The sequence below is a fragment of the Streptomyces amritsarensis genome, from assembly GCF_001953875.1.
Taxonomy (GTDB): Bacteria; Actinomycetota; Actinomycetes; order Streptomycetales; family Streptomycetaceae; genus Streptomyces; species Streptomyces amritsarensis.
Genome location: NZ_MQUR01000003.1, coordinates 1 through 56643, shown reverse-complemented (window position 1 = coordinate 56643; position 56643 = coordinate 1). Strand labels below are relative to the sequence as shown.

48 protein-coding genes, 1 tRNA gene and 3 pseudogenes (1 of these 52 only partly in view) are annotated in these 56643 nt (G+C 73.4%); 26 read left to right on the top strand and 26 right to left on the bottom strand.

Annotated elements, in window-relative coordinates:
• Positions 1-712, top strand: the 3' portion of a protein-coding gene (locus tag AVW11_RS02235) for a VOC family protein (RefSeq protein ID WP_030840027.1). 86 nt of this gene lie to the left of the window's left edge; only the last 712 of its 798 coding nucleotides appear in the window; the start codon falls outside the window, past its left edge; it ends in the stop codon at positions 710-712.
• 26 nt (positions 713-738) lie between these two features.
• On the opposite strand, the gene AVW11_RS02230 is transcribed toward AVW11_RS02235, so the two are convergent.
• The 3 genes from AVW11_RS02230 to AVW11_RS02220 form a co-directional block, all read right to left on the bottom strand.
• Positions 739-1554 (bottom strand): ABC transporter permease, encoded by an 816-nt coding sequence (locus tag AVW11_RS02230; protein WP_060177243.1) that lies wholly within the window; start codon positions 1552-1554, stop codon positions 739-741.
• The gene (locus tag AVW11_RS02225; RefSeq protein WP_051699528.1) at positions 1551-2555 is read right to left on the bottom strand and encodes an ATP-binding cassette domain-containing protein; all 1005 of its coding nucleotides are present in this window, start codon (positions 2553-2555) and stop codon (positions 1551-1553) included. The genes AVW11_RS02230 and AVW11_RS02225 overlap by 4 nt, the downstream gene beginning before the upstream one ends.
• 115 nt (positions 2556-2670) lie before the next feature.
• The gene (locus AVW11_RS02220; RefSeq protein WP_030840020.1) at positions 2671-3450 is read right to left on the bottom strand and encodes a VOC family protein; all 780 of its coding nucleotides are present in this window, start codon (positions 3448-3450) and stop codon (positions 2671-2673) included.
• A 230-nt stretch (positions 3451-3680) separates the two neighbouring features.
• Between AVW11_RS02220 and AVW11_RS02215 the strand changes: the two genes are divergently transcribed.
• Positions 3681-4730 (top strand): nucleoside hydrolase, encoded by a 1050-nt coding sequence (locus AVW11_RS02215; RefSeq protein ID WP_060177242.1) that lies wholly within the window; start codon positions 3681-3683, stop codon positions 4728-4730.
• On the opposite strand, the gene AVW11_RS02210 is transcribed toward AVW11_RS02215, so the two are convergent.
• The 3 genes from AVW11_RS02210 to AVW11_RS02200 all read right to left on the bottom strand — a co-directional run bounded on the left by AVW11_RS02210 (position 4667) and on the right by AVW11_RS02200 (position 6522).
• Complete coding sequence (locus AVW11_RS02210; protein WP_234330878.1) at positions 4667-5254, bottom strand: DUF5133 domain-containing protein; 588 nt, start codon at positions 5252-5254, stop codon at positions 4667-4669. The genes AVW11_RS02215 and AVW11_RS02210 overlap by 64 nt on opposite strands.
• Before the next feature lie 217 nt (positions 5255-5471).
• Complete coding sequence (locus AVW11_RS02205; RefSeq protein WP_030840012.1) at positions 5472-5747, bottom strand: isoamylase early set domain-containing protein; 276 nt, start codon at positions 5745-5747, stop codon at positions 5472-5474.
• A 112-nt stretch (positions 5748-5859) separates the two neighbouring features.
• A complete protein-coding gene (locus AVW11_RS02200) occupies positions 5860-6522 on the bottom strand; it encodes a DUF4232 domain-containing protein (protein ID WP_076043043.1) in 663 nt (220 codons plus the stop codon).
• Positions 6523-6712: 190 nt separating this feature from the next.
• Here AVW11_RS02200 and AVW11_RS02195 point away from each other — a divergent pair, with 190 nt between their 5' ends.
• From AVW11_RS02195 to AVW11_RS02185, 3 genes are all read left to right on the top strand, one after another.
• Positions 6713-7129, top strand: a complete 417-nt coding sequence (locus tag AVW11_RS02195; protein WP_076043042.1) for a VOC family protein — start codon at positions 6713-6715, stop codon at positions 7127-7129.
• A gap of 179 nt (positions 7130-7308) precedes the next feature.
• Positions 7309-7767: a GNAT family N-acetyltransferase gene (locus AVW11_RS02190; protein WP_076043041.1), complete on the top strand. Its 459-nt coding sequence runs from the start codon at positions 7309-7311 to the stop codon at positions 7765-7767.
• A 179-nt stretch (positions 7768-7946) separates the two neighbouring features.
• Positions 7947-8363, top strand: coding sequence for a VOC family protein (locus AVW11_RS02185; protein WP_030840000.1), 417 nt, complete (start codon positions 7947-7949; stop codon positions 8361-8363).
• A gap of 29 nt (positions 8364-8392) precedes the next feature.
• Here the strand turns inward: AVW11_RS02185 and AVW11_RS02180 are convergent, their stop codons facing one another.
• A complete protein-coding gene (locus AVW11_RS02180; protein ID WP_076043040.1) occupies positions 8393-9211 on the bottom strand; it encodes a copper chaperone in 819 nt (272 codons plus the stop codon).
• Positions 9211-10653: a tyrosinase family protein gene (locus tag AVW11_RS02175; protein WP_060177238.1), complete on the bottom strand. Its 1443-nt coding sequence runs from the start codon at positions 10651-10653 to the stop codon at positions 9211-9213. Before AVW11_RS02175 ends, AVW11_RS02180 begins: the two co-directional genes overlap by 1 nt.
• A gap of 238 nt (positions 10654-10891) precedes the next feature.
• Here AVW11_RS02175 and AVW11_RS02170 point away from each other — a divergent pair, with 238 nt between their 5' ends.
• The 3 genes from AVW11_RS02170 to AVW11_RS02160 are packed head-to-tail and all read left to right on the top strand — an operon-like array spanning position 10892 to position 13157.
• On the top strand, positions 10892-11527 hold the full coding sequence (locus AVW11_RS02170) for an ATP-binding cassette domain-containing protein (protein WP_030839991.1): 636 nt from the start codon (positions 10892-10894) through the stop codon (positions 11525-11527).
• Positions 11524-12393, top strand: coding sequence for a metal ABC transporter permease (locus AVW11_RS02165; protein WP_060177237.1), 870 nt, complete (start codon positions 11524-11526; stop codon positions 12391-12393). Before AVW11_RS02170 ends, AVW11_RS02165 begins: the two co-directional genes overlap by 4 nt.
• Entirely contained in the window at positions 12351-13157 is an 807-nt protein-coding gene (locus AVW11_RS02160) for a metal ABC transporter substrate-binding protein (RefSeq protein ID WP_076043039.1), read from the top strand. The genes AVW11_RS02165 and AVW11_RS02160 overlap by 43 nt, the downstream gene beginning before the upstream one ends.
• Positions 13158-13598: 441 nt before the next feature.
• Here AVW11_RS02160 and AVW11_RS37970 read toward each other — a convergent pair whose 3' ends face one another.
• Positions 13599-14450 carry a hypothetical protein gene (locus AVW11_RS37970; RefSeq protein WP_206281867.1) on the bottom strand — a complete coding sequence of 284 codons (852 nt, stop codon included), beginning with the start codon at positions 14448-14450 and terminating at the stop codon, positions 13599-13601.
• Between the two features lie 47 nt (positions 14451-14497).
• Here AVW11_RS37970 and AVW11_RS35585 point away from each other — a divergent pair.
• Positions 14498-15205, top strand: a pseudogene (locus AVW11_RS35585) (transposase family protein); the annotation flags it as partial.
• Positions 15206-15272: 67 nt separating this feature from the next.
• Positions 15273-15629, top strand: coding sequence for a hypothetical protein (locus tag AVW11_RS02145; protein WP_076043036.1), 357 nt, complete (start codon positions 15273-15275; stop codon positions 15627-15629).
• Here the strand turns inward: AVW11_RS02145 and AVW11_RS36305 are convergent.
• A pseudogene (locus AVW11_RS36305) lies at positions 15619-16401 on the bottom strand (IS5 family transposase). The gene AVW11_RS02145 and the pseudogene AVW11_RS36305 sit on opposite strands and share 11 nt — an antisense overlap.
• Before the next feature lie 62 nt (positions 16402-16463).
• Here AVW11_RS36305 and AVW11_RS02130 point away from each other — a divergent pair.
• Together AVW11_RS02130 and AVW11_RS36300 are read left to right on the top strand one after the other, a co-directional pair.
• The gene (locus AVW11_RS02130) at positions 16464-17228 is read left to right on the top strand and encodes a maleylpyruvate isomerase family mycothiol-dependent enzyme (protein ID WP_076043086.1); all 765 of its coding nucleotides are present in this window, start codon (positions 16464-16466) and stop codon (positions 17226-17228) included.
• Between the two features lie 89 nt (positions 17229-17317).
• A pseudogene (locus AVW11_RS36300) lies at positions 17318-17413 on the top strand (transposase family protein); the annotation flags it as partial.
• A gap of 260 nt (positions 17414-17673) precedes the next feature.
• On the opposite strand, the gene AVW11_RS02120 reads toward AVW11_RS36300, so the two are convergent.
• Positions 17674-19332, bottom strand: coding sequence for an AMP-binding protein (locus AVW11_RS02120; protein WP_076043034.1), 1659 nt, complete (start codon positions 19330-19332; stop codon positions 17674-17676).
• The gene (locus AVW11_RS02115; protein ID WP_076043033.1) at positions 19329-21119 is read right to left on the bottom strand and encodes a CoA transferase; all 1791 of its coding nucleotides are present in this window, start codon (positions 21117-21119) and stop codon (positions 19329-19331) included. Before AVW11_RS02115 ends, AVW11_RS02120 begins: the two co-directional genes overlap by 4 nt.
• A gap of 203 nt (positions 21120-21322) precedes the next feature.
• On the opposite strand from AVW11_RS02115, the gene AVW11_RS02110 reads away from it, so the two are divergent.
• Positions 21323-22558: an acyl-CoA dehydrogenase family protein gene (locus tag AVW11_RS02110; protein ID WP_079250470.1), complete on the top strand. Its 1236-nt coding sequence runs from the start codon at positions 21323-21325 to the stop codon at positions 22556-22558.
• Between the two features lie 174 nt (positions 22559-22732).
• Here AVW11_RS02110 and AVW11_RS02105 read toward each other — a convergent pair whose 3' ends face one another.
• Both AVW11_RS02105 and AVW11_RS02100 read right to left on the bottom strand, forming a co-directional pair.
• Positions 22733-23821, bottom strand: a complete 1089-nt coding sequence (locus AVW11_RS02105; protein WP_079250469.1) for a sugar ABC transporter permease — start codon at positions 23819-23821, stop codon at positions 22733-22735.
• Positions 23818-25023, bottom strand: a complete 1206-nt coding sequence (locus tag AVW11_RS02100; RefSeq protein WP_076043032.1) for an MFS transporter — start codon at positions 25021-25023, stop codon at positions 23818-23820. Before AVW11_RS02100 ends, AVW11_RS02105 begins: the two co-directional genes overlap by 4 nt.
• 195 nt (positions 25024-25218) lie before the next feature.
• Here AVW11_RS02100 and AVW11_RS02095 point away from each other — a divergent pair, with 195 nt between their 5' ends.
• From AVW11_RS02095 to AVW11_RS02080, 4 genes are all read left to right on the top strand, one after another.
• Entirely contained in the window at positions 25219-25932 is a 714-nt protein-coding gene (locus tag AVW11_RS02095; RefSeq protein ID WP_240528113.1) for a hypothetical protein, read from the top strand.
• 237 nt (positions 25933-26169) lie between these two features.
• Positions 26170-26868, top strand: a complete 699-nt coding sequence (locus tag AVW11_RS02090; RefSeq protein ID WP_076043030.1) for a sigma-70 family RNA polymerase sigma factor — start codon at positions 26170-26172, stop codon at positions 26866-26868.
• 802 nt (positions 26869-27670) lie between these two features.
• A complete protein-coding gene (locus tag AVW11_RS02085; RefSeq protein ID WP_225885000.1) occupies positions 27671-28348 on the top strand; it encodes a DUF4142 domain-containing protein in 678 nt (225 codons plus the stop codon).
• 9 nt (positions 28349-28357) lie between these two features.
• Positions 28358-29734, top strand: a complete 1377-nt coding sequence (locus tag AVW11_RS02080) for a DUF1996 domain-containing protein (RefSeq protein WP_030839953.1) — start codon at positions 28358-28360, stop codon at positions 29732-29734.
• A gap of 275 nt (positions 29735-30009) precedes the next feature.
• Here AVW11_RS02080 and AVW11_RS02075 read toward each other — a convergent pair whose 3' ends face one another.
• On the bottom strand, positions 30010-31140 hold the full coding sequence (locus tag AVW11_RS02075; protein WP_324616159.1) for a PucR family transcriptional regulator: 1131 nt from the start codon (positions 31138-31140) through the stop codon (positions 30010-30012).
• 763 nt (positions 31141-31903) lie between these two features.
• Here AVW11_RS02075 and AVW11_RS02070 point away from each other — a divergent pair.
• The 5 genes from AVW11_RS02070 (at position 31904) to AVW11_RS02050 (ending at position 37851) form a co-directional block, all read left to right on the top strand.
• A complete protein-coding gene (locus tag AVW11_RS02070) occupies positions 31904-32788 on the top strand; it encodes a hypothetical protein (protein WP_063834900.1) in 885 nt (294 codons plus the stop codon).
• Positions 32789-32817: 29 nt separating this feature from the next.
• Positions 32818-34236 carry an NADH-quinone oxidoreductase subunit NuoF family protein gene (locus AVW11_RS02065; RefSeq protein ID WP_225884999.1) on the top strand — a complete coding sequence of 473 codons (1419 nt, stop codon included), beginning with the start codon at positions 32818-32820 and terminating at the stop codon, positions 34234-34236.
• A gap of 137 nt (positions 34237-34373) precedes the next feature.
• Positions 34374-35384 carry an SCO0930 family lipoprotein gene (locus tag AVW11_RS02060; RefSeq protein WP_030839946.1) on the top strand — a complete coding sequence of 337 codons (1011 nt, stop codon included), beginning with the start codon at positions 34374-34376 and terminating at the stop codon, positions 35382-35384.
• A gap of 143 nt (positions 35385-35527) precedes the next feature.
• Entirely contained in the window at positions 35528-36121 is a 594-nt protein-coding gene (locus AVW11_RS02055; protein WP_076043029.1) for a hypothetical protein, read from the top strand.
• Between the two features lie 158 nt (positions 36122-36279).
• A complete protein-coding gene (locus AVW11_RS02050; RefSeq protein WP_076043028.1) occupies positions 36280-37851 on the top strand; it encodes an alpha/beta fold hydrolase in 1572 nt (523 codons plus the stop codon).
• 11 nt (positions 37852-37862) lie between these two features.
• Here the strand turns inward: AVW11_RS02050 and AVW11_RS02045 are convergent, their stop codons facing one another.
• The 7 genes from AVW11_RS02045 to AVW11_RS02015 form a co-directional block, all read right to left on the bottom strand.
• The gene (locus tag AVW11_RS02045; RefSeq protein WP_030839939.1) at positions 37863-38315 is read right to left on the bottom strand and encodes an SRPBCC family protein; all 453 of its coding nucleotides are present in this window, start codon (positions 38313-38315) and stop codon (positions 37863-37865) included.
• A gap of 79 nt (positions 38316-38394) precedes the next feature.
• On the bottom strand, positions 38395-38808 hold the full coding sequence (locus AVW11_RS02040; protein ID WP_030839937.1) for a PaaI family thioesterase: 414 nt from the start codon (positions 38806-38808) through the stop codon (positions 38395-38397).
• Positions 38809-38854: 46 nt separating this feature from the next.
• Positions 38855-40879: an NADPH-dependent 2,4-dienoyl-CoA reductase gene (locus tag AVW11_RS02035; RefSeq protein ID WP_076043027.1), complete on the bottom strand. Its 2025-nt coding sequence runs from the start codon at positions 40877-40879 to the stop codon at positions 38855-38857.
• A 196-nt stretch (positions 40880-41075) separates the two neighbouring features.
• On the bottom strand, positions 41076-44099 hold the full coding sequence (locus tag AVW11_RS02030; protein ID WP_060179268.1) for an alpha-mannosidase: 3024 nt from the start codon (positions 44097-44099) through the stop codon (positions 41076-41078).
• Positions 44100-44164: 65 nt separating this feature from the next.
• Positions 44165-45043, bottom strand: coding sequence for a carbohydrate ABC transporter permease (locus AVW11_RS02025; RefSeq protein WP_240528111.1), 879 nt, complete (start codon positions 45041-45043; stop codon positions 44165-44167).
• On the bottom strand, positions 45040-46017 hold the full coding sequence (locus tag AVW11_RS02020; RefSeq protein WP_076043026.1) for a carbohydrate ABC transporter permease: 978 nt from the start codon (positions 46015-46017) through the stop codon (positions 45040-45042). Before AVW11_RS02020 ends, AVW11_RS02025 begins: the two co-directional genes overlap by 4 nt.
• Positions 46014-47351, bottom strand: a complete 1338-nt coding sequence (locus AVW11_RS02015) for an ABC transporter substrate-binding protein (protein WP_060179266.1) — start codon at positions 47349-47351, stop codon at positions 46014-46016. The genes AVW11_RS02020 and AVW11_RS02015 overlap by 4 nt, the downstream gene beginning before the upstream one ends.
• A 377-nt stretch (positions 47352-47728) precedes the next feature.
• On the opposite strand from AVW11_RS02015, the gene AVW11_RS02010 reads away from it, so the two are divergent.
• Both AVW11_RS02010 and AVW11_RS02005 read left to right on the top strand, forming a co-directional pair.
• Positions 47729-47804: transfer RNA gene (locus AVW11_RS02010), tRNA-Cys, on the top strand.
• On the top strand, positions 47804-49672 hold the full coding sequence (locus tag AVW11_RS02005; protein WP_076043025.1) for a hypothetical protein: 1869 nt from the start codon (positions 47804-47806) through the stop codon (positions 49670-49672). The genes AVW11_RS02010 and AVW11_RS02005 overlap by 1 nt, the downstream gene beginning before the upstream one ends.
• A 47-nt stretch (positions 49673-49719) precedes the next feature.
• Here the strand turns inward: AVW11_RS02005 and AVW11_RS02000 are convergent, their stop codons facing one another.
• Positions 49720-51108 carry a serine hydrolase domain-containing protein gene (locus tag AVW11_RS02000; RefSeq protein ID WP_030839917.1) on the bottom strand — a complete coding sequence of 463 codons (1389 nt, stop codon included), beginning with the start codon at positions 51106-51108 and terminating at the stop codon, positions 49720-49722.
• A 267-nt stretch (positions 51109-51375) separates the two neighbouring features.
• On the opposite strand from AVW11_RS02000, the gene AVW11_RS01995 reads away from it, so the two are divergent.
• A complete protein-coding gene (locus tag AVW11_RS01995; protein WP_051699473.1) occupies positions 51376-52434 on the top strand; it encodes an AraC family transcriptional regulator ligand-binding domain-containing protein in 1059 nt (352 codons plus the stop codon).
• Between the two features lie 5 nt (positions 52435-52439).
• Here the strand turns inward: AVW11_RS01995 and AVW11_RS01990 are convergent, their stop codons facing one another.
• The 3 genes from AVW11_RS01990 to AVW11_RS36295 all read right to left on the bottom strand — a co-directional run bounded on the left by AVW11_RS01990 (position 52440) and on the right by AVW11_RS36295 (position 54581).
• On the bottom strand, positions 52440-52805 hold the full coding sequence (locus AVW11_RS01990) for a hypothetical protein (RefSeq protein WP_060179264.1): 366 nt from the start codon (positions 52803-52805) through the stop codon (positions 52440-52442).
• A 178-nt stretch (positions 52806-52983) separates the two neighbouring features.
• On the bottom strand, positions 52984-53925 hold the full coding sequence (locus AVW11_RS01985; protein WP_060179263.1) for a serine/threonine dehydratase: 942 nt from the start codon (positions 53923-53925) through the stop codon (positions 52984-52986).
• 14 nt (positions 53926-53939) lie between these two features.
• Entirely contained in the window at positions 53940-54581 is a 642-nt protein-coding gene (locus AVW11_RS36295) for a TetR/AcrR family transcriptional regulator (RefSeq protein WP_030839905.1), read from the bottom strand.
• 156 nt (positions 54582-54737) lie between these two features.
• Here AVW11_RS36295 and AVW11_RS01975 point away from each other — a divergent pair, with 156 nt between their 5' ends.
• Positions 54738-56426, top strand: a complete 1689-nt coding sequence (locus AVW11_RS01975; RefSeq protein ID WP_240528110.1) for a ricin-type beta-trefoil lectin domain protein — start codon at positions 54738-54740, stop codon at positions 56424-56426.
• The last annotated feature ends 217 nt before the right edge of the window (positions 56427-56643 follow it).

The window sequence follows — 56643 nt, the reverse complement described above, 5'->3', positions numbered from 1 at the left end:
CGCCGTACTGGGCTGGGAGTACGAGTCCATGGGCGAGGGGGAGGACATGGAGGGCGGGATGTTCCGGAAGGACGGGAAGATCGTCGCCGGGCTCGGCAAGCTCACCGAGGAGGGCGCCCGCCCGGCCTGGATGATCTACTACAGCGTGCCCGACGCGGACGCCGCCACCGCGGCCGTCGAGCGCGCCGGCGGCACGGTGCGGGTCCCCGCGAGAGACCTCGACGAGTGGGGGCGGATGGCCCAGTACAGCGACCCGCTGGGGGGCCAGTTCGCCGTCTGGCAGCCGGGAACCAGCAAGGGCGTCGAGCTGGTCGACGAGCCGGGCTCGCTGTCGTGGACGGAGCTCTACACGAGCGACGCGGCGGCGGCCAAGGACTTCTACGGCAAGGTCTTCGGCTGGTGGTTCAGCGACATGGAGCTGCCGGGCGGCAAAGGTGCGTATGCCCTGGTCACGCCTGCCGGGCAGGCTGCGGAGCGCATGCACGGCGGCGTGCTGGAGCTGCCCGCCGAGGACCTCGACCTGGCGGACGGGCGGCCCTACTGGCATCCCGTCTTCGCCGTCACCGACTGCGACGCGGCGGTCTCTGCGGTCACCGGCAACGGCGGCAGTGTGCAGATGGGGCCGGAGGACGCCGAGGGCGTCGGACGGCTGGCCGTCTGCCTCGACCCGGCGGGCGCCGACTTCGTGGTGCTGGCCCCGTCGCCGGGCTGACCCGCATCCCGGCGGCCCCGCGGAGCTCAGACCCGGGAGCGGTACGCCCGCATGGCCAGCGGGACGAAGACGATCGCGATGCCCGCCGCCCAGACCAGGGACCACATGATCGGCTCGCCGGCGGGGGTGCCGAGCAGCAGACCGCGGAAGGCGTCCGACAGCTGGGTGACGGGATTGACGTCCACCCAGGCCTGGAGCCAGCCGGGCATCGTGTCGACCATCACGAACGCACTGCTCGTGAAGGTGATCGGGAAGATCAGCGTGAAGGCGAAGACCTGCACCTTCTCCGCGTCGCCGGCCAGCATGCCGATCAGCACGGCCGTCCACGACATGGCCGCGGCGAACACCAGGAGCAGCAGCAGCCCGCCGACGAAGCCGGCGGCGCCCCCGGTGATCTCGAAGCCCAGCAGGGTGCCCAGGCCGATCATCAGGAGCATCGCCCAGAGCTGTTTGGCCAGGTCGGCCGCGATGCGCCCGAGGAGCGGCGCCGAGCGGGCGATGGGCAGGCTGCGGAGGCGGTCGAAGACGCCCTTGGTGAGGTCGGTGTTCAGCGCCATGGCCGTGTACATGCTCATGAAGAGCGTGTTCTGGACGATGATCCCGGCGAGGGCGTACTGGAGGTACGCCTGGGGGGATCCCGCCATCTGTCCGCCGAAGACGAAGGTGAACAGGAAGACGAACATGATCGGCGAGATGCTGTAGTCGACGAGCTCCAGCGGGTTGTGCTTGACGGAGACCAGGCTGCGCCAGGCGAGCGTCGCCGTCTGGCGCAGGGCCGCCAGGGGGCGCACCCGGCCGCTGCCGCCCAGGGTGCCGGTCACGGGCGCGGACGCGGTGGTCATGACAGGCTCCCCGCGGTCGCGTACTGCTCGTCGTCACCGTCGCCGTCGCCGCGGCCGGACGCCGTCTGCGGCTGCGCCCGGTGACCGGTCAGGACCATGAACACCTCGTCGAGCGACGAGCGCCGCAGGGTCAGCTCGGCCACCGCGATGCCGGCCTGGTCCAGCCGGCGGACCACGCTCGGCATCAGCTCCGGGTCCTTGACGGGCACGGTGATCTCGTCGCCGTCGATCTCCGCCAGGGGGCCCGCGGCCTCGGCGAGCAGGGCGTGCGCCGGGGCGAGGTCCGCGGCGCGGGCCGGCCGCAGTTGCAGCACCTGGCCGCCGACCTGCGCCTTCAGCTCGTCGGGCGTGCCGTCGGCGATGACCGTGCCCTTGTCGATCACGACGATGCTGTCGGCCAGCCGGTCCGCCTCGTCCAGGTACTGCGTGGTCAGCAGCACCGTGACCCCCTCGGCGACGAGGCCGCGCAGCATGTCCCAGACCTCACCGCGACTGTGCGGGTCGAGTCCGGTGGTCGGCTCGTCCAGGAAGAGGATCTGCGGCCTCCCCACCAGGCTCGCCGCCAGGTCCAGGCGCCGCCGCATGCCGCCCGAGTACGTCTTGGCGGCCCGCCCCGCCGCCTCGACCAGCTGGAACCGGTCGAGCAGCTCGGCGGCCCGGGCCCGGGCCGCACCGCGCGGCATGCCGAGCAGCCGCCCGATCATCAGAAGGTTCTCCGTGCCGGTCAGGTTCTCGTCGACGGCGGCGTACTGGCCGGTGAGCCCGATCATCGAACGGACCCGGCCCGCCTGCCGGACGACGTCGTGCCCGGCGACCTCCGCGCGGCCCTCGTCCGGCTGGAGGAGGGTGGCGAAGATGCGGACGGCGGTGGTCTTGCCCGCGCCGTTGGGCCCCAGCAGGCCGAGAACGCTGCCGACGGGCACCTGGAGGTCCACGCCGGCCAGTGCGCGGGTCTGCTTGAACCGCTTCGCCAGGCCTTCGGCCCGGATCGCGTACTGCATGGAGATCACCCCGGACGGGAGGTACGTGCTGCTGCCACTTCCCTCAACTGTGACGCACGCCACTGACATTGTCCGGGCGGGACGAGGGGGGCCGACACCCCCGCACCACGTCCGCTCAGGCGATGTCCTCGCTGAGGGTGAAGAGGGCCCCGGTCCGGTCGCGCAGGGTGACCCGGCGGTCCGTCGGGGAGGACCGTACGGGTGTCACGGCGGCGCCCCCGTGCTCGACCGCCCGGTCGACCGCCGCGTCCAGGTCCGCCACGGCGAAATGGACGTGCCAGCGGGGCCGGACCTGCGGGTCGGGGGCGTCCTCCACGGCTCCGGCGTCGATCCGCGCGACGGTCTGGCTGCCCCTGCGCACCACCACGTGGTCGTGCTCGTAGGCCACGTCGCAGCATCCGGGCCGCTCGCACGCCCAGTCGAGGACCTCTCCGTAGAACACCGCTGCGGCGAACGCGTCGCGGGTCCGCAGCTCCACCCAGGCCGCGGCGTCCTCCTGCCCGGCGTGCCACTCCGGGACGACCTCGCCCTCCCAGAAGCCGAAGACCGCCCCGGACGGGTCGGCGGCCAGCGCAGCCCTCCCGGTGGCGAAGGCGAGCGGCCCGACGGCCATCGTCGCGCCCCGCTCGCGGACCCGGGCGGCGGTCGCCTGCGCGTCCTCGACGGCGAAGTACGGCGTCCACGCGGTCGGCACGGAGAGCCGCGGGGCGAGGGCGCCCACGGAGGCGACGGGTCGGCCGTCCAGCAGGGCGACGCGGAAGTTCTCACCCAGCCGGGTGGCCCGGAACGTCCAGCCCAGCACGCCGGCGTAGAACTCCTCCGCCTCGGCGAGGCCGGGCACCGTGAGGTTGACCCAGCAGGGCACGCCGAACACGTCACGGCTGTTCGTGGTCATGGCACCGCCTCCGATCGCCGTCCGGCATCCGGTCCCGCCGCAGGCGGCTGTGGCCGCCCCGCCCGCCCCACTCCTAACACAAACGGGCGAAACGGACCATCCGTACGGCATCGGCGGCGGACACGGTGTGCGCCGGGCCTCCGGTGCGCACACTGGACCGGTGGACCGTGCCGCCGCGGCGGCGGACCGAGGAGAGGTGTCCGGCCTTGAGCGTTCCCGTTCCCGTTCCCGTGCCTGTTGCTGCCGGTGCGTCCGTCCCTGGGCCCGTTCCTGGGCCCGTTCCCGTCGTCATCGACTGCGATCCGGGGCATGACGACGCCCTCGCGATCCTCCTCGCGGCGGGCGACCCGGGGGTCGAACTGCTGGCCGTGACCACGGTGGCGGGCAACCAGACCCTGGAGAAGACCACCCTGAACGCCCTGCGGGTGTGCACCGTCGCCGGCATCACGGGGGTGCCGGTCGCCGCCGGGTGCGCGGCACCGCTGGTGGAGCCGCTGCGGGTCGCGCAGGACGTGCACGGGGTGTCGGGACTGGACGGCCCCCGCTTCCCCGAGCCGTCCCTGGCCGCCGAGCCCGAGCACGCGGTGGATCTGCTGCGGCGGATCCTGGCCGGGCATCCGGAGCCGGTCACCCTGGTGCCGACGGCGCCCCTGACGAACATCGCCCTGCTGCTGACCCGGTACCCCGAACTGGCGGGCCGGATCAGGGAGATCGTGCTCATGGGCGGCTCCACGGACCGGGGGAACCGGACCCCGGCCGCGGAGTTCAACATCCACACCGACCCGGAGGCCGCGGACATCGTCTTCCGCAGCGGCGTACCGGTGACCATGTGCGGGCTCAACGTCACCCACCAGGCCCTCGCGACGCCCGAGGTCGTCGCCCGCTTCGAGGCGCTGGACACCGGCCTCGGGCGGATCTGCGCCGAGCTCCTGGGCTTCTTCGCGGGCACCTACCGGCAGCTGTGGGGCTTCCCCGCTCCCCCGGTGCACGACCCGGTCGCGGTGGCCCGGGTCATCGACCCCGGGCTGGTCACCTGCGTGGACGCGCACGTGGCCGTGGAACTCCACGGCCGGCACACGCGCGGGGCGACCGTGGTGGACCTGCACGGCACCCTGGGGCGGCCGGCGAACGCGCGGGTCGCCGTCGGGCTGCGGGCCGACCTGTTCTGGGACCGGATGCTGGCGGCCGTGGCGGCACTGGGCGGCTCCGGTGCGGGTCAGTCGGCGCGTCCGGCGGAGGGCCGCACCGGATCGGGCCCCTCGGACGGGGGCAGCCGGTGAGCCGCCACCAGCTCCTCGGCGGCCAGGAGCGCGCTGTGGGCGTTGCGCTGGCCCATCAGGACGCACAGCGTGTACGCGGCGTCCTCCATCGCGGCGCGCAGTGCCGGGTCGTCCGGCGCGGCCAGCGTACGGCGGCGCACGGCCCGCAGGTGGTTCAGATGCCGGCGCAGCACGTGCGGGGCCGGCAGGAGCGTCCCGGAGGCGGGCGGCGCAGGGGGGTACGGGGTGCGGGCGTGCCCGATCTCGGCGCGCAGCGCCCGCTCGCAGTCCGGGTCGACGTCTGCGGGGCAGGTGCGGGTCGCGATGACCGTGCGCGCCATGAGCCGGAGCGTGACGCCCGCGGCCTGGGCCGCGTTGCCGAGGACCCGCCGGGCGCTCTCGGCGGTGCAGGGCACCAAGGCCATCACCATCCCGGTCGCGCCGGCGAGCGCGGCCCGGTCGGTGGGACCGTCGGCGTCCGCTTCCCCGTCGGTCACTGCGGCGCCGCCTTCCGTGCGGCTGTCGGCCGCCGGGCTCTGAATCATCCGTCCGCTCCTCGGGTCTGTCCGGGTGGATGCCGCTGTGTAGCACCTGCGGACGGGCGGCCGGCGCGCACACGCGGGCGCCGGGGAGCGGATCGCCCGATGTGGGGACCCTCGGTACTGCGGGTTGACGTTTCGCGGGGCTCGCCACGGCCCGTGCCGCGGACACGCTCCGCAGCGGCGGGTGCCGGTGCGGAGCGTGTCGCTCAGCGCGCGGACGTCAGGTGTTCAGCCGGCTGTTGGGGCCGTCGTGCCCGTCCGCACCCGCGTCGTTGAACCAGTAGTCCCCGGCCGCGAGGTAGCGGAAGGAGTGCGTGGCCTTGGCGGGCAGCGCGACCGTCACCGCCCGCATGCCGTCGGGTCGGGGTTCGAGTACGTGGGCGCCCGGCTGCCAGTCGTTGAAGGTCCCCACGACGCTGACGGGGCCGGGCGGGTCGCCCCCGGGCAGCACGAAGGTGACGGCGGTGGTGTTCTTGCGACGCTGTCGTTCCAGCATGAAGTGCTCCTTCTGCGTCGTGGACGGCCCCACTTTTCGGGAGTCATCCTGACGGCCCCCCGCGGCCCCCACCCGCGACCCGCCGCAGCGCGCCCAGGGTCACCCGTCGGGGCTACAGGCTCAGGGCGTCCTCGGCGTTGTCCACCCACGGCGTCACGGAGTTCTTGGCGGCGGAGACGTACAGGCCCGGGGTGGACGCCTTGAGCGGGGTCTGCACGAGGTCGGACTCGGTGTTCATGGTCATCGCGATCGAGTCGACGGTCTTGCCGGTGCCGTCCGCGGCACCGCCCATGAGGCCGGCGTAGGCGGACTTGCCCGGGGCGAGCCTGATCGCGTCCTCGATGCCGGGGGCCGTGCCCCGCTCCGTGGCCTGCCCGTCCAGGGCGCCGAAGGTGACGACCGGGTGCCCGAGCACCCTGCACGGCTTCGTGCCCTTGTTGGTGATCTTCAGCAGGTAGCTGCTGGTCGTGGGCTCCGCCAGGCTCGCGGTGAACGTCACGTCCTGGGTGCTGCACGGGAAGACGTCGAAGTCGGGGTCGGTCGGAGCCTTCGTGCCGGGGGCGCCGGCGGACACCGACGGCTTGGCCGGCTTCGCCGTCGGTGTCGCGGACGTCGACGGCGCGGCCGAGCCGGCCGGGGAGGCGGAGGCGGTCGGCGTGCCCGCGGACGGCGTGCCGGTCCCGCCGGCCGCGTCGTCCCCGGTGGGCCCGCAGGCGGTCAGCGCCAGGGCGGACAGGGCGGCGAGGGCGACGGCGGTTCTGCGTACGGTGCTCATGGTGTTCCCCCAGATGAGGTGCGACTCGCGCGGGGCCGTGCCGTTGCGTTCCGGCGGCCTGGCACCAGGATCCCGTCGAAGCTTCACAGCTTGGTGACGGGCCGTTGCCGAGTCGACCACGGTTGCCGGCGCGCCGCCCCCGCCTCCCCTAACCTGAAATGACAACAGACCAGCAGGAAGGGAATGTTCCATGCCTTCTCGCCTCAACCCGTACATCAGCTTCGACGGCGACGCCCGGCAGGCCCTGGAGTTCTACAAGGAGGTCTTCGGCGGCACCCTGGCGCTGAACACGTACGGCGACTTCGGCGGGGAGGAGGCCGGCGACGCCTCCGACCGGATCATGCACGGCATGCTGGAGACCGCGAGCGGCTTCACCCTCATGGCCGCCGACAACCCCCCGGGCACCCCGCACAGCCCGGGCAACAACATCTCGGTGAGCGTGAGCGGGGAGGACGACGCCGAGCTGCGCGGCTACTGGGACGCGCTCTCCGCCGGCGGTACGGTCTCGGTGCCGCTGGAGAAGCAGATGTGGGGCGATGTCTTCGGCATGTGCGCGGACCGCTTCGGCATCACCTGGCTCGTCGACATCAGCGCACCCAAGGGCTGACCCGGCCGCCTTCGGCACGGCCGGCGCTCCCGCGCCACCTCCACGGTGGCGCTGCGGCCGTGCCCTTTTCGACACCGCGGCACCTGCCCCGGCGGCCGGACTTGAGCATGATCGGTTCTCCGTACCGTGCGGGAGCACGGGCGGCACGCCCCGCCCCTCGATCGCAGGAGTCCAGCCCCATGTCCGACATCACCGTGCGCGCCGTACGGCCCGGGGACTTCGCGCAGTGGCGTGCCCTGTACCGGGGTTACGCCGACTTCTACGAGGTGGAGCAGACCGAGGAGGCGGCCGGCACGGTGTGGTCGTGGGTGAACGACCCGGCCCACGAGGTCGGCGCCCTGGTCGCCGAGGACGCCGCGGGCCGGCTCCTCGGCCTGGCCCACTACCGCCCCTTCGCCCGGCCCCTGTCCGCGACGGTCGGCTGCTTCCTCGACGACCTGTTCGTGGCACCGGAACACCGCGGGTCGGGCGCCGCCGACCTGCTGCTCGGCTCGCTGCGCGAGCTCGCGGCCGAACGGGGCTGGAGCGTGGTCCGCTGGATCACCGCGGACGACAACCACCGCGCGCGGGCCAAGTACGACCAGGTGGCGACGCGGACCATGTGGGTCACCTACGACATGCCCCCGGCCCGCCCCTGACCGCCGCCCCTTGGACCGGGAGAGCCGCAGCGGGGAGGACCGGTCGGACCGGCTGGGCGAGGCCTCGCCCCCGGAACCACCCTCCTGGCTGGCCCCTGCCTTCGCGGCATTGTCGGTGGCGTGTTCTAGCCTCGGCCCGGAAGCTCCCGTCCCATCCCGTCACCCGGAGGACCGGCTCGATGGCCTCGGCACCGCAGAAGATCACCACGTTCCTGATGTTCGAGGGCAGGGCGGAGGAGGCCCTGACCTTCTACACCTCGCTGTTCGACGACTCCGAGGTCCTCGACATCACCCGCTACGGCGCCGACGGCCCCGGCCCGGAGGGCACCGTGCTGCGTGCCACGTTCTCGCTCGCCGGACAGCGGTTCATGTGCATCGACAGCTACGTCCAGCACGAGTTCGGCTTCACCCCGGCGGTTTCGCTCTTCGTGGAGTGCGGGTCCGTCGCCGAGCTCGACCGCCTCCACGCGGCCCTCGCCGACGGGGGCAAGGAGCTGATGCCGGTGGGCGCGTACGGATTCAGCGCCCGGTTCGGCTGGGTGAACGACCGCTTCGGGGTGTCCTGGCAGCTGAACCTCCAGGAGCTGCCGGCCTGAGGGCCGGTCCGGGACGGAGGGGATACCCGTCAGGTCAGGGCGGGTGTGAGGGCGACCGCCAGTGCGGCCGCCGCGAGGACCGCGGCGGCGAGTCGCGTGGTGCGCCCCGGCCTGCGGGCGAACCGCTCCGCCGTGACGATCCCGGTGAGCAGCGCCATCCAGGCGAGCATGCCCGTGCCTGCGCCGCCGGCCGCGGCCATCACCGCCATCAGCAGCCAGCAGGACCTCAGACAGGCACCGCCGTGGCGGAGCCCGAAGCGGACGGTGCCCGCCGCGGCGCGCGGGCCGCTCAGCGGCAGCGGGGAGGAGCGGTGGCAGTCGCGCAGGGCGCGCCGTTTGTGGACCGTCGTCTGCCAGGCGGCGGCGAGCGCGAGCGTTCCGGCCAGTAGGGCGTCGCCGGGCAGGCGCGACCACAGGGGGGCCGATACGAGGAGCAGCGCGCCGTAGCCGGTCCACACCGCCAGGTAGACGGCGGCGAAGCCGCCCATCGCGCGCTGCCGGCGCCGTCGCAGGCTGTTCGCTCCCACGTGTGCGAGCGCCGGGAGGGCGGCGGGGAGCATCATCGCGACGCACATCAGCGCCCATGCCGCGAGGCCGCCGGGGCCCCCGGTCCCGGCGAAGCCGGTCGCGCCGTGGGCCGTGTGCGCGGGCACGTGGTGGTGGGGCGGCTCGCCGGCGGGGGCCGCGGGGTGGGCGCCGTGCACCGCCCCGGTCACGGTCAGCGCGGTCACGGCGATCCAGGCGGCGAGGGCCGCCAGTTCGTAGGGGAGGGTGACGCGCGGGTGGTGCCGTCGGGGGGCGGACGCCGGCCGTTCGGGCCGCGCCCGCGCCCCGCCCTCGATGGCCATCAGGTGTAGCTGAGACTGACGCGCCCGATCTCGACCGGAGGGTCCTCCACCGCCGCCGCCCCCGCCTCCGCCGCCGCTGCCGCTGCTGCTCCGAGCGGACGGAACGTGACGCTCAGCCGGTCTTCGTCCCAGGCGTCCTGCGCCCGCAGCCTGCGTACGAGCGGGGTGATCTCGACGCTCACCCGCAGGCCGTGCGGGTGTTCGTCGCCCCGCGGGTCCTGGGCCCGCTCGATGCCGAAGAACGACAGGTTGCCGACCCGGTGGCCCTCCGCCTGCTCGCGGGAGGCCCCTTCGGGCAGGTTCACGTAGATGCCGTAGACCTTGTCGGGGTTGGTGTCGCCCTCGATGTCCTCGACGTTGAGGTAGACGTGCCGGTCCGCGTCGGGTTCGTCGACGCCGAGCGCCTCGCCCAGCGGCCCGGTGGTGCGCCGGTCGATCGGTACGGCGATGCTCTCGGCACGGCCGACGAGGCGCAGGGGCTGTTCCGACGAGCCGGCCATCTCGCGGCGCCGGGGCGGGGTCGGCCCCGAGGCGCTCGGGCCGTTCGTCATCTCGGGCACGGGGAACTCCGTCGCGGACGGCGGAAGCGGAACCGGCGGGGAGATCGGCACGGGCGACTCGTAGGTGTAGCCCAGTTGCCCCGCGATGTCGAGGACGTCGGAGGCGGCCAGGCTCTGCTGGCTCCCGTCCGCGTCGAAGAACTTGTACTCCTGGGTGATCCAGCGCGGGTCGTCGGGGTCGCTGTTGCCCGTACGGCTCGACCACAGGAACCACAGTCGGTCGATGTTGGCGTGGTGGAGCCAGAAGACCGGATCCAGCGCGGCCGTGGTGGTCCGGCCCATCCAGCGGCCGATGTGGCTGTGCACGGCGTTGTGCGGAGTGTCCTCCAGAGCGCCCTTGCGGTTCCAGAAGGTGCTGCCGTTCGGCGTGATGCCCCCGCCGAACTCGGCTTCGCCGACGAACCGGGTGCGCCCCATCGCGTAGGCCGGGGAGGTGATCTCGAAAGGCAGGGGTTCGCCTTCGTTGACGAGGTTGGCCCGCTCGGCGAACAGCGGGTTGGCGCCGCCGTCCTCGTCGCGGAAGGCCGGTGGGATCCGGGCCTGCTCCCGGTCGGCGTCGTAGTCCCAGAACGGCAGCGCCCAGTCGGCCGGGCCGCCGAGCCGGACGACCGTCGCGCGGACGATCCGCTCGAAGTACCACAGGTACATGCGGTGCCAGGCGAGGAAGTACCACGAGCCGTGCTTGCAGCCGTTCCACAGCGGCCTCGGGGGCGTCGTGGCCGTCCCGTGGACGGCCGCCTGGTAGGTCCAGCCGGTGGGATCGTCGGGGTCCCGCGCCTTCATCTCGGCCACGGCCGCCGCGTAGTGGGCGAGCGTCAGGTCGCCGGCCGGGAGGGTCCACACGTTCCTGCGCACGTGCGCCACCTGCTGAGGGCTGCCCATCGCGTCCGCCTTCCATCAGGAATCGGGAGGAAACCTACCGAAATAACCTTCAGTGATCGAACCGGCACGCGGGCGGCAGGTCCGAAGGGGGCGCCCCGCACCCCTTTCCCGCCGCGGGGCCGTCGGCGCAATCCGCTCCGGGTCGGCGGGAACCCCGGGCGGCCCGCGTCCGACTACTGGCACGTGGGAGGTGCGCCGGCGCCGTCCCGCGCGGCCGAGGACGATCGAGAGGCGTGTGATGGGCGGACTGGACGTGCGCATGCGGGGGGTCGTCTGCCGGCACGGGCGGGTGGAGGCCGTCACCGGCGTGGACCTGGAGATCGCCGCCGGTGAGCGCGTGGCGCTGACCGGTACCAACGGCTCGGGCAAATCGACTCTGCTGCGTGCCGTCCTCGGTCTGCACCGCGGGACGGCGGGCTCGATCCTGGTCGGCGGCCGGGAGGGCCGCTCGCCCGCCGAGTGGGCGTGGCGGCGCCGGGCCTGCGCCTGGATCCCGCAGAAGCCGGCCGCCGGCCGCTTCCCGCTGCTCGGCACCGAACTGCTGGCCGGCAGCAAAGCCCCCGCGGAAGCGGCCGAGGCCGCCGACCGGCTCGGGGTGGGCGCGCTGACCGGCAGGCCCCTGCACACCCTTTCCGGGGGCCAGTTGCAGCGCATGTACCTGGCCCGGGCGATCGGATGCGTGGCCGCGGGCGCCGAGCTGCTCCTGGCGGACGAGCCGACGGCCGCCCTCGACTTCGACGGGCAGGCGGAGGCCGCGGACGTCCTCACCTCGCTGCCGGTGACCCTGCTCGTGGTGACGCACGACCGGAGCCTGGCGGACCGCTGCGACCGCGTACTGGAGATGGCCGCGGGCCGGCTGCGGGAGGTCCGGTGACCACCCTGGCCACCGCCGACCTCGGTGAACTCCTGCGCCTGCTGCCCGTGCAACGGGCGGGGGCGGCTCTGCTGCTGGCGGCGGTCGGACTGCCGGTGATCGGCGTCGTCATCGTCGGGCTCGACATCATGCCGGTCCGGTTCGCGATGATGCACGTGGCCCTGCTGGGCATCGCCGTGGGCCTGCTCACCGGCCTCGACCCCATGCTGTGCGCGCTGGTGGCGTGCGCGCTGGCCGGCGCGGGCGTCGCGCCGCTCGCCCGCACCCCCGACGGCCTGTCGGGAGCGATGGGTCTGCTGATGAGCCTGGCCGTCGCGGCGGCGCTGCTGCTGCTGGCCGTGTCCGGGGTCAACGCCTCCGGCGCCTTCGCCCTGCTGTGGGGGTCGATCCTGTCCGTCGGCACGCCCGACCTCCTCGTCCTCGGGGTCCTCGCCGTCGCCGTGCCCGGCCTGTTCTGGTGGCGGCGGCGCGAGATCGGGCTGCTGCTGTACGACCGCGAGCTCGCCCTGTGCTCGGGCGTCCCGGTGCGGGCGCTGACGGCCGCGCTCCTGGTCCTGGTCGCCGTCGCGGTCGCCGGGGCCGTCAAACTCACCGGCGCGCTGCTCGTCGACGCGCTGACCCTGCTGCCCGCGCTCGCCGCGCGCCGTCTGGGCAGTTCGCTGAAGTCGATCACGCTGTGGGCGGTGGGCATCGGCGTCGCGGTGAACCTGACGGGGTTCCTGCTGGCCCTGTGGCTGGACTGGCCGCCCGGCCCGGTCCTCGTCCTGACCGCGGGGGCGCTCGTCCTCGCGGTGCACTTCATACCCGAACGGAGAATCAGCTCATGGCGCGCACCTGCGTCCGTATCCCTGCCGTCCTCGCACTGAGCGCGGCCCTGCTCCTGACCGCCGGCTGCGGGAACGACGCCTCGTCCACCTCCGGCGAGGACGAGGGGCAGCCGCGCACCGGCAAGCCGTCCGTGGTGGTCACGACCACCTGGGAGGGTGCCTTCGCGAAGGCCGCCGGCGCCGAGGACATCAAGGTCATCGTGCCGCAGTCCGTCCACCACGCCCCCGACTACGACCCCCGGCCCTCGGACCTCGCGGCCGTGGCCGAGGCCGACTTCGTGCTGTACGCGCCCTTCGAACCGTACGCCGCGAAGATCAAGGAGGCCGCGGGGTCCAAGGCGAAGCTCGTCGAGGTGGAGCTCGACAACGACCCCGCGAAGGTGTCGGCGGAAGTCGGCCGACTGGCGGGGCTGTTCGGCACGGCTGACGCCGCCGCGCAGTGGAAGACCGGCTTCGACGCCGAGTACACGAAGCTGAACAAGGACCTCCGGGCGGCATGGCCCGGCGGCAGCAGCCCGTCCGTGGTGACGCAGGTCTTCACCGCGTGGGCGGCGAAGCTCGCGGGGGCCACCACGGTGGGCACGTACGGCCCGGAGGCCGTGACCCCGGCGCAGCTCGCCGAACTCTCGGCGAAGAGGCCCTCGCTGGTGCTGGACAACGCGCACATGTCGACCGGGGCGGTCCTGCCGGACTCCGGCGCCAAGCAGGTGAGGATCGTCAACTACCCGGGGAACGACCTCGATCTGCTGCCGGTCTACCGCAACGCGGCGGCGGAGCTGAAGAAGGCCATGGGCACCCCCTGACCGCCGGGTCCGTGACGGCGGGCCGCACGCCGGGCCGCACCGAGGCGGCCCGGCGTACGGCGCCCCCGTCGCCGAGGCGGCGTCGGCCGGCGTCTGCTCGATGACGAGGCCGATCCCGACGAGCACGCTGTCACACCGGAAGGAGCCGGCCGGAGCAATGGCTTGGTCCTGGCAAACGGTCAGCACGACGAGTATCTCGACGAGGACACGGTGCCGCTGCCCGACGCACTGCGGATCGTCGACCACATCCTCACGGCAGGCACCCCCCGGGCGACACCACGTGGTCGGTCGACAGAGGGAGGACGCCGGCACCTGGGGAATTACGTGACCGCAGCCAGCTCTTTCCGACTTCACGCTGAGCTGGTCAGGTGTAGGGCGAGGACGGCTTGGGCGAGTGCGGTGATGCGGACCGGACGGCGGCGTGCACGAGCACCGAGTTGGTCACGGGTGGATGCCCGCCTGTGCAGCCAGATACTCGACGCCGCGGTGGCCGGACTCCTTGGACACGTGAACGTGGACCGCGTGCCGGCCGGACAGCAGTGCAGGGTCGGATTGGTCGCCGCGGAAGGCGACCTGTACCGCATCGCGGCGGAAGCCGTGCAGGCCGTGCTCGGGTCTGTCCGGCCAGCGGCCCGGCCATACGAGGAAGACCGCGCTGCCGTTGTCACCCAGTGCCGCGATAACCCGGTCCTCGGCCGTCCCCGGTGCGAACCGGGCCGACATCTCGAGCGGCAGGTGTGCCTCCAGTTCACGGTCGTCCATGACCGACACGTCCGGTTCGCAACCGCCGGCGCCGGCGCCGGCGCCGCAAGAGGGTCGGGTACCAGGGTAAGCACGGTGCACAAAGCGGGAGTTCGGCAGCGCCGCCGCCATCCGGCGGACCTCGTCGGCGCTCTCCAGGTGCGTCAGCAGTTCCGCCTCCTCGCCGCGGTGTTCCATCAGCGCGCACAGTCGCATGGCCTGGCGGTACGCGTCGGCGGCGTCAGCGGTGACGTGGACACAGCGTGAGTAGCCGACCAGGCAGTCTTCGCACATGGCCGCATGGTGCCACCCGCTGGTCCGGACTGTCACCCGGAATGATCGGCGGACTCCGATGCCGAAGGGCGGCCGTCGGCATGGCTCCCACGATGCTTTGACGAGCAGGGCGTACAAGCGGTGCAGGCCGATGGAGTCGAGGTGGAGAAAGTCCGTCGCGAGCAGGCCGCCGACCTGGGTCTTGAGGAACTGACTCAGAGCGACCGGCAATAGGTGTCGGCGAGGTCGGCCCGGGCGGCAGAACGGGCACAGGTCCACGTGATCATGGAGTTGTCTATGCTCAGTGATCGCGAAGGACAGCCGTGCCCGCGCTGCCACTTGCCTGCTCGAACCGGTTCGAACACATGGTGCTCGCGCTGGTCCACGGCTCGGGTTACGAGCGCCTGTCCAGTCCCGGATGCTCCGACCGCACCTCCGCCGACGACTCAAGGAGTGGGCCGCGCAAGGCATTTCCGAGGCCGTCCACCCCATCGCGCTCCAGGCGTACGACCGCATGATCGGCCTGGAGCCGTCCGAGATTTCCGTCGACGGCTGCATCACCAAGGCCCCGTACGGCGGCGAGTGCGCAGGCCGGTCCCCGGTCGACCGCGGGAAGCAGGGCCTGAAGCGCTCGCTCGCCTCCGACGCGTGCGGCGTCCCGCTCGGCCTGGTCGCCGCAGGGGCCAACCGCCACGACACGCCTCTCCTAGGCCCGACCCTCGAAGCGGCCATCGGACAGGTGGGACCGCTGCCCGAGGATGTGAACGTCAACCTCGACCGGGGCTACGACGACAGCAAGTCCCGCACTCTGCTTACCCGCCCCGATCCAGGCCGGTAAGCGGTGGACCGTGGAACGGACGCACTCGTGGATGAACGGCTACGGCAAGCTCCGGCGCTGCACCGAGAGGAACGGCGCGGTCGTCGAGTTCTACCTCCACCTCGCCGCGACTCTCGTCACGCTCCGCATGCTCATCCGACGCTCGACGAGCCGCTACCGCTGGGACGGCCGCCCCACCACCCGGCGCCTCAAGTGATCCATCTGCTGGTCGGGTTTAGACGTCGCTTCTTATGGCTGTCAGAGCGGCATGAGAGCCTCCCGGCATGAGTTATGACCTTGCTGTCTGGGAAGGCGAGAGGCCGGCGGATGACAAGACCGCCGGTCGGGTCTTCGACGACTTGTACGACCGCTACATCGACAGCGAGGTGGAAGCGCCTCCGTCCGAGCGCATCGCGGCCTGCGTGGCCGCGTTGCTTGAGCGGTGGTGCGACCTAACCGAGGACGAGGAGGACACCTCGCCCTGGTCAACCGGGCCCCTGATCGGCGAGGCCGGCGGTCCGCTGATCTACTTCCCCATGAGGTGGAGCATGGCCGAGGAGGCGTCGGCCTACGCGGCGGCCGTCGCGGAGTCCATGGGGCTGATCTGCTTCGACGTACAGCAGAACCGGCTCAGGCCGTGAGAGGGACGGCTAAGCGGCGGTAGCCGATGAGGGTTGCTGCTATGCCGACGAAGGCGGGGAAGTGTTCAGCCTTGCGTTCGTAGCGGCGGTGGAGCCTTCGACAGCCGGCCAGCCAGGACACGGTTCGTTCGACCACCCAGCGGTGCCGGCCCAGCCGCTGCGAGGACTCGATGCCCTTGCGGGTGGTGCGATGGCGGATACCGCGCCCGCCGAGCCATCGGCGCAGGTGGTCATCATCGTAGCCCTTGTCGGCGTGCAGCTTGGCCGGCCGTCGACGCCGGGGCCCGCGGCGGGAGCGAATGGGCGGGATGCCGCTCACAAGTGGCTCCAGACCCTGACTGTCGTGAATGTTCGCGCCGGAGATCCCATGGACAGCGGCAGTCCGTTCCGGTCACAGATCAGGTGGATCTTCGATCCCAGCTTGCCGCAGTCGGTCGATTCGGTCCCGTCAGCGGCCCCCTTCTGCGGCCCGCAAGCTCACTGAGTCGATCGCGCACCGCGACCAGTCCAGCTCGCCACGCGCTCCAAGTTCATCGAGGATCACGCGGTAGAGCCGGGCCCAGACCCGGTCCCGGCTTCACTGGGCGAACCGGCGACAGACCGTGGGCCAGGCCGGGCCGAACACCGGCGGCAGCTGCCGCCGGGTGCAGCCCGACATCGCCACGACGATGAACGCCGCCCGCGCCTCCCGATCACCTGCTCGACGTCGGCCACCGCCCTGCGGACGTATCACTTCCGTCGGCGGCACCACCCGCCGGAACACAACCCACAACTCGTAAGAAGGGACGTCTTAATCGAGTGCGAGAGTCCCGGGCCGGGTGGTACAAGGTCCGCGTGGCTGATCATCTCTCCTTCCCCACTCTGCTGCAGATGATTGACGAGCGTTCCGCCGCGTTCCGCGTTGCCGTCGCCGCGGCCCCCAGTCTCGACGCCGACGTCCCGTCCTGCCCGGGCTGGACGCTGTACGACCTGGCGAGCCACCTCAGTGAGGGGGACCGCTTCTGGGCCTACATCGTGCTGAACACCGCGCCGGGCGACGAGCGGCCGAGCAAGGACGGCCGGGCGGCGCCCAGGGAGCGCGAGGCCCTCATAGCCTGGCTGGCCGACTCGACGGAGCAGCTGCTCACTGCTCTGCGCGAGGCCGGCCCGGACCGGGGCTGCTGGGCCTGGTGGGAGCCGCTGGCCTCGCCGCACACGGTGGCCGCCGTGGCCCGCCGCCGCGTCCCGGAATCGCTGATCCACACCTACGACGCCCAGCTGGCCTCCGGTACCCCGCAGGAGCTGCCGACGACCGAGGCGGTCGACGCCATCGAGGAGTTCCTCGCCACCGTCTGCACCGGCACGGTCCCGTGGCCGGGCGAGCCCGCCACCATGGACTACCACGCAGCCGGGTCCGGCTCCTGGCGCCAGACGGTGGACGCCGCCGGTTCCCGCTTCACCCGCCTCACCGCGGCGCAGGCCGCCGAGACCAAGCCCACCGCCGCCGTCTACGGCACGGCAAGCGAGATGGCCCTGCTCATGTACATGCGCATCCCGGCCGGCTCGCTGCGGATCGAGGGCGACGCCGACCTGCTCCAGCAGCTGCAGGACTGGGGCTGAGGCCGACCGGCAGATGGATCACTTGAGGCGTCGGGTGGTGGGGCGGCCGTCCCAGCGGCAGCGGCTCGTCGAACGTCGGAACAACTCGCCACCTCCGCAACGGCCACCCCTACGCCCAGCTCGCGGCCGGGTTCGGTGTCGGCACCACCACCGCCTACCGATACGTCGCCGAATGGATCACTGTCCGAGGCCGTGACGGTGGGCGCCCCGTGAACTGCGCCCAGTGCGGCGACGAAGTTCCGCGTAAAGACGTGCACTACTCCGAGTACCTGTCACGGGACTACGCATACCTGAACCCGCACTGCTTCGGTGAAAGAAGCTCGGGTCTTCGCTGGGGCCCACGTTCTGCCGTCGCGCGGCAGGAGAGCGGAAAGCAGTCCGGCAACCCCGCAGGGCACCACACCGCCCCCGCATCTGTGTGTCCGCGCGGCATCCCTGGCCCCGGCTATACGAGGGCGGTGCTCTCGGTCAGGCGTTCGCGCAGGGCCGCGCGGTCCGGTTTGCCGGCGGCCGTCAGGGGCAGTTCGGGGACGACCAGGAGCCGCTCGGGATGCTTGCGCCGCTCCAGGCCGCGCCCGGTCAGGTGTGCGCGGAGGGAGGCGAGGGTGGGGGGCTGTGCCCCCCGGGCCACGACGCAGGCCGCGAGGCGCTCCCCCATCAGCGGGTCGGGCACGCCGACGCACGCCACGTCGCGGACCTGGGGGTGCGCGGTGAGTTCCCGCTCCACCTCGGCCGGGCTGATATTGGCTCCGCCGCGGATGACAATGTCCTTGAGGCGGCCGACGACGTGCAGGAGGCCGTCGGCGTCGAGGTAGCCGAGGTCGCCGGTGCGGACCCAGCCCTCGGGTGTGCGGTAGCGGGCGTCCAGCTCGGGGGCGCCGACGTAGCACAGCGGGGTCATCGGGCCGCGCGAGATGATCTCGCCCACGGCGCCGTCGGGGAGCAGCTGGTGCGTGGAGGGGTCGGCGATGCGGATCTCGGCGACCCGGGGGTCGGGGTGGCCGGCGACGACGCCGGAGCCGTCGGTGGGCGGTACCGCACGACCCAGCCCCGTATGGCAGTTGACGCCGTCGGCGGACCCGTAGAGGTTGACGACGGAGCAGCCGAAGGCCTGTGCCGCCGCGGCCGCGGTGGTCGCGTCGAGCGGCGCCCCGCCGAGGACGAGCGCCGTGGGCGGCGGCAGCTCCTCGTCCGTCACGTCGAGGCGTTCGAGCATCATGCGGACCATGGTGGGCACCCCGAGGACGTGCGTCGGCCGGTGTGCGCGCACGGCGGCCAGCGCGGCGTCCGCGGTGAAGTGGTCGAGCAGCACGAGGGTGCCGCCGTGCCGGGCAAGGGTGACCGCGGTGCCGTTGGAGCCGAAGGCGGAGGCCAGCGGGACGAGGAAGAGACAGCGCGGCGGGGTGCCGTCGGGGATGAGGGAGGCCAGGAAGTTGCCGCGGCCGCCGGCGAGCGCGTTGTGCGAGTACGCGACCATCTTGGGCTCGGCCTCGGAGCCGGAGGAGACGAGGATGCGTGCCGCGCTGTCGGGGTCGGGCCGGGCGGGCACGAACCCGACGGGGTCGCTGCGCAGCAGCTCCGCCAGCGGAATCGTTCCGTCGGGGACGGTGCCCGGCCGTCCCGCGGCGATGACGTGCCGCAGCCGCGGCAGTGCCGCGGCCAGGGTGCGCAGATCTGCCGCGTGCCGGTACGCGCGGTGTTCGGTCGCCGCGATGACGGCGACGGCCTCGGAGCGGCGCAGCAGGCCCTCGGCCTCCAGGACGCCCCGGCCGACGGGGAAGGGCAGCGGGACCGCGCCGAGGGCGGCCAGCGCCAGGTCGGCGATGACGGCGCCGCGGCCGTCGGGGAGTTGGACGCCGACCACGTCGCCCGGGCCGATCCCGAGCTCCCTCAGGCCGGTGGCCAGACATCGGACCTTGCGGTCGAGGGCGGTGTAGCAGAGCTTGCCCTTGGCGTCGATGACGGCGGTGCGGTGCAGGTCGGCGATCTGGCGGGCGCGGAAGAGGCTGTAGAGGTCGAGGTCGGGGCAGGTGCCGTCGACCACCCAGGAACGGCGGAGTTCGGCGGGCAGCAGGTCACGCAGGACGAGCCTCTCGGCGGTCATACGAAGCTCCAGGGGTCGGGGACTGCGGGGGCGCCGTGCGCGTCGCGGCTGATCGAGCCGGCGAAGCGCGGGTCGTGGTGCAGGTCGGGCAGTTCGGTGGTGACGGCGGCCGCGGTCAGGCCGTGCTCGCGCAGCCGGGACAGGGCCTCGCCCGTGGGCAGGCCGCGCAGGTCGTGGCCGGCCGCGGCACGGGCGTCGGCGTCGGCTGGTGCGATCCAGCCGTCGGCCGTGGCCAGCGGGTGGCGGAATCCGGCCGGGCGGCGGGGGTCCTCGCCGCGGGCCGCCCGGCGCAGGGCGGGGCCGGTCAGGGTGTCGGCGGCGCCGAGCAGGGAGGAGTCGACCCGTACGCCGCGGCCGGTGCGTTCGCGCAGCAGCAGCCCTGCGAGAACGGCCTCGGCGCCCAGCAGTCCGCCGAGGACGTCGAGGAGGGTCATCAGCGAGGGCGCGGGGATCTCGCCCGCGGGCCGGGCGGCCTCGCCGACGCCCGTCCGGGCCTGGACCATGAAGTCCGTGCCCATGGGGGCGTCGTCGAGCCGGCCGGCCCAGCCGCTGGTGTACGCGTAAACCAGCGCGGGGTTGACCCGTGCGAGGTCGTCGGCGTCGAGGCCGAGGGCGGCGGCCTTGCCCGGCGCCCAGTTGTGCAGGAAGACGTCGGCGTGCGCCGCCATGTCCCGCAGCCGGCCGCGGTCCGCCTCCGCCTTGATGTCGATCTCGACGGCCCGCTTGCCGCGGTTGAGGGCGAGCCAGCGGGCGGAGATCCCGCAGCAGGCGGGGGGCATGCCGCGCAGCGGGTCGCCGCCGGGCGGTTCGATGCGGATCACGTCGGCGCCGAGCAGCCCGAGCAGGTGCGCGGCGAGCGGCGCCTGGATGCGGCGGCCGGCCTCCAGCACGGTCAGCCCGGCGAGCGGCCGGCCGGGGGCCGGGCCCGTCGGGCGGGCCGCTCCGGCGGCGGCCGGTACCCCGCCCGCCGTCGGGGTCAGGAACCAGGGTGCGGCGCCGTCGTGTTCCGCGGCCCGGTCCGCGAGGGTGCGCAGCGCGCACACCTCGGCGCCGGAGGCGGCCGCGGCTGCAAGGATGCGGTCCCAGCCGTGGGACCGCGCGGTGGTGTGGAGGGCTGCCGGGATCGGGGCGCAGGCGGTGGCGTAGCGGAACTGGAAGGGCCGCCAGCCGGTCCGGAGGGCTTCCCGGGGTGCCTCCAGGGCCTGCCAGAAGGCGGCCCAGGCGCCCGCGTCGAGCGTCTCCAGTTCGAAGAGGACCCCGTCGGCGGAGGTGAAGGGCGGCCCGCCGGCGCAGGTTTCGGCCGCCTCGCCCTCATCGGCGCCGGCGGCGGCGAGGTACTGGGACACGGCGAGCAGTCCGGCCCGGTCCGCGCTGGTCGCGACGTGGGCGGCGGCGCCGCCGCGGGCCTGGCCCACCAGGTTCGCGAGCAGTCCCTGCACCGTGAGGACGGCGGTGGCCGTGGCGGCGTAGTCGACGGCCAGTCCGCGCGGGGTGCCGTCCCGCCGCCCGTGCACGGCCATGATGCCGGTGGCGGCCTGCACCGTGGCCTCGTCGGCGAGTCCGCTCGCGGGGTCCGCCCAGGCGGCGGTGGCGAGCGCCGGTGCGAAGCCGCCGCCGGCGAGCGTCGTGCCGGCGGCGGGCCCGTCCGTGGGAGCGGGGCGGTCCGCCCGTGCGCCGAGCAGCCGCAGGTGATCGGTGACGACGCCGGTGATCTGCGGCGGCCCGGAGGTGTCGAAGCGCAGTGTGTCGAGCGGCCGTACCGTCTGCTTGGTTGCCGGTGACGCCATGCCTCTCCTCTCCTGGCCGCGGTGGTGGCCGCGGCCCGGGTCCTGCGGGATTCGGGAACCCGGGAGCCCGCGCACCCGACCAGTTCCACGAACAGACAGTCGGTCGGCCGTTCGTGCGAGTTCCCGCGAGTTCGCGGCGGCTCCCGAAACCTTCCGGAAGTCCGCACGAGTCCCGGAAGTTCCCGGGCAGGAGGAGGCATACGGTGGAAGATCCCCGCGAGGACGGCGCCGGAGCTGCACGACGGGAGCCGGACACGGCCGCGCTGGGGCGGCGCGTCGACCGGTTCGTCCGGGCCCGGGTGTTCCCCCGGGAGTCCGTGCTGGACCGGGGCGGCCCCGAGGCCGCCGAGGCTCTGGGCGCGCTGCGCGCCGAGGCCCGGGCCGAGGGGTTGTGGGCCCTGCCGCTCCCCGCCGGACTGGGCGGCGGCGGACTGTCCTTCGGCGCCTACGCCGAGTTCGCCGAGGCGGAGGGGGCCAGTGACCACGGCCCCGCCGCGCTGGGATCCGCCCCGCTGCTCGACGTGACGATGCTGGCGCGGTACGGGCGGCCCGAGGTCCGTGACGCGTACCTGGAGCGGCTGGTCGCCGGGGAGATCCGCAGCTGCTACGCCATGACGGAGCCGGGGGTGCCCGGCACCGACCCGTTCCGGACGGCCACGCGCGCCGAACGGCACCCGGGCGGGGGCTGGCTGGTCACCGGCCGCAAGTGGTTCACCTCGGGCGCGGCCGGCGCCGACCTGGTGACCGTCATGGCCCGCACCTCCGGGGCCGCCGGAGACCGCGAGGGGCTGTCGCTGCTCCTCGTGCCCACCGCCTCCGCGGGCTTCCGCGTGGTACGCGAACTCCCCGTGCTGGGCGCCCCCGGCCAGTACGAGATCGCCCTCGACGGGGTGCGGGTGCCGGCCGACCACGTCGTCGGCGAGCCCGGCGGGGCCCTGGCGATCGCGGGCGAGCGGCTCCTGCTGGGGCGTACGCTGCGCTGCCTGCGCTGGCTCGGCCAGGCGCAGCGGGCCTTCGACCTGATGTGCGAGCGGGCCGCCACGCACGGCGGTTCCGGCGGCCCGCTCGCCGACCGGCAGCTGGTGCAGGCCCTCGTCTTCGACGCCCTGCTCGTGCTGCGCACCACCCGCCCCCTTGTCCGGGAGGCGGTGGCGCTCGTCGCCGCCGGACGGGACGCGCGGACGGAGGTGGGGTTGGCCAAGGTCGCCGCGGCGCGCATGCTCCAGCAGGTCGCCGACTCCGCGATCCAGATCCACGGCGCCGCCGGTCTCGGCCCGGACACTCCGCTCCCGGCCCTCTTCCGTACCGGCCGGGCCGCCCGCATCCTCGACGGCCCGGACGAACTCCACATCACCTCGGTGGCCCGGCGCGTGCTCCGCGCCTACGGCCGGACCGGCCGGACCGGCCCGCCGGTCATGGGGGCCGGTGCGATCAGCTGAACCGGCGCGGCGCGCCGCGGCGCCGCCGACCAGGTCGGTGCCCTTGTGCGGGACCGCGGCCGGGACGGGATCGGGACCGGGACCGGGCGGCCGGTCCCGGTCCCGGTCGCGCCCCGGTCGCGCACGACCGCACCGGGTGCGGCGGCCGGTACGGCGACGGTTCTCGGACCGCGCTCAGACGCGGGTGATGTCGGTGACGCCGTGCAGGGCGGACAGGGCGAGGGCCAGGAAGAAGTCGCCCCAGACGAGCTCGTGGCGGACCGCCAGTACCTTCGCCGCGTCGTAGCAGCCGTCCAGCAGCATTCCCGGTGGGCGGGCGCCGTCGTCGCCGGTGAGGTGGGAACGGGTGAGGCGGTCGAGGATCTCCTCGGCCCGGAGCGCGTACTGCTCCGCGCGGGGGCCCTGCGTCCGGGCCAGTTTCAGCAGGGCGACCGCTGTGATCGCGGCGGCGGAGGTGTCGGCCGGGCCGCCGGGGTGGGCGGTGTCGGCGGGCGGGACCGGCGGTCCGGTCAGCACCTCACCGCGCGTGAGCAGCAGGGTGGCCGCTTCGGCGAGGCGGGCGGGCCCGTCGGCCCCGGCCGCCGGTCGGAGCATGGCGTCGGCGACCGCGAGGAGCAGCCAGGCCTGTCCCCGGCTCCAGCCGGGCGGCGGATCCGCGCAGGGCTGCCACCGGCCGGTGGCCGGCTCGAAGCCCAGGGCGGGCCGGAACCACGGCGTCCCGGTGCCGGGCCGGCCCAGGCAGAGGTCCAGGTGCCGGTGGAGGTGGGCGGCCGCCGCGGCCGCCCCGTCCGGTCCGGCGCCCGCGAGGAGCGGCACGGTGCCCGGTACGGCGTCCACGCGGGCGAGGAGCCGGGGCCCGCCCAGGGCGTCGCCCCAGGGCAGGATGCCCAGTTCCGGGTCGCAGGCCGACAGGCAGGCGCGGGCCGCCCGGGCGCGGAGCGCGGCGGCTTCGGCGTCGTCGCCGGCCGCGGCGGTCCCGTACCAGAAGATGAGGCCGCGGGTGGCGGTGTCGGCCCCGGCCCACGCCTCGAGGCGGGCCGTGCACGCGGCGGCGGCCCGCCGGTCGGACTCGGCTCCGGTGTACCGCGCCCGCAGCCAGAGCAGCCCGGCCCAGAATCCCCCGGCCCACGAACCGCGGCCGGTCGTGGTCCACCGCCCGTCGGCCGGGTCGGCGTACAGCGGGAAGCGCGGGCCGACCTCGGCGGCGGTCACCGCCACCCGTCCCATGACCGCTGCCAGGGCCCGGCCGGTCGCGGCGCTCACGCCGCGCCCGCGCGCCGGTCCCGTACCGCCCAGAGGAACGCGACGGCCGCGGCCGCCGCGAACTCCGCCGCCACCAGCAGCCAGCCCGGCCCGTACCGCCCGCTCTGCGCGAGCAGGCCGAACAGCGGCGGGCCGAGCGCGAATCCGGCGAAGAACCCGGCCGCGACCAGAGCGGAATCCTGTCCGGCCCGGCCGGGGGCGGCCCGCTGGAGGACCAGCACCATCGAGACGGCGTTGGCGGAGACGGCGAACAACCCGGCGGCGACCGCGCCGAGCCACACCAGGGGGCCCGCCGCGAGAGCGGCGGCCAGCAGGGCGGCCGCGCCGAGCGCGCCGCACGCCAGCCCGCCCGGGAGCCATTCGGCGCGTCCGGGACGGGCCGCCCGGGCCCAGGCCACCCGGCCTGCGATCCCGGCCACTCCCAGTACGGCGACCAGGGCGGCCGCCGTCGTGGGCCCCATGCCCAGTCGCTGCGCGCCGAAGAGGGCGAGGTAGGTGTTCACGGAGGCGATTCCCGCCCCGAGGAACAGCGAGTACACCGCCAGCCAGGCCACCATCGCGCGCGGGGCCGGCTGCGTACGGGGCCCGGCCGGCGGGGGCGGCGGGTCCGCGGGCAGGACCCGCAGCGCCCACAGCCCGGTGAGCAGGGCCGCCGCGGCGCCCGTCCAGACCGCGCCCCGCCAGCCGATCCCGCTCGCGAGGGCCGCCAGCGGCGCTCCGGCCGCGAAGGCTCCCACCTGTACGCCGGACTGCTTGAGGCCGGTGACGGCGCCCCGCCGGGCGGGCGGTACGGCGCGCAGCACGGCCTTGTTGGTGGCCGGGTTGGCGAGGGCCTGCGGTACGCCGCCCAGTGCGACGGCGCCCAGCAGCAGGCCGGCGCCGGGGGCGGCTCCGATCAGGGCGAGTGCCGCGGCGGACAGCAGCAGCAGGAGGACGAGCGAGCGCCGGGGGCCGATCCGGTCCACGATCCGCCCGCCCGCCGGGGACAGGGCGGCGGCGGCTGCGAAACCGATCGTGGTGGTCAGGCCCAACAGGGCGGGTGAGAGGTGCAGTTCCGTCACGAGCCGCGGACCGAGCGCCCCGAGCAGGAACAGTTGCAGCATCGAGAACGCCATGGCGCAGGTGAGGAGAGCCGTCAGCTGCCGTCCCGCTCCGCCGTCCTTCTCCGTCGGCGATGCCGTCGCCGTTCCCTCCGACGCCACGAAATCTCCCTTCCCGGGACGTTGAACTGCTCGACCGACCGGGTAGGCAGTCGGGTGGAGTGGCGGATCGGTTCCCGCCCTTCCGCTGTGCCCTGCACCACACGAGGGAGGCGGTCCGACCGTGACATGGTGGGGCCGCGGAAACTTGTCCGGAAGTGCGCACCCTGATGTGCGGCTCGGGAGGCCGGTGCGAGGATGAGCCCCGCCATGGAGCCGGTCCGCTGTTTACGCGCCCTGCGGGCTGCGATGTTCGCAGCCCTCTGTGTGCTGCTCGCGGCCGTGGGGCACCTGCTCATGTCGGGTGCCGCGGTGCCCTGGTGGGCGTTGTCCGTCGGGTTCGCGGCGGCCGCGGGAACGGCCTGGTCCCTCGCGGACCGTGAGCGCGGGATCCTCGCCGTCACGGGGGCCGCCGTCGCCGTGCAGGCGGTGCTCCACTGCGGGTTCTCCCTGGCCCAGTCCCTGGCCCGGCCTCCTGCCGAGCCGGCCCTGTCGGCCCCGCCGACCGGAACCGCCGGGGGGGAAGCGGCCGTTCACGCGCATCACGCCGTCCACCCGGCGGCGGATGCCGCCTCCGCGGCGGCGGCCATGCACGGCGCGGGAGGCGGGCACGAGGCCTCGGCCCTGCCGATGGCGTCCATGTCACCGGCCGGGATGCTGATCGCCCACCTGCTGGCCGCCGTGCTGTGCGGTCTGTGGCTCGCCCACGGCGAACGCGCCCTCTTCCGCGTGGTGCGCGCCGTGGCCGCCCGGCTGCGGGCTCCGCTGCGCCTGCTCCTTCGACCGGTCACGGCCGCGCACCGGCCGCGACCGCGGGTGCGCCGGCCGCGCAGGACGCGCGCACCGCGGCAGTTGTTCCTCGTCCACGCCATCACCTCCAGGGGTCCGCCGACGGCGACCGCTGTCCTCTGACAGCCGGTCACCCGAGCCGCAGCGGCATCCGTGTCCGACCGCTCTCGCGCGCGCACCTCGCACGCACGGGACGCACGGGACGCACATGCCGCCCGTCACGCACTCCGTGCACCGCGGATGTCCCGTGGACGCCGCGCCTCGGGCCCTCGGCCCTGCCCTCCGGCGGGCCGTGCCCCTCACCGGTCCCCGCCTCCGGCGCGGCACCGGACTCCCCCTTGCACATAAGGACCTTCGGCGATGACTCCTGCCCTGACGACCACCCAGTCCTGTACCGCCGGCGGCCGTGCCGCCCGGCACACCGAGGCCTCCGACGCGGCGGTGACCCGGCTGGCCCTCGCCGCCCGTGACGGCGACCGCGCGAAGACGGACCGCTTCGTCCGCGCCCTCCACCGCGATGTCTGGCGCTACGTCGCCTACCTGAGCGCCGACACCCAGGCCGCCGAGGACCTCACCCAGGACGTGTTCCTGCGGGCGCTGGCGAGCCTGCACCGGTTCGAGGGCCGCTCCTCCGCGCGTACCTGGCTGCTGTCCATAGCCCGGCGCACCGTCGTGGACAGCCTGCGCCACGCCGCCGCCCGGCCGAGACTGTCGGAGCGCTGCGACTGGCAGACGGCCGCCGAACAGGCCCAGCCGTACGGCGTGCCGGGCTTCGAGGACGGCGTCGCGCTGGCGGAACTGCTGGCCGCGATCCCCTCGGAGCGCCGGGAGGCCTTCGTCCTCACGCAGTTGCTGGGGCTCCCCTACGCCGAGGCGGCCGAGGCCATCGGCTGCCCGATCGGCACGGTCCGCTCCCGCGTGGCCCGGGCCCGCACCTCCCTCGTGGCGCTCCTGACGGACACCCACGCCCCGGCGCCGGAGCCGCAGGCCCCGGCCGCACCGGGCGATCGGGCCCCGAGGGGGCCGCGGAAGGCGGTGCTCGCGGCGTCGCCCGCCTGATCCCGGATCCGGGTCCCACGCCGCTGCCTGGTTTCCGTACCGAGCTGTCGGGCTGAACCACGACGAGGCGCTCGCGCCGCCGGTCGCCGGATCGCGGCGCGGAGCGCAGGCGTTCGGCCTCGGCCCGGCGCTCGCTTCGGCCCTGCGCAAGGTCGTCGACGCGCTGCCCGAGCGCCGGCGGGCGACTGCGGCCGGTGCGGCGCGGCCCCTGCTGATCGACCCGTGGACCGGCGCCCCCGCGCGCCCCGTGGTCACCGAGGAGCTGTCGGACTCCGGGGTGTGCGAGGTCCGCAGGGCGGTGTTCCGCCGGGCGCGGGCTGCGCATCCGCTAGGCGGCGGGTCGGGGCCCGAGCGGCTCACGGTGGACCCGATCGGCCTGGTCACCGTGCGCGGCCACGGCTGCCGACCGGCCGTCAGGGCCGGAGCGGACCGCGCCTGCCGGCCGTCCGGAATTCTGGCGGCCGAGCCGTCTCGCCGAGCCGGTACAGCGACCGTACGGGCCGGTGCGGACCTGGCGTGGCAGGAGCGCGGCAGGCGGTTGCGGGCCGGCGGCGGCCTGGTCACCTTCCGGATTCCGCGGCGGAGCCCCCTGGAGGGTGGGGCAACGCGGCAAGATATCAGCCTTTCCAGGAATCGCCGGAGTGTTTATCCGATGGTGATGTCCTCCGGCGGGGGCGTCACACCGGGCACTACCGTCCCGTGACACCCCCGGGAATGCGGGTGTTGCACCGCACGACGCTTGCGGGACCTCCCTGCCCCGCCACCTCCCGGCCCCACGGAGCAAGGAGGCACATTGCTGTCATTGCGGCGGAGAAACACGCGAGGCTGGTCGACGGCCACCCGGTACTCGATCGCGAGCGGCGTCGTCATCACCGCGCTCGCCCTCACCCTGATCGCCCTGCTGGTCCCCGTGGACAAGTTCGACGGCGGCCGGGCCACGGCCGCCACCGTGGCGGCCCCGGCGCCGGCCGACGACGACGGCCTGGGAACGGTGAGCACGGCATTCGGGCCGCTGACCGCCGCGGACCGCGACTTCGTCCGCAAGGTCCGCCTCGCCGGGCTGTGGGAGCTGCCCGCCGGACGGCAGGCCCAGCAGCGCGGGACGCGGCCGGCGATCCGCACGGCCGGCGACCACCTCGTCGACGGCCACACCGAACTGGACCGGCAGGCCATCCAGGTCGGCCAGGCCCTCGGCATCGACCTGCCCAACCAGCCGTCCGCGCAGCAGCAGGACTGGCTGGGCCAGCTGAACCGCGCCAAGGGAGAGGAGTACGAGCGGCTGTTCGCCCAGCTGTTGCGCCGAGCGCACGGCAAGGTCTTCTCCCTGCTGGCCGGGATCCGGGCCCAGACCCGCAACTCCATGGTGCGAGCCCTCGCCACGTCCGCCAACGCCACGGTCCTGGACCACATCACGGTCCTCGAAGCCACCGGGCTGGTCGACTTCGACGGGCTCTCCGACAATGTCCCACCGACGAAGTGAAGTGATCGCATGAGTCCAAAGGGCCACAAGCGCGCCCGATTGTCGACGAAGATCGTGGGAGCGGTCTCCGCACTCGTGCTGGGCGGCGGCGGCGTCGCCGTCATCGCCGGCAACGCCTCCGCGGGCCAGGACGACAATCGCAAGGCGCAGTTGACGACCACCATCGACTGCCCCGACGTGGGTGAGAAGCTCACGGCCGTGCCCGAGCAGGCCAAGGCCGAGGTCGACGCGAACCTGGCCAAGCTGGACGACCAGGTGGCGGACGCCTACCGGCGGCTCGCCTCCGGCCAGGCGCAGGGTGACGCGCTCCTCGGCGAGCTCAAGCAGAAGCGTGAACAGACCATCAAGGGTGTGTCCGACGCGATCGACCGGGCGGGCGACCCGCCGAAGGAGATCGCCTCGATGAGCGCCTGCCAGATGAAGAAGGCCTCGGCCGAGGAGGACGGCGGGGGCGGAGCGGCTGCGCTGGCCTCGGACGCGAAGTCCTCCGCGGCCGGCAAGAAGGGCGCTCCGTCGAAGAACGACTTCGTCAACATCACCAAGGTACGCCCCAACGTCCGCGCGCCCAGGGCGCAGAACGGCGCCTCCACGGGCTCCTTCAGCGTGAACTGCGGCCGCAACGAGAACGGCCACTTCAACCCCGACAACGTCATCGTCGCGCCCGGTGTGTCCAACGGCGCGCACCACATGCACGACTACGTGGGCAACGTCTCCACGGACGCCTTCTCCACCAACGACAGCCTCGCCAGGGCCGGCACCACCTGCGGCAACGGTGACCAGTCCACCTACTACTGGCCCGTGCTGCGGCTGCGGGACGGCAAGGCGGAGCGGGACGCGCAGGCGCCGGGCGGCGGGCAGGACGGCAACGTCGGCACGATCCTGAAGCCCAAGCAGGTCACGATCACCTTCAAGGGCAGCCCCCAGGGCAAGGTCAAGGCCATGCCCCGCTTCCTGCGGATCATCACGGGTGACGCCAAGGCGCTCACGAACGGCACGGCCAACGCCAACGCCTCCTGGAGCTGCACCGGCTTCGAGGACCGCCAGCTGAAGGACAAGTACCCGATCTGCCCCAAGGGCAGTGACGTCGTGCGCACCTTCTCGTTCCAGAGCTGCTGGGACGGCCGCAACACCGACAGCGCCAACCACCGCACGCACGTGGCGTTCGCGGACCGCAACGGCCGCTGCCAGAAGGGCTTCACCGCCATCCCGCAACTGGTCCAGCGCATCGTGTACGGGGTGCAGCCCGGCTCCCGCATCGCCGTGGACAGCTTCCCCGAGCAGCTGCACAAGCCGGTGACCGACCATGGCGACTTCATCAACGTGATGTCGAACGGCCTGATGAACAGGGCCGTGAGCTGCATCAACGACGGGCGCAACTGCCGCTGACGCTCGCGGCCGGTTCTCCCCCTTCCGCTCCCGGAGCGGGCGCTCCCCCCTTCCTCACCCCGCGCCCGCTCCGGGAACAGGTGTTGGCCCGAATCCCCTTCGGGCCAACACCGCTTTTGCGTTCCCGCCCCGAGAAGCGCGCCCGTGGCCGCNNGGGCCGGGCCGGGGTGGTTCGGGTGGTGTCAGGGGTGTGTTCAGAGGGGGTTCAGTGGCTCAGAGGGGGTCAGCGGTTCACAGGGGTCAGGGGTTCACAGGGGTGGGGGGGGTTCAGGGGGTCAGAGGCCGTTGACGCGGGCCATGCGGCCGACGACGAGGGGGGTGAAGTCGGCCTGGATGACGCGGGCCGTCCTACGGGTCACGCGTGAGTGCTGGCGCCGCACCTGGGCCATCAGCCGGCGGCTGCGTAGCGCCATCTCCAGCTCGAACCGGGTCCGCGGGTCACGCAGGCCGGTTCCGAAGAGCTTCTCCAGTTGGCGCATGCGGTACCGCACGGTCTGCGGGTGCACACTGAGGGCCTTGGCGGCCTCGGGCGCCCCGCCGCCCTCGAGCCAGGCGAGCAGGGTCACCTCCAGCCGCTCGCTCTGCCGCGGGGTCAGGTCCGCGAGGGGCCGCAGCCAGCGGGCGGCCAGTGCGTGGGCCAGGGGTTCGTCCTGGAGCAGGAGCAGGGTCGAGAGGTGGTCGTCGACGAAGACCGGCCTTGCCTCGATGCCCGGCCGGCTGGGGGTCAGACCGGCCAGGCGCAGTGCCCAGCGCAGGGAGGAAGCCGTGTCCCGGATCGGGACGGCGTGTCCCACGGCCGCGAACCGGCCCCGGAGCAGGTGCTCCAGCGGTCCGCGGACGTCCGGGTCGGCGCTGGGCACCAGCAGGCACGGCCGGCCCGCGAACATTCCGACAAGGGCGTCGTCCATGGCGCCCGCCAGCTGCTGCGCCTCGCCGGGCGTGGCCGGCACAATGGCCCGTACGGCCAGCGGGAGGGGCCATCCGGCCGCCTCGGCGAGCTCGCTGAGGGAGCTGTCGGCCGCGACGCGGTCGTCCGTGAGGGTCTTGAACAGCTCCTGGCGGGCCCGTTCGCCCGGCCGGATGCCTTCACCGTCGTCCTCCTCGGTTTCCTCCCGGGTGGTCACCCGTATGCGTTTGAGTGCCGGTTGGCGGACGTCTTCGCGGGATCCCGGTCGGACCTCCTCGCGGACGTCCTCGCGCCGGCCCTCGTGCGTGATCTCGCACTCGTCCGTGTAGGTCGCCTCCCTGCTGCGGGCCTTGCCGCGGCCCACGGTGCGGAGCTCGGTCTCGGCCTCGGTTCCAGCCTCGGTTTCAGCCTGGTTCTCTGCCTGGTCCTGGCAGCCGTCCGGTGCTTGTTCCCGGATTCGCTCCTGGTAGCCGAGGGTGGTGAGGAGTGCCTCTTCCACCCGCTGCCGGAGCAACTCTGCATCAATGGCATCGTTGTCATCGATAAGTTCGGAAAGTTCCGGAATTCCATGCAGAAGCTCCTCCACTATCTCGGCAGCCAGCGCGGGGAGTTCCCTGCGCAAGACGCGCGTCCACTCGCCTCGGGGGCGGGACCAGATGCGGTTCAGAAGTTCGCACATCGTTTTCCTCGTTCGTGCCGGGGTGAGGCTTGCCCGGGGAAGAGCGGCAAGCCCGCCGAGGTTGCCCCCCGCGCCAACATCGTTGTCTGACACGGGAGTTGCGGCCCTCGTACTCCCTCCTGGAGAGGTCCGACCACCCACCGTCCCGGGACTTTGCTTTGTTTTTACTGTCCGGGACGCGTAGGCGGCGGGCGGCGCGGTGGCCTGTCGCAACCTCCGCTGGAGGGGAATCTTCCGGTGTTGTTCGATGCGCCGTAGACGCGCTGCGAGAAATTATCACGTTTCGATAAATCCTGTGGAGCTGATGTGACGCTCCACGATGCTGCTGCACTCCGGCCCCAAGTTCCCTCGGCCGGCGCGGAGTTTCACAGCGCGGCCGGGTAGAGACGACAACGACCCCCGGGTTCCGAGCGCCAGGTGGAGTGCTCGGAACCCAGGCGCACAGGAGACCTGGATGCCCTTGCCCCAGCCGCACATGCCTCGCCCGCACAGGGCCCGCCGTAAAAGCCGACACGCGGCATCGGCTCAGGCAGCAGGACGGAGGGCCGCCCGGCGGCCCTCCCTTCTGCCGACGCCCGGACGCATGAGTCCGGGCGCCATCTGCGCCGTCGGCGCGGCCATCGTCTCCCTCACCGTGGCCGCCCGCGCGGGCGCCTTCACCCAGCTCTGGGACTTCCTCGACTTCGGAGCGGGCGTGCTCTCGCTCGTCTCGCTCACCTCCACCGTCCTGTGGGGACTGATCTCCACCGACCGGCTGGTGCTGAAATCGGGTCACCGGCTGCTCGCCCAGGGCGTGCACCGCGGCCTGGCGGTGTCCGGGCTCGGCTTCCTGGCCCTGCACATCTGGGTCAAGATCGCGGAGCAGCGGACGACCGCGTCCGCGGCGGTGGTTCCGTTCACGGACCTCAACCAGCCCGTGCTGATCGGGCTCGGCAGCCTCGCCGGGTACCTCTTCGTCGCGGTCGCGGTCTCCGGCGCGGTGCGCAGCGTGTTCGCCGCCAAGGGCCGCTCCCTGTGGTGGCGGGCGCTGCACTTCGCCGCCTACCCGGCCTGGGGCGCCTCCCTGGTGCACGGGCTGAAGGCGGGGCGGGCCGCCGACCTCTACGTCACGGTGGCGTACGCGTTGTGCCTGCTCGGTGTCGCCGGCATGCTCGCGTTCCGGCTCAAGTCCAGGATGAGCGAGTCGCCGTCCAGGGCCTTCAGCACGGCGAGCACCCAGCAGCTGCCCGTCGTGGCCGCCGTCCCCCGGCAGCGGCGCGAGCCCCGCGCCCGGGCGGCCGGCTCGCGGGCGGCCGCCACGCGGGAGAAGTACACCGGGCCGGCCGCCCCGCCCACGGACGACCGGCCCGCGCTGACCGCCGTGTACGCGACCGACCCGGCCGGCTCCTACATGGACGCCGGCCTGGGCATGGGCGCGCCCGTGGGCATGGACGGGGACCAGTTCGCCACGCGCGAGTGGCGGCTGTGAGCGGCTTCACGCGCCCCAGCCTCGGCTGCGTGGGCGCTCCCCGACTGCTGGCCGGCCTCGACCAGGCCCCCCGGCTCGACCGTGTCGCCCATCTGACGACACACGGCCAACTGCCGCGCTACCGACCGGACGAGCTGGTCGACCTCGCCGAGAACATCGACCTGCGGGGGCGCGGTGGGGCCGGATTCCCCTTCGCCCGGAAGCTGCGGGCCGTCATGCGTGCGGCCGAGGGCCGCGACACCGGAACCGCCGTGGTCGTCAACGCCAGTGAGGGCGAGCCCAGTTGCCTCAAGGACAAGGCGCTGCTGCTGCACGTCCCGCACCTGGTGCTCGACGGAGCCCTGCTGGCCGCCGCCGCGGTCGGCGCCGAGGACGTCGTCATCGGCGTCACCCGGCCCGACGTGGAGCAGTCGCTGCGCGCGGCCGTGGCGGAGCGCGGCCCCGCGGGCCGCCAGGTGCGGGTGCAGGCCCTGCCCGAACGGTTCGTGACCGGAGAGAGCACCTCCATGGTCAACGGCCTGAACGGGGGGCCCACGCTGCCTTCGGGGCAGAAGATACGGACCAGCGAGCGGGGGCTGGCCGGCATGCCCACCCTGTTCTCGAACACCGAGACCTACGCCCAGCTCGCCGTGGCGGCACGCCTCGGCGCGCTGGACTACCGCGCGGTCGGCCTGCCGTCCGAGCCGGGCACCGTGATGTTGACCATCGCCGGGACCACGGTCGTCGAGGCGCCCCTGGGGACCTCGCTGGCGTACGTACTGGAGCTGTGCGGCCTGGATCCGGGCCAGGGCGTACTGGTGGGCGGCTACCACGGCAAGTGGCTGGATCCGGGGTCCGCGCGCATCGCCGACCTGTCCCGGGGGTCCCTCGCGGCCTTCGACGCGGTGCTGGGGGCGGGGGCGGTGCTGCCGCTGCCGGAGGACACCTGCCCGGCCGGCGAGGTGGCGAAGGTGACCCGGTGGATGGCGGACGAGACGGCCGGACAGTGCGGCCCCTGCTTCCGCGGACTGCCCGCGCTGGCCGATGTGGTGGAGGACGCCGTCAGGGGCGGGGGCAGAACCGCCCTGGAGACCATCGAGGCGCGGATGAAGGTGGTACGGCGCCGCGGCGCCTGCAGCCATCCGGACGGCACCGCGGCCTTCGTCGCCTCGGCGCTCGCCGCGTTCCCGGACGAGTTCCGCGACCACGCCCTCGGCAGCGGCTGCGGCCGACGGGTGGTGGGGGCGCTGCCCCTGCCCAAGGACGAGACCCCCGAGGAACGCCTGCTGGTGGACTGGACCCTGTGCCGGGGCCACGGGCTGTGCGTGGACATCCTCCCGGACGTCGTACGGCTCGACGCGGACGGATACCCGTCCCAGGCGTCCATGGTCGTGCCCGCGCAGCTCCGGCAGAAGGCGCAGCGCGCGGTGCGCCGCTGCCCGGCGCTCGCGCTGCGCATCCAGGACTGAACCAGCTCCCCCGGGTTCAATGTTGGCGCGATCTGACAAATTCTCAGGGAGATTGACATTCTCCGGCAGAGGCCCCGTAGAAATTACCCAGGGCACGAGAACGCGAATCCTGACCTGAAGGAGAGATCGTGAAGAAAATGCGTCGTGGAGTATTCGCCGGGTCGGCCGTCGCGGTATTGATGCTGACCGCCGCATGTGGCAGCGGCGACAATTCCGCGGGAAAGCAGGATTCGGTCCAGCCGGTGGGCGACAGCAAACAGGCGGGGTCCGGTTACGACGGTTACGGCGGCGGCTCCGGCGCCGTCCCGGCCGCCGACACCATCAAGAGCGGCCCCGCCGGCGAGCTCAAGGTGAAGCCCACCACGGAGCTGGGGGCGACGGTCACCGACAGTGCGGGCTTCACGCTCTACCGGTTCGACAAGGACACGCCCAAGCCCCCGAAGTCGAACTGCGAGGGGGACTGCGCGGCGGTCTGGCCGGCGGTCTCCGCGGACGACGCCTCGGCCGGCGAGGGCATCGACAAGACCCTGCTGGGCTCGGTCGAACGGGCCGACGGCACCAAGCAGCTGACCCTGGCCGGCTGGCCGGTGTACCGCTACGCGAAGGACACCAAGCCGGGCGACACCCTCGGCGAGGGCGTCGGCGGCACCTGGCACGTCCTGGCGCCCGACGGCAAGCCCGCCAAGGCCGGCGGCGGTGCGGGCGCCGGGTCCGGCGCCGACCCGAGCGCGGGCGGCGGTGCCGGGGCCGACGCGGGTGAGGCCGGCGGGCAGGAGAAGGCGCAGGCGGACCCGATCGGCGTCAACCGGGACACGAAGCTCGGCGCCATCCTCACGGACGCGCAGGGCCGCACGCTGTACCGGTTCGACAAGGACAGCGCCTGGCCCATGAAGACCAACTGCCTCGACGCCTGCCTGAACACGTGGAAGCCCGCCAAGGCCGTCGACAAGGAATTGGTGAAGGGAATTCCCGCCGAATTGGTGGGCACGTTCAAGCGGCCCGACGGAACCGAACAGCTGACGATCGACTGCTGGCCGCTGTACACGTTCACCGGTGACAAGGAACCGGGTGACATCAACGGCCAGGGCAACAAGGGCGTCTGGTTCGCCGTCTCCGACAAGGGCAAGAAGGTGACCACCACCGGCTGAGGCCGCGAAGCCCACCCCCAAGGGCTTTTACGCGCCGCCGCTCAGAACCGAACAGCACAACACCCCCGAAAACGCGTGGTGCCCGGGCCCCTCCCCTCCCGGGCACCACGACCCCTTTTCCCCGATCAGCCCGTGAGGTCCGCATGCCGACCACCGACCGCCCCGCCCCCCGGATCCGCCCTTCCCTCGCGGCCGTCGCCGCGGCGTGCGTCACCGTACTGCTGGGCGGAGGGTGCGCGGGACAGACGGCCACGCCCACCTCCGCGAAGGCGGAGGCGGAGGCCGCAGCGCCCGGCACCTCGCTGGAGGAGATCGCGTCGGCCATCGGCTGCACCGCCGAAGTGAGCGTGGAGGCCGATGAGCTGCGCCAGGGCGGCTGCGAGACGGGACAGGGCGCCTACCGCATGGCCACCTTCGCCGCCCAGAAGGGACTGCGCGCCTGGCTGGACGAGGCCCGGGCGTACGGCGGGGTCTACCTCGTGGGCGACCGTTGGGTCGTCACCACCCGGTCGGCGGACGCCCTGAACGCGCTGCGCGAACGGCTCGGCGGGGCCGTCGAGACCGGCACCGCGCACGAGGGGCCCTCGTCCGGGCACACGGGCCCTTCCGGGCACACCGGCCCCTCCGCGCCCGCCGCCCCTTCGGGGAGCACGCCCGCCTCGGGGGACGCGGCGCCCTCAGCGCCCGCCGGCTCCTCCGAGCACTCCGGCCACTCGACTCCCCCTGAAGGAAGCTGAGTTGGGCGGGCGTCACGGGGCGGCGGCGTGTCGGACAGTGTCCTGATATCGGCTCATTCGTGAGGAGCACACGACACTGCCCTCCGGGATGATTCGGCCGGGACGTCGCCTGCAACAAGGTGGAATCGTAAGCGACTTCGCCGAAAGGAACGGCTCCCGTGCGCCTGAAACGCCTCGCACCGCTGCTCGCCACCGCCGGTCTCATCGCCACCACCGTGCCCCTGTTGACCACGACGCAGGCCGCCGCGGCTCCCGCGGCCGACCACCTCCGGCAGAAGCCGGCGTGGCAGCGGTGCAGCCCCGAACAGCCGGCCTCGTACGAATGCGCCACGCTGAAGGTCCCGCTCGACTACCGGCGGCCCGACGGCCGCACCATCGACATCGCGATATCCCGGATGAAGAGCGAGAACCCCGCCAAGCGCCACGGCGTCCTGCTGCTGAACCCCGGCGGCCCCGGCGGCCAGGGCCTCGACCTGCCGCTGCTGATGGGCGGGCTGATGCCCAAGGAGGTGCGGGACGGCTACGACCTGATCGGCTTCGACCCGCGCGGGGTCGGCGCCAGCAGCCCCGTCACCTGCGGGCTGAACGACGCCGAGCAGGCCTTCGACCGGGCCTACCGCCCGGAGACCTTCCCCTCCGACGTGGCGTGGGCCCGCACCGTCGCCGACAAGTGCCGTGAGAAGGCCGGTGCGGTGCTGGCGCACATCACCACCCGCAACACGGCCCGCGACATGGACACCATCCGCGCCGTGCTGGGCGAGCGCAGGATCTCGTACCTGGGCTACTCGTACGGGACCTACCTGGGAGCGGTGTACTCGCAGATGTACCCGGAGCGCACCGACCGCTTCGTGCTCGACAGCGGGGTGGACCCGCAGCGGGTCTGGCGCGGGATGATCCAGGTGTGGGCCACCGAGGCCGAGCCCGCGTTCGCGCGGTGGACGCAGTGGGCGGCGGATCGGTCGGCCGAGTTCGGGCTGGGCGACGACCCGAAGGCGGTCTCCGCCACGTTCTGGGCTCTGGTGGAGCGCGCCGACCGGGAGCCCGTCGACTTCGAGGGCACGAAGGTCACCGGGGACATGATCCGGGCCGCGCGCGCGGTGTTCTTCTACCCCGCGCAGGCCACGCCGCTGGTCGCGGCCCTGAAGGCCGCCGCCGAGGGCAGGCCGCAGGCGGCGGGCACGGACGTGCAGGCGCTGAAGCAACTGCTCGGCCGGACGGCCGAGCAGCCCGCCACGGACAACGGCACGGCCGCCTTCTGGGCCGTGGTCTGCGGGGACACCGGCAACTGGCCCCGCTACACGGAGCAGTACGAGCGGGACGCGGCGAAGGACAAGGTGAAATACCCGCTGTACGGGGACTTCGCGTCCAACATCAAGCCGTGCGCCTTCTGGGACCGGCCGGTGGAGTCGGCCACGCCGATGCACAAGAGGGCGAACGTACTGACGGTGCAGAACGAATGGGACTCGCAGACCCCGCTCACCAGCGGCCAGGGCCTGCACCGCGCGCTGAAGGGCTCGCGGATGGTCCTCGCGGCCGGCGGTGAGGGCCACGGCGTGTACCTCTTCGACCCGGCCTCCTGCGCCAACGCCCCGGTCAGCGCCTATCTGGCCACGGGCAGGCTGCCCGCCCAGGACGTGACCTGCCAGAACCCGCCGCCGGCCGCGGCCGGGGAGCGGGGAGCCGCGCCGGTGAAGCCGCTGCCCCTCCCCGGGGCTCCCGGGCGGTTCTGACCCGGCCGCGCTCAGCTCGTGAGGGACGCCTCCGCGGCCGCCTTGATACGGCGCCCGAAGTCGGGGGCGTCCTTGCGTGCCGCGCTCGCCGCGATGCCGACGAGCAGCTTGCCGAGGCCGTGGCCCTCCAGCTCGTTGAAGATCCGGACCCGGGTGCGCCCGCCGGGGAGGGGTTCGAGGTCGTAGCCGCCCTCCGCGGTGACCAGGTTGCGGCTCTGCTCGGCCCAGCGGATCAGGCGCGGCGGGTCGAAGCCGACGATGCGGAACTCTCGGGCGGTTTTCATCCCGGCGTCCTTGACGGTGCTGCGGAAGACGGTGCCGAGCGCGGTGGGGCCGTCGGGGTTCTTGGTGATCTGCTGGACGCGCGGACTGAAGTCGGGGTCGTTGCGTCCGTCGGCGAGGTACGCGAAGACCTGCTCGACCGGCCGGTCGATCTCGATGCTCGCCTCGAACTGTCCGGACATGTCCGCTCCTCGGTGCGACTACCCGAGCCATGCTCCCAGACCTGCGGCCCGCACGCGCGCCGAGCGCCGAGCAGCGACGTCAGCCGAGCAGGGCGTACACCGTGGAGGCGGTGGCGGCCGGTTCGTCGGCGCCCTCGGGCGTCAGGGTGATGTCGGCGAAGGCCATGCGCCTGCCGAGCTTGGTGACCCGTACGTGGATCAGCACGTCGGCGCCGACCACCGGACGCTGGAAGCTCGTGGACTGCTGGACGGTGGTCATGGGGCCGTACCCGCCGCGCGCGGCGGAGATCGCGACGACGGTGGCGGTGTCGGCGGCGGCCATCATGGCCTGCCCGGAGAGGCCGCCGCCGTCCCGCGCGAGGTCGGCTGACCACGGCAGCCGCAGGACGGCGTGCCGCTCGCCGGTCTCCTGGACGGTCAGTCCGAGGGCGAGCACCCAGGGGGCGAAGTTGTCGGTGAGGATCTTGTCTGCGTCTGCGGGAGAGAACGTCACCGGGAGATTGTGGCGGTCCGACCGGACCGCCACAATCCCCTTTCGGTCAGAGCTTCGCGGCCAGCTCCGTGCCCTGGCGGATGGCCCGCTTGGCGTCGAGCTCGGCCGCCACGTCGGCGCCGCCGATCAGGTGCGCCTCGACGCCGGCCGCGCGCAGGGCGTCGTACAGGTCACGGCGCGGCTCCTGGCCGGTGCACAGGACGACGGTGTCGGCGGGTACAAGGCGCTGCTCACCGCCGACGGTGATGTGCAGGCCCTCGTCGTCGATGCGGTCGTACGAGGCCCCGGCGACGGAGACGACCCCGCGGTGCTTGAGCTCCGCGCGGTGGATCCAGCCGGTGGTGGTGCCGAGGCCGGCGCCGACCTTGGTGGCCTTGCGCTGGAGCAGGTGGACCTGGCGCGGCGGCGCGGGCCGCTCGGGGGCGGTGAGCCCGCCGGGTCCGGTGTACGCGGTGTCCACGCCCCAGTGGCGGAAGTAGACGTCCGGGTCCTGGGAGGCTCCCTCGCCGCTGTCGGTGAGGTACTCGGCGACGTCGACGCCGATGCCGCCGGCGCCGACGACGGCGACGCGCTCGCCGACGGGTGCGCCGTCGCGCAGCACGTCGAGGTAGCTGACGACGCTCGCGTGGTCCACGCCGTCGATGTCGGGGGTGCGGGGGGTGACTCCGGTGGCGACGACGACCTCGTCGTAGCCCCGGAGGGTCTCCACGTCGGCGCGGGTGTCCAGCCGGACGTCGATGTCGTGGGCGGCGAGCTGGGTGGCGAAGTAGCGGATGGTCTCCTCGAACTCCTCCTTGCCCGGGATGCGGCGGGCGATGTCGAGCTGGCCGCCGATGTGGCCGGAGGCCTCGAAGAGGGTGACGGCGTGGCCGCGTTCGGCGGCGGAGACCGCGCAGGCGAGGCCGGCCGGGCCGGCGCCGACGACCGCGACGCGCTTCTTCAGCCGGGTGGGCGAGAGCACGAGCTCGGTCTCGTGGCAGGCGCGCGGGTTGACGAGACAGCTGGTGATCTTGCCGCTGAAGGTGTGGTCGAGGCAGGCCTGGTTGCAGCCGATGCAGGTGTTGATGGTCTCGGGGCGGCCGGCCGCCGCCTTGGCGACGAAGTCGGCGTCGGCCAGGAAGGGGCGGGCCAGGGAGACGAGGTCGGCGCGGCCGTCGGCGAGGAGTTCCTCGGCGATCTCGGGGGTGTTGATGCGGTTGCTGGTGACGAGCGGGACGGAGACCGCGCCCATCAGCCGCTTGGTGACCCAGGTGTAGGCGCCGCGGGGGACGGAGGTGGCGATGGTGGGGATGCGGGCCTCGTGCCAGCCGATCCCGGTGTTGATGATGGTGGCGCCGGCCGCCTCGATCTCCTTGGCCAGGTGGACCACCTCGTCGAGGGTGGAGCCGCCGGGGATGAGGTCGAGCATGGAGAGGCGGTAGACGAGGATGAAGTCCTCGCCGACGGCCTGGCGGGTCCGGCGGACGATCTCCAGCGGGAAGCGGACGCGGTTCTCGTAGGAGCCGCCCCAGCGGTCGGTGCGCCTGTTGGTCGCGGCGGCGATGAACTCGTTGATCAGGTAGCCCTCGGAGCCCATGACCTCGACGCCGTCGTAGCCGGCGAGCTTGGCCAGGCGCGCGGCGCGGACGAAGTCCTCGACCGTGCGCTCCACCTCGTCGTCGGAGAGCTCGTTCGGGACGAAGGGGCTGATGGGGGCCTGGAGGGCGCTGGGCGCGACGAGGTCCTTGTGGTAGGCGTAGCGGCCGAAGTGGAGGATCTGCATCGCGATCTTCCCGCCCTCGGCGTGCACGGCGTCGGTGATCACGCGGTGCTCGGCGGCCTCCTCCTCGGTGGTGAGGCGGGAGCCGCCCTCGAAGGGGCGGCCGGCGTCGTTGGGGGCGATGCCGCCGGTGACGATGAGGCCGGCGCCACCGCGGGCGCGCTCGGCGTAGAAGGCGGCGAGGCGCTCGAAGCCGCCCTCGTGCTCCTCGAGGCCGGTGTGCATCGACCCCATGATCACGCGGTTCGGCAGGGTGGTGAAGCCGAGGTCCAGGGGGCTCAGCAGGTGCGGGTACCGGCTCTGGGAACTCATGAGGGGCGCCTCCTCGCGCGGGGGTGATGAACCTGTTCTAGCGAGGGAGGGCATGTTTTGCAACTAGGTGCATAACCGGGGCCGGGCCTCCTTCCCGTGGATCCCCGGCCCCGCAGGCCCGGCCCGGGCACACCTGTGGCGGAGTTCACGCCGCCGGCCCCGCCCGGCGTCCGGCCCGGACGCCGGCGGGCGCCGGTCAGGCGCGGCGCAGGCGCAGCGTGAGGATCTGGAAGGGGCGCAGGGTCAGGGCGACCGTGCCGTCCGCCGCCGGGGGCCGGGCGGCCGTGCCGGCGAGGGGCCGTTCCAGCAGGTCGCTCTCGACCGCCTCCGCGATCGGGAAGCCCGCCGTGAGGGTGGCCGTGGCACGGCCGCCGCGGGATTCGTAGAGGCGGACGATCACGTCGCCGCCGCGGTCCTCGGCGAGTTTGACCGCCTCGACCACCACCGCGTCCTCGTCCACCGCCAGCAGCGGGGCGACGGGGCCCGCGCCGTGCACGGTGCGCTCGGGCAGGTTCAGGGCGTGGCCCTCGCGGACCGCGTCCCCGATCCCGGCGCCGGGCGCCAGCGAGAAGCGCAGGCTGTGGGCGCCCTGGTCGGTCTCCGGGTCCGGGTAGCGCGGAGCCCGCAGCAGGGAGAGCCGTACGGTGGTGGTCTGGCCGCCGTCGGCCCGTACGTCGCGGGTCACGTCGTGCCCGTACGTGGAGTCGTTGAGCAGCGCGACGCCCCAGCCGGGCTCCTCCGCGTGGATCCAGCGGTGGGCGCAGATCTCGAACTTGGCCGCCTCCCACGAGGTGTTGGTGTGGGTGGCCCGGTAGACGTGTCCGAACTGCGTCTCCGACGCGGTCCGTTCGGCCTTCACGTCCAGCGGGAAGGCCGCTTTGAGGAACTTCTCCGTCTCGTGCCAGTCGACGTCCGTGACGATGTCGACCGTCTTGGCGCCGGCCCGCAGGGTGATCCGCTGGACCACCCCGGACCGCCCGAAGGAGCGGGTCACCCGGACCGTCGCCGACCCCGGTCCGCTCTCGGCGACCTCCAGGCCGTCCAGCCCGACGAGGTCGGTGACGTTGTTGCGGTAGAACGCGTCGACGTCCCACGCGTCCCACATGTTGGGGAAGTCGGGGTGGATCTGGAGCAGGTTCGCGGCGGCTCCCGGGGCGACTGCCTCCCGGCGCGCCTCCAGGTCGTAGACGGAGACGATCAGGCCGCGGCCGTCGATCTCCACCAGCAGCCGGCCGTTGGCGAGGACGTGCCCGCCGCCGTGCCGCTCCTCCACGGTGACCGGCTCCGGCGGCTGCGCCGGGCGGCCCGCTCCACCCGCCGGGACGCCGTGGCGGGCGTGCGGGGCGCAGTTGAAGACCAGTTCCACAGCGCCCTCCCCCGCGAGTGCCCGCTGCGCGGCGAGGGTGATCCCCCCGAGTTCCTCGGCCACCCTCGCGTACGTCTCGCGGGCCTCGCGGTGCACCCAGGCGATGGACGAGCCCGGCAGGATGTCGTGGAACTGGTGGAGCAGCACCGTCTTCCAGATCCGCTCCAGGTCCTCGTACGGGTACGCGTACCCGGCCACCCGTACGGCGGCGGTCGCCGCCCACAGCTCGGCCTCGCGCAGCAGCGATTCACTGCGCCGGTTGCCCTGCTTGGTCTTGGCCTGGGAGGTGTAGGTGCCGCGGTGCAGCTCCAGGTAGAGCTCGCCGGCCCAGACGGGCGCGTCCCCGTACTCGGCGCGGGCCTTCTCGAAGAAGGCGTCGGGCCGTTCGATCTCGATGCGCGGGGAGCCTTCGAGGTCGCGCTGGCGCCGGGCGCGGGCGAGGTGCTCCCGGGTGGGTCCGCCGCCGCCGTCGCCCCAGCCGAAGGGGGTCAGGGAGCGTGACCCCCGGCCCTTCTCGCGGTAGTTGCGGGCGGCGTGGGCCATCTGGGCGCCGCCGAGGTCGGAGTTGTAGGTGTCGACGGGCGGGAAGTGCGTGAAGACGCGGGTGCCGTCGATGCCCTCCCACCAGAAGGTGTGGTGGGGGAATGCGTTCACCTGCGACCAGCAGATCTTCTGGGTCAGGAACCACCGCGAGCCGGAGAGCTTGACGATCTGCGGCAGGGCGGCGGTGTAGCCGAAGGAGTCGGGCAGCCAGACGTTGTGGGTGTCGATGCCGAACTCGTCGAGGAAGAACTTCTTGCCGTAGAGGAACTGGCGGGCCATCGCCTCACCGCCGACCATGTTGGTGTCGGACTCCACCCACATGCCGCCGACGGGAACGAACTGCCCGTCCGCGACCTTCTTCTTGACCCGCTCGAACAGCTCGGGCCGATGGGTCTTGATCCAGTCGAGCTGCTGCGCCTGCGACATCGCGAAGACGAATTCGGGATGTTCGTCCATCAGGTTGACCATGTTGGACGTGGTACGGGCGACCTTGCGGACCGTCTCGCGCAGCGGCCACAGCCATGCGGAGTCGATGTGGGCGTGGCCGACGGCGCTGATGCGGTGCGCGGAGGCGTTGGCGGGGGCGGCGAGGACGCCGGCGAGGCGGGTGCGGGCGGCGGCGGCCGTGCCGGGGACGTCGGTGAGGTCGACCGCGTCCAGGGCGGCGCCGAGGGCGTGCAGGATCTGGTGGCGGCGGGCCTCGTCGAGGGGGAGCTGCGTCATCAGCTCGTACAGCACCTCCAGGTCCTGGACCAGCTCCCAGACCTCGGTCTCGAAGACGGTGAGGTCCATCCGGGCGAGGCGGTAGAGGGGTTGGTCGCCGCTGGTGCGCGCGTCGCCCTCGTAGGAGGGGCGGTGGTCGACCAGGACGGGGTTGGCGGCCGCCTCGACGTACCATTCGATCCGCTCGCCGCCCTCGGCGCGGTCGGCCACGCGCACCCAGTCGTTGTACGGGTTGAGGGCCTTGATCTCGCCGCCGTCGGCGCGGTGGACCAGGCCCTCGCACTGGAAGCCGGGCATCATCCGGTCGAAGCCGAGGTCGAGGACGGCCTCCACGGTCCGGCCGGCCCATCCGGCGGGGACGGTCCCGGTGACCTTGAACCAGGTGGTGCCCCAGGCCGGTCCCCACGGGTCGCCGGGTGCGCAGGGCGCGTAGGGCGCCGCCAGGCCCTCGGCGACGGGCACGGGCTCGCCCGGGGCGTCCCAGCGCTCCACGGTCAGCGGGAGTGGGCCGGAGTGGACGGCGGGCTTGATGCGCTCGTGGAGCACCCGGCGGAGGCGGTGTTCGGTGATGCTGCGGTCGTCATGCATGACAGCTGCTCCCGGAGGTGGTGGTCGGTCGGTACGGGGCCTGCGGGCCGGTCGGACGGTCCGGCTCAGAGCTTGACGGCTCCCTCGCCCACTCCCTTGAAGAAGAAGCGCTGGAGGGCGAAGAAGAGGAGCATCATCGGCAGCAGGGCGGCCATCGCGCCGGCGGCGATCAGCCGCTGGTCGTTGACGGTGGTGGCGCCGGCGAGGGTCTTCAGGCCGAGCTGGAGGGTGTAGTGGTCGCTGTCGGTGAGGACCAGCAGCGGCCACAGGAAGTCGTCCCAGGCGCCCATGAAGCTGGTGATGCAGACGACGGCCAGGGCTCCCCTGGCCGAAGGGACGAAGACCCGGGTGAAGCGGGTCCACTCGCCCGCTCCGTCCAGGACGGCGGCCTCCTCGACCTCCTTGGGCATGGCGAGGAAGGCCGCCCGCATGATCATGATGTTGAGCACGGAGACCGCGCCGGGCAGCCAGACGCCGATGAGGGTGTCGACCAGGCCCATCCCCCGCACCGTGAGGAACATCGAGATCATCACGGACTCGAAGGGGAACATCAGGGTCGCGACGAGGACGGTGAGGACGACCTCGCGGCCCTTCCAGGCGGCACGGGACAGCGCGTACCCGCCCATCGCGGCGAAGAGCATGTTCGAGGTGATCGCGAGGCCCGCGACGACGAGGGTGTTGCCCACGTACTGGAGCAGCGGGAAGGACTCGGCGACGCGGACGTAGTTGTCGAGGGTGGGGTGTGTGGGCAGCACGCCGTCGTACACGTTCTCGGTGCGGCCGCGGATCGAGGTCAGGAACTGCCAGAGGATCGGGCCCAGCATGACGGCGAGCATGAGCAGCAGGGTGCCGTACCGGGCGGCCAGGGCGAGCCTGCGGCGCGTCAGGCCGTCACGTCCGACACGGGCGGCGCGGGCGGCGCGGGCGGGGGATGCCGTCCTCATGCCTCGTCTCCCTTCGCCAGGCGGCGGCCCAGCAGGCTGAAGACCAGCGTGAGGAGGAACAGCAGGATCGATATGGCGCTGGCGTAGCCCGTCTCGCCGGAGAAGCCGAGGCCCACCTGGCGGATGAGGAAGGGCAGGGTGCGGGCGCCGCCGCCGGGCCCGCCGCTCTCCCCGCCGAGGATGTAGATCTCGGTGAAGACGCGCAGGGCCGAGATGGCGGAGAGGGTTCCGACCAGCAGCATCATCGGCTTCACCTGGGGGACGGTGATGCTGAGGAAGCGGCGGACGGGGCCGGCGCCGTCGATCGCGGCGGCCTCGTGGAGGGAGGCGGGGACGTTCCCGAGGGCGGCCAGGTAGAAGACCATGTAGTAGCCGAGGCCCTTCCACACGGTCACGATCATCGCGGAGACGAGCAGCATCGTGCTGTCCGTCAGGAACGGGACCGGCTCGGAGACCAGGCGGAGCCGCTGGAAGACGGTGTTGACGAGGCCGTCGCTGCGCAGGACCCACTGCCAGATCAGCCCGACGACCACGGCGGAGGCGATCACCGGGGTGTAGAAGGCGGAGCGGAAGAAGCCGATGCCGGGGACCTTGGCCTGGACGAGGACCGCGAGGGCCAGCGGCAGGAGCACCAGGCAGGGGACGACGACCAGGAGGTAGAGGACGCTGTTGCCGGTCGCGACCCAGAAGTCGGGGTCGGCGAAGGCGCGCCGGTAGTTGTCGAGGCCGACGAAGCCGCCGCCGCGCAGGATCCGGGCGTCGGTGAAGGAGAGGACGACGGTGTTGACGAACGGCCAGATGCTGAACAGCAGCACCATCGCCAGGCCGGGCGCGAGGAAGAGGTACGGCGTCCACCAGGTGCGGTGCGGCAGCCCGGTGTCGGCCTCCATGGCCCGCAGCGCCGCCCGGCGCCGGCGCGCGGCCGCCGCGGCCGGGCGGGTGCCGGCGGCCGGGCGGGTGCCGGCGGCCGTCACGCGCGGGCCGCGTCGGCGAGGAGCCGGTTCGCCGCTTCCTCGGCCTTCTTCACCGCCGTCCGGGCGTCCTGCTCGCCCTGGATGGCCTTCTGCACCTCGCGTACGACGGCGTCCCCGACCTGGTTGGTCCACTGGACCGGGGTGTTGGCGTCGAGGGCGGCGGTCTTGAGCTGCTCGGCGCCGACCGCCCGGGCGAGGGTCTCGGCGTCCTTGCCGTCGCCCCGGTCGGAGAAGAACGGGTCGGCGAGGCCTCGGGCGTTGGAGGGGTAGATGGTGGCCTTCCGCGAGAACTCCACCTGGTTGGGGCCGTTGGTGACCCATTTGGCGAACTCGGCCGCTGCGTCGGGGTGCTTGGTGTCCTTCCTGATGCCGAGCGACTGGGCGTAGATGCCGATGTGGCCGAGCCGGCCGGTGACGGCTCCCGCGACCTGCGTCGTGGCGTAGACCTGCGGGGCGTTCTGCTTGATGTCCTTGACGAAGCCCGGGGAGCCCGGGCCGAAGACGAGTTTGCCGCTGCCGTAGAGCTGGTTGATGTCGTCCGACGTGAGCAGGGACTCCTTGGGCATCGCGCCCTTGGCGTACAGGTCCTTCATCCGCTCCACCCATGCGACGGCCTGGGCGGTGTCGAAGGTGAAGCGGTCCTTGCGGGGGCTGAGCAGGGGGACGCCCATCTTCTGCCAGTCGCCGGGCAGCCGCCCCTTGGGGTCGGCCATGAAGGCCGCGTACCGGCCGCCGGACCTGGCGGCGATCTGTTCCGCGTAGTCGAAGAACTGCTCCACGCTGGTGGGCGGTGCGGCGGGGTCCAGCCCGGACTCCTCGAAGAGCTCCCTGTTGTAGGTGAGGATCTCCGGGGTCACGTACCAGGGGTAGGCGTAGACGCTGTCGCCCTTGCCGGGCAGTTTGAACTGCTCCCAGGCCCCGGGTACGTACTCCCCCGCCGACTCCCCGTCGAGCTTCGCGACGTCGGCGAGCAGACCCCGGTCGCCGAGGAGCTGGAAGGAGTCGGTGGAGAGGTTGACCACGTCCGGGAGAGCACCGGCCTGGGCGTCCGCGACGAGCTTCTCGTTGTAGCCGTCGCCCGGCACGTCCTCCCACGTGACGTCGACGTCGGGGTGCTGCTTCTCGAAGGCGTCGATGACGGCCTGGACGTAGCCGGTGAAGGCGGGTTTCAGCTGGAGGGTCCGGAAGGTGATCCCGCCGGCCACCCGGCCCGTTCTCTCCGCCTCCTTGGCATCCCCGGCGCCGGCACCGCCGAGACCGCACGCGGAGGCCGAGAGGAGGGCGCCCGCCACCAGGGCGGCCACAGCCGTACGGGTCGGTTTCGAACGGGTCATCGTCGCCGCCTTCGCAGAAGTCCGGCCTCGTCGCCGGAGGCGGTGCCCACGGTCGCGGGACAGCAAGTCCGCGTCAATGAGGCCCGGTTCAGGCTGGCCGATGCCGAATGGTGCCGCATCCCGCGACGGATCGAAGCGGGTACGCGAGCCGTCCGGTCCCGCAGCCCCGAACTGGACTGATGCGCTTTAGTGCACACACCGCTGCCCTTGGTGCCGATTCCGCGGCGCAGCGCCGCGCGCGGCCATGTTGACGCTTTGTCGCCCCTTTCACCGCGCCCGCACTAATGCGCTTTACCTCCACCGGCCGAATGCCCCTGGTCCGGGAAGCCCGAGCCGGCTTGTGCGACGCGCGCCCGAACGTCTAGGTTCGCCTCGAACGGCGTGTAGCTCAGCAGCCAGAGCACCGGCCTGCACAGCCGGAGGGCGCAGGGGCAGGACCTGCCACGCCGGCCATGGACACCAACACCGGACACCACCCGCCCGGCGTCGGCCTGACAGCCCCCGGGCTCTCCGACGCGGACCTCTTCGCCCACTGCCTCACCGACGACGGCCTCGCCCTGCTGGAGTCGCTGCTCGACAGCGGGCGCTACGAGGTGCGCGCGCCGGAGCACGCCGCGCTGTTGTACGTCGCCTGGCTGCGGCGTGCCGGGCAGGACGCCGCCGCTGCCGAACTCGTCGAGGAGCTGCGGCCCTTCGCCGCCGAGGTCCGCTTCGCACCGTATCCCGCCGAGCAGCCCGTGCCCGGTCCGGACGCCGTGCACCGGCTGACCGTCGGCGAGGCGGCCGCGGCGCTCGCACGCCGTGCGCCGCGCCCCGCCGTCGAGGCGCAGCGTGAGGCGCTCACTGTCTGGCGGCCCTACGAGGACGAGCTCCTCGGCCACTGGCTGCGCATCGAGGCCGATCCGCAGGCCGTGACGCGGGCGCAGGGCGCGGCGCTGCTCGCCCGGTACCGGGAGCTGGCGGCGGCGCACACCCGCTGCACGAAGCACCTGAACCCGAAATCGAACACGGCGGTCCTCCTCCGCGGCCTGGAGGAGAGCGCGGCCGGGCGCGAACTGCCGCCCCGCCTCGCAGGCCTGGTGCGCCACGCCGTCGCCTCGATGGTCGCCCGGCGCGGCAGGCCGGGGTCAGCCGAGCACACCCGGCTCCGGCGGGAGCAGGCCCGGCAGGCGGCCCTCCCTGCTCACGACGAGCTGGCCGCGCTCGTCCTGCGTCGGCTCGCGCCGCTCGACACCGCCCGCGGGACGGCGGACGTAGGGGCGCTGACCGGTCCGGTGACCGCCGAGGAGGCACGCGGCACCGGGCTGCCCGTCGGGGCCGGCATCCCCCCGTCGATCCGCGCTCCGGTCGCCGCGGCGGTCACCGCGCCGCTGAGGACCCTGCTGGACACCGGCGCCGTGCCGTCGGCGGAGGTGCTCGGCGAGGTCGCCGCCGAGCTGATCGCCGCGCACACCGCACAGGGGTACGCCGACGAGAGCCTCGGCGCACTGGTGGCCGCCACGTACCGCGCCCGGCGCCCGCACCGGTACGCGCTGTGGTGGAGCCGGGAGCACCACGAGCGGATCGCTTCGCTGCCGTGGGTGCGGGCCGTGGCTCCCTGGGGTCCCGACCCGGCGGTACGGGCCCGTGCGACGCTGCGGACGTTCGCCGAGGTCTGCGTGGAGGGATTTCCCGGCGCCGGGCTGCCCGACCTGCTCGCCGCGGCACTGTCGGACCTCGCTCCGCTCGCCGGACTGCCCGCCCCGCTCCTCACGGAGCCGTTCGCCGCCGCGTACGGCACACGGACCTCCCCCGGCCTGCTCCCGGCCGCGCGGGCAGCCGGCGAGCTGCTGCGCGGCACGGCGTACGAGCGCTACCACGGCATCGACTACGCGCAGGTGCTCCGCCTGGCGGCCGCCGCAGACCACGAGGGCTTCGCGGAACTGTGCGTCGCGCGTGCGGGGCGCACAGGCCCGTCCCCGGCCGGCGACGCCGCGGTCGTCGAGCAGGCCCGGATCCTCACCACCTCCAACCTGGCCACCCTCGTGCGGTACGCGGACGTCAGCCCGCCAGGCGGGTGGGAAGGCGCCGCGCGCGGAGCCTTCGCCGCCGCGGTCCGCCGATCCGCCACGCCCGCGCAGACCGCCCGCGCCTGGCGGCAGTTGCTGTTCCACCTCTCGCTCTGCGACGCGGACGGGCAGCGCCGCGCACTCGCCTGGATCGACGACCGGGCCGCCCGGCTCCCGGCCCGCACCGCCGCGGGAATCACCGCACCGCTCGCCCGGCTGCGTCGCGCCGTGGACCGGGGGGCGTCCGGCGGATCAGGACCGGACAGCCCCTAGCCGGTGGTCGGAAGGGTTCGACCCGGTGAACCTTGCCGGTCACAGCACTAGCCGGTGGTCGTCCTGGGGGCGCAGCGCATGCCGATGTAGCAGCAGGGGGTACCGTCGACGAGGGCGGCGAAGACGACGGGCATCCAGTCCTCGCTGAAGGAGGGGCCGGCGCCGGTCGCGGCGAAGACGGTCGCGCTGAGCGGGACGAGGTCCATCTCCAGGGGCGGCGAGAAGTCCCGCATGCCGTCGACGAACTCGTAGCGCAGGTGCGGGGTGCCGTCGGGGGCGACATCGACCGTGATGACGACGCCCTCGCGCCGGTAGGTGCCGAGCAGCGGCGTCATGTCGACGGCCGGCGGGTGCGCGGGCGGTGCGAAGGGGGGCGGCATGCGGACTTCGGCGAGGTCCGCGAGGAGTTCGCGGAACAGGTCGGCGTAGAGGCGGCGGGCATCGCCGCCGTTGGTCAGCAGGACGACGATGACGTCGGCGCCGGGGATGACGCGCAGGTAGGAGTACTGGCCGATGGCGGCGCCGTCGTGCCCGTAGCCCGGGACTCCGTTCCAGTCGTAGAGCGACCAGCCCAGCCCCCAGCCGTCCGCGCTCACCGTCCACCGGTCGGGGACGTCGACCTCCCAGCGCTGCATCGCCGCGACGGCGCGGGCGCCCAGGACCTGGGTGCCGTCCGCGGTGGCGCCGCCGTCGAGGTGCATCTTGGCCAGGCGCAGCACGTCGGCGGCGCTCGCCAGGACCCGGCCGTACGGTCCGGCCGATCGGGGCATCATGTCCCAGGCCGGCGCCGGTTCGGGCTCCGGACCGTCGCCCGGGAGGTGGCCCATCGCCGTACGGAAGGCCAGCGCCTCCTCGGGCAGGGTCATGGTGCGGGTCAGGCCCAGGGGGGCGACGATCCGCTCCTTCAGGGCCTGGTCCCAGGTGCGTCCGGTGACGACCTCGACGATGCGGCCCAGGACGTTGTAGCCGACGCTGCTGTAGGAGACGGCGGTGCCGGGCGGGCAGTCGAGCGCCACGTGGCGGGCGGCCCGCACGTAGGCGGCCAGGCAGTCGTCGCCGCGTCCGCTGTCGTAGGTGAAGTCACAGGTGAGGCCGCTGGTGTGGCTGAGCAGGCGGCGTACGGTGATCTCCTTGGCCGCCCCGGGTGCGGCGGCCGGAGTGAACTCCGGGAGGATCTCGGCGACGGGCGTGTCCAGGTCCAGCCGGCCGGTGTCGACGAGCTGCATGACCAGCGTGGCGGTGTAGATCTTGGCTATCGAGCCCAGCTGGAACACCGAGTCGGTGGTGGCCTCCACCCCGGTTCCGCGGTGCAGCAGGCCGCTCGCCAGTTCGTGGATCCGGCCGTCGGCGAACACCGCGAGGGTCGCGCCGGGGACGTGGTGGACGGCGCGCAACGCGTCGAGGCGCTTCTGCCAGTGGGCAGGTGAGAACGTCACGTCGGACCCTTCGACTCGGTGGTTTCCTGTGGATCACGGCGCGTGCGCGGCCGGAGTTCGATCCGCGCCCGTGATCGTCGCCACCGTAGGCAGGGGCCTGGGGCGTCCATAAGGACCTGCGCGCGTCAGCGAGGGGACTCCCGGCGCCACAGGGCGGCAGCGGCCTGCCTGCGAGGCGCGTTTCACGCCGTCAGGGGGCGTCCGGGAGCCAAGCCGGGGCCGTGCGCGGGCGAGTTCACCCGCAGGGCTGGTAGCGTCATCCGCTCCATGCAGCCTCATCACGCCCACGGCACCATCTCCGTGCACCTCGCACGGTTCATCCTCGACGCCCTGCGCCGGTCGGGCGGGGACATGGGCAGGTTCGCCCGGTTCCACGACCTCGGCCCCGAGGTGCTGGGCAACGAACTGGCCCGGGTCTCCACCCCGTCGGCGCTGGCCGTGTGGGAGGAGCTGACGCTCACCGAGCCCGGAACCGCGGTCGGCGCCCTGCTCGCCGACGAGGCGCCCATCGGCACGTTCGGGCTGTGGGACTACCTGGTCACCAGCGGGCCCACCCTCCGGGAGTCCCTGAAGCAGGTGGTGGAGTACAGCGCCGTCATCGCCGACCCGGCCCACGAGAAGCTCCTCGTCGAGGAGGACGGGCGCAGCTTCACCATCCGCCATGCGACGGGGAGTTGGGGGCCTGATGTGGTGGAGGCCATCGACTGGTTCGCGCTGGCCATGTTCCTGACGCGGGCGCGGGCCGCGACCGGGCGGCCCCTCGTCCCGCTGCGTGTCTGCGTCACACACGGCGCTCCCGGCGGGTACCGCCGGCTGGCGGAGTTCTTCGGTGCCGCCCGCATCGAGTTCGCAGCGCCGTACAACTCGATCACCTTCCACGACGACGACGTCCGCGCGCCGCTGCCCAAGGCGCAGCCGGGGCTGGACCGCCTCCTGGCGCAGCAGGCCCGGCTGACCCTGGCGGCCGCGCAGCCGGTCATGCTCTGGCAGGACAGCTTCCGGATGGTTCTCGCCGGTGCCTTCCGGGAGGACGCCGTGAACCTGGAGCACGTCGCGGGGCGGCTGGCGATGAGCCCGCGCACGCTGCAACGGCGGCTGCGGGAGCTCGGTACGACCTGGCGCGAGGAGGTCGAATCGGTGCGCCAGGAGCGGACCATGGAGCTGCTGCGCAGCACCGACCTGCCGCTCCAGGCGATCGCGGCCCGGGTCGGCTACAGCGACCTGCGCGCGCTGCGCCGGGCGGTGCGGCGCTGGGACGGCCGGGCGCCCCGGGACATCCGCAACGCGGCCGCGCCCGCGGCGTCCGCCGCCCCGGCCGGCGGCTGACGCGCCTACTTCATGGGGTATTGGGTCTTCTCCACGAGCTTGCCGTCCTTGAAGCAGAAGCGGAGCACCGTCTCCTTGCCCATCTCGGCCTCGCCGGTGGAGACGTACCAGGCGCAGGTGCTGCCCTCGGGCTCGACCGGTCCGCCCTCCTTGAGGGCGGTTTTGACGAAGCTCTCGCCCGACGGGAGCTTGGCTCGGACGTCGCCCTCCGCGTCGCCGGTCTTCACGCCCTCGTAGACCGCGGGGTCGACCATGCTCTCGCCGGCCATGTCCACGACCTTCCCCACGCCGAAGACCACCGCGACGACGGCGCCTATGCCCAGCACCAGCGCCACGCCGCAGCCGATCAGACAACCCTTGCGCTGAGCCACGCCCGTTCCTCCAAGTCGCTTCGCGTCCGGCGGTGATCGCCTGGACGCTCACACCCTGGCAAGGGACGCGGGCCGCGGGCTGTCCTCGAAAGTCGTCACTCGCCGCAACGATCGTCGTTCGAGGCCGGCCCGCCCGGCCGACTTCCGCCGACCCGGCCTCGGCCACCGGCTGACGGCCTCAGGCCGCGGGTTCCGTCAGGTCCCGCGGGTCCGTGTTGGCCCCGCACAGGATGACGGCGACCCGCTCCCCCAGCGGCTGCGGTGCTTCGCGCTGGGCCGCCAGGGCGGTGGCCGCGCCGGCCTCGACCACGATCCGGTGCTCCTCCCAGACGGCGCGCCGGGCCGCCGTGATCGCCTCGTCGGAGACGAGGACCGAGGTCGTGTTCTTGTCCTGAGCGGCCGCCAGCGCGTCGGCCGAGACCCGGGTGGCCCCCAGGGAGTCGGCCGCCACGGAGTCCACGGCCACGTCGACGAGCCGGCCCGCCTCCAGGGCCGCGTTCAGGGCCCGGCAGTTCTCCGGTTCGGCCGCGACGACCCGTACGCCGTGTTCGCGCGCGGCGGTCGCCACCCCCGCGAACAGGCCTCCGCCGCCCACCGCCACGACGACGGTGTCCAGCCCGGGCAGGGCGTCGCGGATCTCGTCGAGCAGGGTCCCGGCGCCGGCCGCGATGAGCGGGTGGTCGTACGCGTGGCTGCTCAGCGCCCCGCTCCCGGCGGCGAACTCCCGGCAGGCGGCGAGCGCTTCGGCGTACCGGTCGCCGACGAGCCGGACGTCGGCCCCGTAGCCGCGCAGCCGTTCCACCTTCACGCGCGGGGCGTTGGCGGGCAGGAAGACCGTCGCGGGCACGGCCAGCGCACGGGCCGCCCAGGCGCAGGCCAGCCCGGCGTTGCCGCCGGAGGCGATGGTGACGCCGGCGGCCGGGAGGGTGCCGGCTTCGTGGTGCGCGGTGAGGAAGTTGCGGGCGCCGCGCGCCTTGAAGCTGCCGGTGTGCTGGAGGTGTTCCAGCGCGTACCAGACTCCGTCGGACGCGGGCGCCGTCGTGACGGGCCGTACGCGGCCCTCGATCCGCGCGGCGGCGGCGCGCACGGCGGCGTAGTCGAGCTGCTGCGGACGTTCCATGGCGTCTCTCCCCATCAGGTGGCGGGCCGGGCGGCTTCGATCAGTTGGCGCAGGGCGCCGTGGTACACCTCGTGGTCCGTCAGGACCGGCAGTACCTCGCGCAGTCCGCCGGAGAGCACGGGGAACTCCTCGGGATCGAGCGCGGCCAGTGCGGCGCGCGAGGCGGCGGCGGCCGCGGCCGGCTCGCGGTGGTCCACGAAGGCCGCGCTGCCCAGGGTGAGCAGGTACATGCGGCGGTATGCGGTGATCGCCTCGGTGACGGTCATCCCCGCGGCCACGCTGTCGGCGAGGGACGGTTCGACCAGCCGGGCCAGCAGCTGCCGGCCGAGCCAGGGCCGGCCGCCGCGCAGCACGAGCAGCCCGGGGTGGGCGGTGAGCAGCCGGTACAGCGCGCGGAACCGCTGCTCGGCGGCTTCGGCCCAGTCGGTGCCGGCGGGGATCTCGGGGAGCTGTGCGGCCAGGTGCTCGGTGCACAGGTCGAGCAGTCCGGCGAGGTCCGCGCAGCGGCGCTGGACGGTGGCGTGGGAGACGCCGAGGCGGTCGGCGAGGGTGCGGAAGCTGAGGCCCTGCGGCCCCTGCTCGTCGAGGATCCGCAGGGCGGCCACGGCGATGGCCTCGGGTGTCGCACGGTCCAGGGCTTCGGATCTCCTCGGCATAGATACAACGTATCATACGCCGTATCATCTCTTTCGTGTGACACCGATTGCAGCCATATTGCTGGTCATCGGACGACAATCAGCGACTTGCGTTGACACTGCGTAGTCACGCCGGTGCACTGGGCCCACGACTGCCCCCACGTCAAGGAGACGCCCGTGCCGCCTCGCCTGCGCGCAACGCTCCCCTGTCTGACCGCGGCCGCCCTGTTCGCCCTCGCGCTCTCCCCCGCGCCGGTGGCGGCGGAGCCCCGGGCGACCTCGGACACTCCGCTCGCGCTCACCCCTCCCATGGGCTGGAACAACTGGGCGCACTACATGTGCGACATCGACGAGGCCAAGGTGGTCGCCAACGCCGACGCGCTCGTGTCGACGGGACTCGCGGCCAAGGGCTACGACACGGTGACCGTGGACGACTGCTGGATGACCAGGAGCCGCGACGCGCAGGGGAACCTGGTGGTCGACACCGCCAAGTTCCCCCGCGGCATGGCCTGGCTCGGCGAGTACCTGCACGCCAAGGGTCTGAAGTTCGGCATCTACCAGGACGCCGGCTCGCTCACCTGCGAGAAATACCCGGGCAGCGGCGCCCCCCAGGGCGGTGGGCCCGACCACTACGCCCCGGACGCACGGCAGTTCGCCTCCTGGAAGGTGGACTACGTCAAGATGGACGGCTGCAACCTGTGGGTGCCGGAGGGCCGCACGAAGGAGCAGGCCTACCGGGACGCCTACAACGGCGTCGCGAAGGCCCTGCGCGAGAGCGGCCGGGACATGGTCCTGTCCGCCTCCGCGCCCGCCTACTTCCAGCAGGGCGAGTGGGGCGGCCCGGACTGGCACAGGGTGCTCGGCTGGGTCGGCGAGACCGGCCAGCTGTGGCGCGAGGGCAAGGACATCAAGGTCTACAACCCGGCCGCGCCCGCCACCTCCCGGTGGAGCTCGGTCCTGGGCAACTACGGATACAACCGCTGGCTCGGCCGGTACGCCGGCCCCGGCAACTGGAACGACCCCGACTTCCTGCTCGCGGGCGCCCCCGGCCTCACGGCCGCCGAGAGCCGCAGCCAGGTCGCCCTCTGGGCCATGATGGCGGCCCCCTTCATCCTGTCCTCCGAGGTCTCGAAGCTGACCCCGGAGGGGCTCGCCGCCCTGGGCAACACCCGCATGATCGCGCTGGACCAGGACCCGATGGGCCGTCAGGGCGCCGTGGTCTCCTCCAACGCCACCTTCGAGATCCTGGTCCGCCCCCTCGCGAACGGCGACCGGGCGGTGGCCGTGCTGAACCGCTCGGCGAACACCCGCGACATCCGGGTCCCGCTCGACGAGATCGGCCTGAACGACTGCACGGCCGACGCCCAGGACCTGTGGAGCGGCGCCCGCACCGAGGTCTCCGACGCGCTGACCGGCCGGCTGGCCGGACACGACACCGCCGTGTGGCGGCTCAGCCCGCGCGGCTGCGCCGAGGCCGTGCCGACCGGGCAGATCGTCGGTGACGGCGCCCGCTGCGCGGACGGGGCGAACACCAGCGGGGTCGGCGCGGTCGTGATGGCGGCCTGCACCGGAGCCCCCGACCAGCGGTGGTTCCTGGGCGACGACACCCGCCTGCGGCTCGCCGGCGAGTGCCTGTCGGCCGGCGAGAACGGCTCCGTGGAGCTGGCCGACTGCGCGCCGCGGCAGAGCCGGCAGCCCGGCCAGAGCTGGTCCCACCGCCGGGACGGAGCCCTGGTGGAGGAAGTCAGCGGCCTGTGCCTGACCGCGCCCGCCGCAGCCGCCACCCCCGACGCGCCCGCCGAGCGGCTGCGGCTGGCCCCCTGCGGCGACCACCGGGTCGACCAGGCCTGGTCCCTGCCGGTCTGAGCCCGGGCGCACACATGAGCAACGCGAAGCCGCAACAGCAGCGGCGACCGGAGCGGCAACCGGAGCCGGACCCGATGCCACGACGCGGACCACGAGGCGGACGCCGGCCGTCCGCCGGCCGCCCGCTCTCGCTGGCCGCGCTCCCCGCCGCGCTGCTGGCCGTGATCTGCGCGGGCCCCGCGCCCGGGGCCACCGCCCCGGGCGCGGCGGGGGGGGC

Bases quoted from the DNA above. Each gene is read 5' to 3' on its own strand.
- AVW11_RS02175 (WP_060177238.1), bottom strand. From the start codon at position 10,653: ATGGGCAGCCCTCAGCAGGTGGCGCACGTGCGCAGGAACGTGTGGACC.
- AVW11_RS02070 (WP_063834900.1), top strand. From the start codon at position 31,904: ATGAGTCCGGGCGCCATCTGCGCCGTCGGCGCGGCCATCGTCTCCCTC.
- AVW11_RS02160 (WP_076043039.1), top strand. From the start codon at position 12,351: ATGGCGCGCACCTGCGTCCGTATCCCTGCCGTCCTCGCACTGAGCGCG.
- AVW11_RS02080 (WP_030839953.1), top strand. From the start codon at position 28,358: ATGAGTCCAAAGGGCCACAAGCGCGCCCGATTGTCGACGAAGATCGTG.
- AVW11_RS02095 (WP_240528113.1), top strand. From the start codon at position 25,219: ATGAGCCCCGCCATGGAGCCGGTCCGCTGTTTACGCGCCCTGCGGGCT.
- AVW11_RS01985 (WP_060179263.1), bottom strand. From the start codon at position 53,925: ATGGAACGTCCGCAGCAGCTCGACTACGCCGCCGTGCGCGCCGCCGCC.
- AVW11_RS02145 (WP_076043036.1), top strand. From the start codon at position 15,273: ATGAGTTATGACCTTGCTGTCTGGGAAGGCGAGAGGCCGGCGGATGAC.
- AVW11_RS02195 (WP_076043042.1), top strand. From the start codon at position 6,713: ATGCCTTCTCGCCTCAACCCGTACATCAGCTTCGACGGCGACGCCCGG.
- AVW11_RS02030 (WP_060179268.1), bottom strand. From the start codon at position 44,099: ATGCATGACGACCGCAGCATCACCGAACACCGCCTCCGCCGGGTGCTC.
- AVW11_RS02170 (WP_030839991.1), top strand. From the start codon at position 10,892: ATGGGCGGACTGGACGTGCGCATGCGGGGGGTCGTCTGCCGGCACGGG.
- AVW11_RS02025 (WP_240528111.1), bottom strand. From the start codon at position 45,043: ATGAGGACGGCATCCCCCGCCCGCGCCGCCCGCGCCGCCCGTGTCGGA.
- AVW11_RS02210 (WP_234330878.1), bottom strand. From the start codon at position 5,254: ATGATTCAGAGCCCGGCGGCCGACAGCCGCACGGAAGGCGGCGCCGCA.
- AVW11_RS02225 (WP_051699528.1), bottom strand. From the start codon at position 2,555: ATGCAGTACGCGATCCGGGCCGAAGGCCTGGCGAAGCGGTTCAAGCAG.
- AVW11_RS02055 (WP_076043029.1), top strand. From the start codon at position 35,528: ATGCCGACCACCGACCGCCCCGCCCCCCGGATCCGCCCTTCCCTCGCG.
- AVW11_RS02015 (WP_060179266.1), bottom strand. From the start codon at position 47,351: ATGACCCGTTCGAAACCGACCCGTACGGCTGTGGCCGCCCTGGTGGCG.
- AVW11_RS02060 (WP_030839946.1), top strand. From the start codon at position 34,374: ATGCGTCGTGGAGTATTCGCCGGGTCGGCCGTCGCGGTATTGATGCTG.
- AVW11_RS02230 (WP_060177243.1), bottom strand. From the start codon at position 1,554: ATGACCACCGCGTCCGCGCCCGTGACCGGCACCCTGGGCGGCAGCGGC.
- AVW11_RS01995 (WP_051699473.1), top strand. From the start codon at position 51,376: ATGCAGCCTCATCACGCCCACGGCACCATCTCCGTGCACCTCGCACGG.
- AVW11_RS02190 (WP_076043041.1), top strand. From the start codon at position 7,309: ATGTCCGACATCACCGTGCGCGCCGTACGGCCCGGGGACTTCGCGCAG.
- AVW11_RS02035 (WP_076043027.1), bottom strand. From the start codon at position 40,879: ATGAGTTCCCAGAGCCGGTACCCGCACCTGCTGAGCCCCCTGGACCTC.
- AVW11_RS02045 (WP_030839939.1), bottom strand. From the start codon at position 38,315: ATGTCCGGACAGTTCGAGGCGAGCATCGAGATCGACCGGCCGGTCGAG.
- AVW11_RS02220 (WP_030840020.1), bottom strand. From the start codon at position 3,450: ATGACCACGAACAGCCGTGACGTGTTCGGCGTGCCCTGCTGGGTCAAC.
- AVW11_RS02090 (WP_076043030.1), top strand. From the start codon at position 26,170: ATGACTCCTGCCCTGACGACCACCCAGTCCTGTACCGCCGGCGGCCGT.
- AVW11_RS02185 (WP_030840000.1), top strand. From the start codon at position 7,947: ATGGCCTCGGCACCGCAGAAGATCACCACGTTCCTGATGTTCGAGGGC.
- AVW11_RS02180 (WP_076043040.1), bottom strand. From the start codon at position 9,211: ATGGCCATCGAGGGCGGGGCGCGGGCGCGGCCCGAACGGCCGGCGTCC.
- AVW11_RS02005 (WP_076043025.1), top strand. From the start codon at position 47,804: ATGGACACCAACACCGGACACCACCCGCCCGGCGTCGGCCTGACAGCC.
- AVW11_RS02205 (WP_030840012.1), bottom strand. From the start codon at position 5,747: ATGCTGGAACGACAGCGTCGCAAGAACACCACCGCCGTCACCTTCGTG.
- AVW11_RS02200 (WP_076043043.1), bottom strand. From the start codon at position 6,522: ATGAGCACCGTACGCAGAACCGCCGTCGCCCTCGCCGCCCTGTCCGCC.
- AVW11_RS36295 (WP_030839905.1), bottom strand. From the start codon at position 54,581: ATGCCGAGGAGATCCGAAGCCCTGGACCGTGCGACACCCGAGGCCATC.
- AVW11_RS02120 (WP_076043034.1), bottom strand. From the start codon at position 19,332: ATGACCGCCGAGAGGCTCGTCCTGCGTGACCTGCTGCCCGCCGAACTC.
- AVW11_RS02115 (WP_076043033.1), bottom strand. From the start codon at position 21,119: ATGGCGTCACCGGCAACCAAGCAGACGGTACGGCCGCTCGACACACTG.